Origin of the sequence: Nonomuraea candida (genome assembly GCF_000725485.1) — a bacterium.
In the GTDB taxonomy this organism is placed as follows: domain Bacteria; phylum Actinomycetota; class Actinomycetes; order Streptosporangiales; family Streptosporangiaceae; genus Nonomuraea; species Nonomuraea candida.
On record NZ_JOAG01000062.1, the window covers coordinates 1 to 44,611 of the forward strand.

Sequence of the window (44,611 nt, forward strand, 5' to 3'; positions counted from 1 at the left end):
CAGGCCCTACAACCCCCATCAACACGGCGCTGCAGCCGCCCTTACCAAGCAAACGACCGAGCATGTTCCAGCGTGAGGTTGACACAGGGGGTGTCATCGTGCTTCCTCTCCGGAGGTGGTCGTCCGGCGGGCGCGGGCGGCGGCCACGGCGCGTTCGCCGATGAGGATCCCGGCCAGCCCGGTCAGCCCGACGAGGGGCGGGGCGGGGGAGGTGACGCCGAGCGCCCAGTAGACCGCCCCCATCAGCAGGCCGGCCGCGAAGGCGACGGCGGTGCGGCGGGCCGTCCGCGCCCTCACAGGGCCGCCAGGAAGGACTGGCCGAGCAGCATGCCGAGCAGGCCGACCAGGGCGACCGGTGGCGGGGCCGGCGACTTCACGCGCAGCGCCGCGTACAGGACCCCGACCAGGATGCCGGCGAGCAACGCCTTGACGTAGGGCATGGTCAGGCTCCCGCCCGCCACTCGTGGCCGGGCAGGAAACGCACGTCGTAGCGCTGCGGCACGGTGGCGAACTTCTCGGGCGCGGGCACGTACGGCTCGGCGGGCAGGGTGAGATCGTCGGTCGGGGTGCCGAGGCTCTCGAAGAAGCGCTCGAACGTGCCGCCGGGCCCGGCCGCCACGCCGACGATCTGGCTGTGGTGGCGTTCGATGCGGTAGGCGTGCGGGCAGTTCCTGGGCACGAAGCCGAAGTCGCCTGAGGTCAGCAGCTTCTCCTGCTGCTCCCCTTCGGGGTCCTCGACGAACAGCCGCACCGCGCCCTGGGTGACGAAGAAGACCTCGTGGGTGCCGGGGTGCAGGTGGGCGGGGATGATCTGGCCCTTGGGACCCTCGCAGGTGAAGAAGTTGAAGGTGTTCTCGGTCTGCTCGCCGCCGGCGTAGACGGTGATCAGGTCGCCGAACAGGTGGGCGCGGTCGCCCAAGCCCTTCTCCACGAAGTAGGGCCGGCCGGGTTCGGGCGGTAGGGCGGAGCGGGTGCGGTAGGGGGTGGCGAATTCCATGGTCATGGGGAGAACTCCTGTTCATGAGCTATTGTCAGGCTACCTGACATTAAGAGGGGTGGGAGGATTTGGCAAGACCGCCGTACCGCCGACGACTGGATTTTCCGAAGAGATGACCCCGACGACCCGTAACCTGCCCCAGCGGCTGGCCGAGGCCAAGCGCTGGTTCGACGAAGGGCTCCTGGCGAGCATGGAGGCCGCGGGCGAGCGCCCGCTGACCATCGCGCAGGCCTGGGTGTTCGCCACCCTGGACGACACGGGCACCACGGTGTCCGAGCTGGCCCGCCGCATGGGCGTCACCCGGCAGAGCGCCCACCAGGCCGTGCACGGCCTCATCGACGCCGGCCTCATGGAGCAGGCGCCCGACCCGTCCTCCGCGCGGGCCCGGCTGATCCGCCCCACCGCGGAGGGGTGGCGGGCGCACGAGCTGGCCCAGCGGTGCATCGCCGTGATGGAGGAGACCCTGGCCCGGCGCCTGGGCGAGCCGGCCGCCACGGCCCTGCGCGCGGCGCTCGAAACGCCTTGGGGCGACCCTCCGGTGGTCGCGCCCCCACCCGGGGGAAGGCCGGACGGCACGCAGGGCTGACGGCGAACCGCGCCGCGAAGGGGCGCGTGCGGGTGATCCGCCACCGGGCCGGGGCGGCGGAGGTCTTGGGCCTTGCCCGCGGGGGAGGGCCTCGGGGGCGGTGCGGATGGGGGAGGGTCTCGCGTGGCTCCGGCGGGGAGGGCGGCACAATGGGCGGATGACCGCCGATGATCAACCACCGGCCACGCCGTTCGAGGAGCGGTTGTGGGCCGCGCACCGGGACGGGAACCTGGCGCTGTGCCTGGGCCTGCTGCGCGAGGCCGACCTGGCGCTGCCGATCACCGCCGAGGCGGCGCAGTCGGGCCGGGCCGCCTGGGCGACCGTCGCCGACGCCGAGCGGACCTGGCTGCCGGCCTACACGTCGGTCGAGGCGATGCGCCTGGCCACCGGCGGCGCCGCCACGCACTGCCGGGTCGTGTCGATGGTGGAGCTGGCCGCCGGGTGGCCCGACCTGACCTGGGGGCTGGCGGTCAACGCGGGGCTGCGGGTGTCGTTCCCGCTGGAGCCGGGGACGGTGGCCCGGCTGGCGGTGCCCACGCTGGCGCAGGACCTCCAGCTCGCGCCCGAGTCGGGCGTGCCCGTGGTCCAGAAGCTGCTCTCTCCCGCCGACCTCGACGACCTGCTGGTGGACCGGGATCCCCGGGTGTCGGGCTACTGCCACCACGCGCTGGACGTCTCGCACATCGCCACGCCCGCGGTCCTGGCCGCCGCGCTGGGCCGCCCCGACCTGCTGACCGAGAGCGGCTCGCTGAACATCCTGCGCTGGCGCCCCGTCGGCCCCGGCCTCTACCGCACCCCGTACGGCGGCACCGACGAGGCGGGCCGGCGGGCCGTGGCGGGCTGGGTGGTGGAGGAGCCGCCGTTCGTCGGGATGGGGCTGGTGCCCTCCGTCGACAACGTCATCCGGGAGTACAAGGTGTACGGCGTGGGCCTGCCCCACGGCGCCGAGATCTGGGAGCTGACCATCGCGGGAACCGAGCACCGCAGGGCCCTCTACCACGGCGACCTGCGGCGCTGGCTGCTGATCGGGAGGCGGTCATGACGGCCTGGCACGGTTACCGGGCCCGCTGGCGGGGCGCCGACTACCCGGCCAGCCCCGAGCCGCACGCCCTGGAGCTGTGGGTGCGCCTGCGCAGCGCCGAGCCGGTGGACGGCTTCGAGGAGGTCGAGCCCGGCTGCCACGTGCGCACCGTGCCGGTGTCGGAGTGCGAGTCGCTGCACTTCGTGACCGTCGAGTGCCACTGGCGCGGCGAGCCGTTCCAGGTGCACGGCGAGCGGGACGGGCTGCTGCTGCTCGAATACCTCGGGGGATCGGCGCCGCGGGCGCGCGAGCTGGGGCTGGAGCGGGTCGAGCGAGGCGTCTACCGGTGCTGGGTGCCCCAGGCGGAGGCCGGCGAGCTGCGCGAGGAGGCGGTGTCCCTTATGTAGCGGAAATGCAGCATTTTCCGTCGAACACTTGTTTCTTGGTATTCATGTGACGGAAACTTACCCTTCAGGCATATGTGCCGTAACAGGACGCGAATGTCGTGAGGGGGATATGGGGTCACCGGAGCGGCCAGACGTGGCGGGGATGCGGGCGTACGCGGAAGAGCTGCGCACCATGTTCAACCGGTTGCAGGACGAAGGGCTGGAGCTGCACGCCCGGGCGAAGGCGGTCCAGGTCACCGAGACCTCGCCCGACGGCCTGGTGTCGGTGACCGTCGGGGCGCGCGGCGACCTCGTACGGCTCGATCTCGACCCGCGCATCTACCGGCGACCCGACGCCCGCAAGCTGGCCGACACGATCGCGGAGACCACGCGCCGCGCCGCCGCCGCGGCGCAGGAGCGCGTCACCGAGATCTTCGCCCCCGTGATCCCTCCCGAGCAGTTCAGGGCGCACCTCGACGGTGACCTGGAGACCGTCCTGGCCCGCCTCTCCGACCCGGCGGGAGGCGCCAGGTGAACGAGCCATGGAACGGCAACTACATCTCCAAGTCCGTCGTGGACCGGGGCCTGTCCGGCTGGTCCGGCATGGCCGAGGAGCTGGAGCGCACGCTGCCGGAGCTGGTGGCCCGGGTCGAGGAGTGCCTGATGAAGGCCCCGTGGGGCGGGGGAGCCGAGGGCGTCGCCTTCCGGCAGGCCCACCTGCGCGACGGCGGGCCCTTGGAGATGCTCAGCCAGTGCGCCGAGCTCGCCAAAGGAGTCACCGACGCCGGTGAGCGCGTGCGCAAGGCGATCGACAACACCCGCCAGACGGACGCCGACATCAGCCACGATCTCACCGCCGGCCTGATGCGCGAAGTCTGAGACCCGGCACATGACGATCGACACGGGCGGGAGCACCGTCCAGGGCGCCGGCGGCATGCCCGCCCGCCTCGACGTGGCGCGCATCGACACCGACGAGCGCCCCGTCTGGGAGACGGAGAACCTGCCCGACTGGGTGGCCTACTGGCTGCTCCCCATGCTGTCCGGGGGCCAGAAGTGGCCGGAGGCCAGCGAGGCCGGACTGTCGCTGCTGGCCCAGGCGTACGTGGCGCTGGCCGACGGGACGATCTCCCCGGCCGAGGCGGCGGGAATGGCCGCCCGCACCGTCGTGACCGGCTGGGTCGCGCCCCCGACCGAGAACTTCGTCGTCAGGGCGCGCGAGCTGTTCGGCCACGAGGGCGGGCTGGCCGGCGTGACGGGCAACGCCCAGGCGTTCGCGGTGCAGGCCGACAACTTCGCCATCGACACCCAGCACTCCAAGCTCGCCATCAACGTGGCGTTCTGGATCACGGTCATCGCCATCGCCATCGCCATCATCGTCGCCTTCTTCAGCGCCGGGACCTCCACCGCTCTCGTCGGCCCGTACGCGAACGCCGCCCGCGCCGCCATCAGCCGCATCCTCACCCGCCTGACGGCCGCGGCCGGCCGCGAGCTCGGCACCACCAGGCTGGCCAGGGTCAGCGTGCTCAGCGGCGCCACCGGGCGCGGCGCCATCACCCGGCTGCTGGCCTCGCCGATCGGCAGGGAGCTGCCCGAGGAGATCGGCGAAGAGTTCGTCATCGGCGCGGTGGCCCAGAAGCAGCAGATGGACATGGGCACCAGGAAGGAGTACGACTGGCAGAAGTCCGCGGCGGACGTCGTCGGCGCGGCCGGCGGCACGGTCGTCGGGACCAAGCTGGCCGGCCCGGTCTCGCGCGTCACCCGGCACGTCCCCGGCTTCGCCGGCCGCGCCCTGACGACGGGCCTGACCAACACGATCGCCTCGCCCTTCGGCAGCGTCCTGGCCAACGCCGTGGTGTACGGGCAGTGGCAGAACCCGCTCACGGCGGACGCGCTGCTGGGCGGGTTCCTCGGAGGCGTGGGCCGTACGGGGAGCATCAGCCCCCTCAGCGTCGACGTCGCCACGGCGCTGACCCATCCGGTGAGCACGCTCGCCTCGGCGCACGACCGGGCCGCCATGGCGGACGCGGCCCGCGCGGGCGGCCCGGGAACCGCCTCCGGCGCGAACGGCGGCTCCCCGGGGCCCGACGGCGGCCAGTCCGGCGCGGCCGGCGCGGGCCGCGGCCCCGACCAGCCCGCCGCTCCGGTCGCCACCACCCCGCCCGCCTCCACCGGGGCCACCGCCCTCGGCTCGCGCGCCCCCGCCGTCCCGGCCGCCTCGCACGCCCCCGCCTCGGGCCAGCCGGCCGGCCAGGGCGCCCGGCCCGGGCTGCCCGACCTCGACGCGTCCTCGCAGCGGCGTGCCTCCGCCTCCCCGGACCAGCCGGACCAGGCCCCCGTCGCCCCGGCCCCCGACGAGGACGACGACGGCCGGGAGGAGGCCGCACCGCCGCGTCCCGAGACGTCCGCCGCCACCGGGCCGCCGTCCCGGGCGGACGGCCCGGCACAGCCCGGCCACGCCTCCCGGCAAACCGCCCCCGCGCCCGATCAGCCCGTTCCCGCGCCCGATCAGCCGGGGGCCGCGTCGGACGGCTCCGGCAGCACCTCGTCCGCCCCGGCGGCGAACCCCGCGGAAGCCGCCACGCCCGAGCCCGCCCCGGCTACGGCAGACGCGACCCGGCAGGACGATGCCCGCACCCCGACGGGCGGGGACCGGACGAGCGACGGCGACGCCCAGGCCCGGCCGGCGGGCGACCAGGCGCGTGACGGCGACGCCCGCGCGGCCCAGCAGGGCGACACCGGGACGCCGACCGGCGGCGGGCGGGCGCACGAAGGCGACGGCCGGGTGCGCGGCGGCGACGGCCGGACGGACGAGACCGGGGACGCCGTGCCCGTCTCGGCGCTCACCTCGACGGCGGCTCCGGCGGCGCTCAGGGCGCGGTCGGCGCTGGTGGACGCGCTCGGGGCGAACTTCCCCGACGCGGTGCTCACCCCCACGGGCGATGTCATCGTCCCGACCGCCGCCGGCAACCGCGTCATCCCCGCCACGACGATGGCCCGCGTCCGCGCCGCGCTGAACGACCGGGCCACGCAGGTCGCCACCCAGGCGGAGCTGGAGGTGGAGGCCGCCGCCATGCTCATGGTGGCCCAGGCCGAGGACACCCTGTCGGCCCCCGCGCCCGCCACCCCGCCCCGCGCCACCGCCGGCCGGCCCGCCCCCGGCACCGGACCCCGGGCGACCGCCGGCCCGCCCGCCCCCGGCAGCGCCCGCACGGCGGCCGGCCCGCGCGCGTACGCCGCCACGGGAGCCCGCGCGGACGCCGGCCAGGGGCCCACCAGCAGGCCCGGCACCGTCACCGCCCGGGCGCTGCCCGGCACCGGGTTCGTCCCCGACGGCCGCCAGGGCCCCGATCTCACCGTGGACGAGACCGGCGCCGCCGCGTCCCGGCTCCGGACGGACCTCTACCTCGGCGAGGACGTGGAGGAGGTGACCTGGCTCGCGGACCGGGGGCTGCTGCGGGTGCGCTCGCGGACGCTGGGCACCCACTACTTCCGCCCCCAGGTGGGCGACCTCGACCCGGGGCTGATGGCGCGTACCGAGCTCAGGTCCGGCGTCGACGCGGACGACCCGCACCTGGTGCGGTTCGCGCCCCGGACGGCCGGCGACCAGCTCGTCAGGGTGTGGCTGCACGAGACCACCGACATCCTGCACCTCCTGGCGGACAACAGGCAGGAGCAGCTCACCAGGGTCCGCCCGCGGCCGATGCCGGCCACGAACGAGAGCGGCCGCACCCGGAACGCATGCGTACCCGCCCGGCTCAACGAGCTGGCGTTCCTGACCGGGGAGTGGCGGTCGGCGGCCACGATGCCCGAGGTGCGCCGGCTCGCCGTGGACATCGACGGCGTGCGGCGCGAGCTGCGCGAGCACGGCCACACCCCGCCGCCCGCGCCATGGGAAGCGCAGGGCGAACGGCCCACCCACGCGCCCCCGGCGCCGGACGAGCACGCCGACGGCGAGGCCGTACGCTCGGTCATCGCGGCGCTCCGCACGGCGGAGGAGACGCTCGAACGGCAGGTGGACGCGTACACCACGAGCGCGGAGAAAGCCGGCACGCAGGCCGCCGAGGCGCGCCACACCGCCCGGCAGGCCCGCAAGGACCGCGACGACGGCAGGTTCGGGCGGGCCCGCGCGGCACGGCGGGAGGCCCGCGGCCACCGGGCCGCCCAGGAGCGCCACACCCGCATCGCCCAGTCGTACGCCGCCGCCCTGCGCGAGGTCACCGAGGCGCGGAAGGCCTACGAGCGGCTGCTGACGGCGCTGAACCAGGCCGGCAGGTACCCGAGGGCGGGCGAGGTGAGCATGTCCGCCATCGCCACCTCGCTCCGGGCCGAGGCCAAGGAGGCGCACAAGCGCTACCTGGAGGCGCTGCGCGCGGCCCTGCCCCAGGAGATCGTCCTGTCCGCGTCGATGCCCACCGGCAGGCTCGCCCACCTCGGCGCGCTCACCGGCAAGGTCAACGCCATCCTGGAGAGCAACGGCGTCCACAGGCGCTTCACCCCTGACGAGCTGGAGCGCGCCCTGCGCGGCGACTGGCACAAGCTCGTCTCCGACGACGGCGCCGTGCTCCGCGCCGGCCAGGGCAGGTCGGCGGGCGAGCTGCGCATCAAGCTCACGCTCGGCGACCTGGTCGAGGTGCTCGACCCGGCGGTGAAGGCGTCCGAGATGATGGTGGGCGTCTTCTTCCAGGCCGGCAGGACGGTCACCGCCACCGACTCGGGCAGCGGCGGCCTGTCGCTGGGGTTCGACACCAAGGCGCTCGCCCCGCTCCTGGAGGAGGGCGGGCCGGCCAGGGCCGCGCTGGAGCTGCTCGGCGTCGGCGTCGGCGTGAGCGGCGGGCGCAACTGGTCGACCTCGGGCGGCGCCGGCAGGTACGCACAGGGCGGCGCGGTCTTCACCAACCGTGGCGACGGGCTGCTGTTCGACGGCGCGGCCGCGTACACGGTCCAGTTCCGCGGCGCGCGCGACAATGCCTGGAGCAGGCCCGTCACGGTGGACTCGGGCGAGCCCGGCGACAACGCCGGCCAGCGGGTGTGGGTCTCGCCCGCCTACGCCGACCAGCCGCCGCGCAGGCTGGCCTGGATCGACGACGCCAAGCGCGACCCGGCGATGCCCAACAACGTCGTCTACGGCATGTCCGGGCTGGAGGGCGACCTCGACGCGCTCATGGCCAAGCTCGGCGGCGACTTCGCCCGGGTCGGCACGAACGCCCATGCCGACCTGCGCACGTTCGTCACCCAGGAGCTGCCGGCCCGGCTGCGGGAGGCCGTCAACGGCATCGACCAGGTGTTCGCCGTGGCGGGCGAGCCGCAGACGAGGATCCGGGTGAAGACCGAGATCGTGCTGGCGACGGCCAGGCCCGTGGGCGGCCGGAGCCCCGCCGACTGGGGGGAGGAGGTGCTCGTCGACTTCGCCGCCTCACCGGGGGAGGCGTCCAACGGCGGCTCCCTGGAGGGGAACCTCTCGGCCGGGTTCAACCACCCCGGTCTGGACCAGGTGGACGTCTTCCAGAGCCTGGGCGACTACGAGCCGAAGCTGGCGGGCAGGGCCAAGGGCGCCCGGGCGGCCTCGCAGTCGTACTCGTCCACGGCCAACACCCAGGCCATCGAGGTAGACGTGCACCGGTCGATGGAGGACTCGCTGGGATTCGAGGTGCAGGTGCGGCGCACCTACACCGTGGAGCGGGCCGGCCAGCGGCCCGTCACGCTGCCGACGCGCACGGGCACGGTCCTGTTGCGCATGCAGGAGAAGGCCGCCTACCGGTTCGGGCTGCCGGTCGACGACGCGGCGCTGGTCCGCGGCCCCGACGGCCGGCCGCTGATCGGCCCCGACGGCATCGAGGTGCTGCGCGGCGACCCCCGCGTCGTGCCCATCAGGGGGCGCAGGACCGAGCTGCCGGACTGGCTCGGCGACGGCCCCGGCCAGATCCGCGGCGTGGGACAGGGCCTGGTGGAGGCGATCACCGGGCTCGACGGGATGGCGAAGAAGGTACTGGACCGGCTCGGGAAGCTGGGCGTCGTGCCGGAGGTCGTCGGGGGAGTCCCGCGGTACTCCTCCGACCCGCTGACCCGCGCCAGCCAGATGCTGAACCTCCCGGAGGTCGTCGCCCAGCTCTCCGAGCGGCGGCTGCGCACCGCCTACGACCAGCTGGCGCAGGACAAGGGCATCCACGTCAGCCTGCCGGTCCACCGCGTCAACGGCGCCACCCGGCACTACACCCTCCGCCTGTCGCTGCAACAGGACTTCAGCGACCGGGGCGGCTACGCCGGCGTGACCGAGACGAAGTCCGTGGTCAAGCTGCACATCGGCTCAGACACCTCGGCGCGCGGCATCAGCCGCTCCAGGACCTACTCCGGCGGGCCGTCCGGCAACGAGAGCGACGGCCCCGACGAGGGGCAGGACGGCCTCTCGCACGAGGTCGGCGTCAACGCCGGCGGCAACCGCGTGCGCACGGCGGGCTCCAGCACCGGCAGCACCGTCAACGTGGTGACGCTCTCCGAGAGCGGCGACCAGGTCGCGCTCTTCGACGTCAAGCACACCCTCAAGGTGGAGCTGCTGCACGACGGCGAGACGACGCTGCTGGACTCCCGGGACGGCAGCGCCAGGCTGGCCTTCGACGCCAACCTGCTGCCCCCGAAGGTCGGCAGCAGGCCCGCCCCGCTGGGCAGGCTCACCGACGACGTGCGCGCGCGCACGACGCTGCTGGCCATGGACGCCGGCCCGATGCTGGAGGCCGCCGCCAGGGTGGTGCCCCAGGCGATGCGCGGCGACTCGGTCGCCTTCCACCACATGGCGGCCTTCGTCGACACCTACAACCTGACGGCGCATCCGGAGATCTTCGGCGGGACGATCAGCACCGAGGCCGGCGTCCGCGCCGGCGGGCCGGCCCCCGTCCGGTCGTCCTTGTCGATCAGCGCCGAGCCCGGGCAGGCGCGGATCGTGGCCGTGTCCAACCAGGTGCTCGCGGACATCCTGTTCGGGATGCGCAGTGCCGGCGTGTCCTGGGGCGGCTCCTCCGGCCTCTCCTTCGGCATGTCGACCAGCATGTCCGACCTGGACGACGGCGGCACGACGAGCGACGGCGGCAAGCTCTCGCTGCCCTCCCGCTCGGGCGGCACCTCGGTCTCCACCTCCATCCTGGACATCCTGGGCAACGAGACGATCGCGACCAAGACCAGCGGGCTGACGTTCCTGATCCTGGAGGACGCGACCTACACCCTCACCGGCTCCGAGGGCCGCGCCTCCGTCAACCCGCTGGAGGAGGGGCGCGTCTCGGCGGACTCCGGCGGCACGACCACGACCACCGGCACCGCGCTGCGCGCGATCGACGGCGAGGAGGCGCTGGCCAAGTACGTCGAAGGCCGCCTCGACCTGCCCCTGCACCTGGTCGCCGACGCCGTCGAACGCTTCCGCAACGGCAGCCTCAAGCTGGACAGGACCCTCGCCGTGCCGCTCGTCCAGACCTACGTCAAGGCGCTGGCCGAGTCGCGCGCCCGCGGCGAGAACCCGCCGCCGTTCGCCGCGCGGCACACGCCCGCCGCCCTGATGGAGGCCCTCGACAAGGTCACGGGGCTCGGCACGACCACCGTGCCGGACAAGCAGAGCAAGGTGGCGCGCTGGTTCGACCGGATGCTGGGCAGGGCGCGCCGGATGATCGACGACGCCGCCGCGGTCGTGCTCGCGCCCCAGTACGAGAACGCCGTCGGGCTCGGCATGGTGGACGAATTCTCGATCACCGACAGAAAGGGCACGCGCGTCCCCCTCCTGGACGCGGTGCTGAACGCCGTGAACCGCGCGGTGCCGGGGGCCGAGCAGAACTTTCCGACCCTGCTCAAGGAGCTGAGGGTCGACTTCGGCGGGAAACGCCGCAGGATCCACGTCTCGGACATGTGGTCGCCGGACGGGTTCGAGAAGAGCTACAACGTGCGCACCGGCGTGCAGGCGAAGCAGGCCGAGGTGGTCACCGTACGGGTGCGCATGGAGCCCGTGCAGAGGGCCGACGGCCGCCGCGCGAAGCTGGTGCGCCGCACCAAGAACGGCGGCCTGATCATCCAGCGCTACCGCTACGTCGACGTGACGCACACGGAGGCGTACAACGGGTCGTACGCGGCCGGGCTCGACTACTCCGCCGCCGCGAACGGCGACGGCACCGCTGAGGGGCTCTCGGCCGACCGCTCCCGCTCCTATTCCTCCTCCAGCAACCAGCAGCGCACCCGGGTGCAGCGCTTCGGCCTGTTCACCGGCCTCGACCTGGTGCGTCAGAACATGAAGATCATCATCGAGGTCGAGCGCTCCAGCGCCCGCAGGCGGATGCCGCCGGGTCTGTCCCACGCGCCCCGCGCGGCGGCCTCGATCAAGAAGGCGGCCGACGTGGTGCGGCGCCGCCGCCCGATCTCCCGCACGTACGACGCCACGCTCCTGCGCCGCATCCCGACCGGCATGACCCGGCCCGAGGGCGAGGACCCGGGTCCGGTCGCCACCGTGACCGACCCGCGCCAGGTCGAGCTGCACCCCGGCCACTTCCCCGAGCTGCTGCTGCACACCCCCGGCAAGCCCACGCTGCTGGACATCGTCTCGGCCCGGCTGGCGAAGATGCTCGGCGTCAACACCGTCGCCGAGCGCAGGCCCGAGCTGGTGACGCGGCTGTCGCAGTCCGCGCTGATCACCGGCCTCGAACAGATGGCCGGCCCCGACGGGGCCATCATGGTGCCCGTCGTCAGGCAGCGGTTCAATGACCAGGGGGCCGATGTCAGGGTCAAGGCGCGGCTGTCGGACTTCACCGTCGTGGCCGGCCCGTTCGAGATCGAGAAGGGCGGGGTGGACAGGGACGCCCACGCCCAGAACGTGGCCGCCACCCGGGGCCGCACCGCGCCCGTCGGCCTGAGCGGCAGCCTCTCGGACGGCGCGAACGGCGGGCTCGGGCTCGACGTGGGAGCCCGGGCGGGCGAGCAGGCGTCGGAGAGCATCAGGGATCACCACGGCGCGCGCGTGGAGCGCACCATGTTCGAGAGGGGCAAGGCCTACAGCGTCCGGCTGCGGGTGGACTACGACCTGACCTTCCGGCACGTCGCCCGCAAGCGCGACGGCAACACCTACGGCGTCGGTGACCCCGTCCACATGCCGGCCGCCACCAGCGGTGAGGCGGTCGTCACCCTCTTCGGTGAGGAGATCGAGGAGCTGCTCGCCCGGATGGAGTCCGGGGTGCGGCTGGCCCCGGCCCCGGACGAGCCCGCGACCTTCAGGCACCGGCCCGGCAGGGGCCGCACCGGGCTGATCCAGATCCTGGGGGACGCCCGCCTGGCGGCCCGCGAGCGCGGGGAGGTGGCCCTGGTCGAGGTGACCGAGGGGAACACCACCTACCGCTACCGGGCCCACCCCGACGGCACCGTGCGCAGCGGCGACGGCACGCGACGTGCCGAGGACATCGACGGCGGCTTCGCCGAGGCGTTCTCCACGCTGTCGCCCGCGATCCTCGAGGCGGCCGACCGCGCCGGCGTGGACCTGCGGGAGGTCTTCACACGATCCACCGAGCGTGGCACCTTCACCCAGCAGGTCACGGCCGCGCTGCGGGACGCCGGCGCGGCGCCCGCCGCGCCCGCCGACCCGGTCTGGCCCGCCCCTCCACCGGCCCCGGCCGCGTCGCCGGCCCCGCCCGCCGCACCGGCGCCGAACGGGACCGCGGGCGGCAGCGTCGCGCAGGGGCTGACCCCGCCCTCGGCGACCCCGCCCTCGGTGACCTCGCCGGAGATCCCCGGCACCCCGTACACCGCCACGGGCCGGCCCGACGGCGTCGCGCCGCTGAGCATCGCCGAGATCCGCGGCCAGAACGTGACCGCGGCCGACCTCGGCGGCGCCGTGGCCCACCTCCGCTGGTCCGGGGCCGACCGTCTCGTCATCCAGCACCACGCCACCTCCGACGAGCACGTGCGGGTGCTGGCGGAGGATCCGGGGGAGGGGCTCACCGCCCGTACCGAGCTGCATGCCGGCACCGCCGACGATCCGCACGTGCTGCGGATCGCGCCGGGCGTGGAGCCGCTACTGGTGTCGTCCATGCTGGTGCACGAGCTCTCGCACCTCGTGCAGGAGCGGCGGTCCGGGTGGCGGCAGGGCGTGGTGCGGGAGTCGCTCGCGCCCGAGCAGGCCGAGGGGACCGACCACTGCCTGACGGCGCGGCTGGACGAGCACGCGCACCTGTCGGGGAAGTGGCGCGAGGCCGGGGACACGCGGACGCGGGAGCGGCTCGCGCCGATGATCGCCGCGATCGCCGCCGACATCGAACGCCGCGGCCTCACCCCGCCTCCCGCCCCGCCCTGGCACACGACCCCGCCCTCCGGGGCCGCCCCCAGGACCGCGGGGCCGAACGGGCCGGCGGGCGTGGGGGTGGACGCGGCGGCGCTCGCCCGCGTGCGCGGGCTGATCGACGCCCTCACGCAGGCGTCGTCCCCGCGTGGCCGCCGCACGCTCGCCGAGGCCCTGAACGGTACGGCGCCCCGGCGCGGCCGCCGCCGCTCCCTCGCCGAGGCCCTGAACGGCGGGCCGACCGCGTCGGAGCCGGCCGCCCCGGAGCCGGCCGCACCAGGGGCGGCCGCGCCGGGGCCGGAGGTCGCCGCCCGTGCCGGTGAGCGGGACGTTCCCGTGACGCCGGCCGCGCTGCGGGACGAGGCCCGCCGGGCGGGGCTGGCGCCGGGGCAGCCCGGCGCGGCGGCCAGGACGGCGGCGCTGGCCAGGGCCGGTGAGCTCACCCCCGAGCACGTCGCGGCCCTGCGCGGCCGGCCTACCCTGCCCGAGATCGCCACCGCCAAGGCCGCCGAGCGCGCCGCCGCCCTGATGGGCGCCCGGGTCCGCACGCACGGCCCCGGCCTGCTCGACATCGAGCTCCCCGGCCAGCCGCCGATCACCGTCGACGTCCGCCCGCCCCGTCAGGACCCGCCCACCGGGCCCGACGGGGAGGAGGGCGTGCTGACGTACCGGGTGGACGACCGGCGCACGATCGGCGCGAACGAGCGGGCCGCCGCCGCCATGGTGGCGGGCGCCGTGGCGCGCGTGCTCGGCCTGCCGGTCGCCGACCACGAGCGGGTGGCGATGGTGCACGAGGCCGTCCGCCAGGTCCGCGCCGCCACGCCCGGCCAGCGGCCGGGACGGCTGGGGGTCCTGCAGGAGGTGGCCGCCGCCGCGCCCCGCCGGCTCCTGCCCGCCGCCCTGGCCGCCGACCTCGACCGGCTGCTCGCGCTCCCGGACCCGCGCGTCGCGCACGAGCAAGCCCGGCGCGTGCGCGACCATGTGGCCGTCACCGGCTGGCTCCCCGCCGAGGAGGAGTGCGAATGCCCCGACGACGAGCCGTGCACGTGCGGCCTGCGGATGATCGAGCATGTCATGAACAGCGGCTCGGTACGGGCATCATAGGAACCCCGAGGAGAGGACGGTCATGACCTTCGCGGTAGCACGGACGAGGGATGAGGCGCATCTCTACCTCGACCTGCACCCCTGCGCGTGCGGTTCGGTGGACACCACCTGGGACAGGGGCCTGGTCAGCGTCGAGGGCGCGCCGGCCAACCGCTACTTCGGCACGTGCGCGGCCTGCGGGGCTCCGCGCGAATACCTGTTCGGCCTGCCCGAGCGGCCCGTGCCGCCCGCGGGCTACCCGACGTTCGGGGGCCCCGAGCCGTCGGAGCTGCTCGACGCCGGGCAGTGGTTGTGGGTGGCCGACCTGACGGCGGGCAACGTGCCGGTCGATGACGCGGCCGAGGCCCACCGCACGCTGTCGGTGGCCGCCGCGGCGGTCGAGGAGGTCGTCAAGTTCATCCCGCCCGGCGGCGAGGAGGTGCCCGACGACGGGTTCTGGTCGCACCGGGGCAAGCAGGTACGGGCGGCCGAGCCGGGCAGGTTCCGGCTCGACCGGCTGCTGATCGTCCGCGACACCTACCGCGACCTGGCGGGCCGGCATGCCTGAGCGCGGGCTGGCGCGCTGCCTGGTGGAGGCGTACGTCTATCTCGACCTGGCCGCCGAGGGCGGCTCCGAGCGGGCGTCGGTCAGCGAGGAGCCGGACGGCTGGGTGCTGCGCGCGGGCGGCGTCGAGGTGCTCGTGCCGTACGACGCGGAGGAGGCGGCCGAGCACGAGGGCGCGACGTTCGGCACCGGCCTGTCGGAGCTGCTCGACCCCGGCCAGTGGGTGCTGATCTCCGCCACGTACGCGCGCAGGGCCCTGGAGGGCGGCCTGTTCTACGCGGCCGGCCCGCCCGACCCCGAGCGGTACGACTCCGTCGCCGCGGACTGGGGCTTCGCCGCCGACGCCGTGGCCGAGGCGCTGAAGTTCTTCCCCGAGGGCGCCGCCGAGCTGCCGCCCGAGGAGTTCTGGACGGAGATGGGCAGGCAGGCGCGCGACGACGAGCCCGCCCGCTTCACCCGGGAGAGACTGGAGGGCGACCTCGCCTTCTACCGGCAGAGCCTGGCGGACTTCCACAGCCTGCACGCCGGCGACGAGACGTGAAGGCCACGCGGACCTGAGGGCCACGCGGACCTGAAGGCCACGCGGATCTGAAGGCCACGCGGACCTGAAGGCCACGCGGACCTGAAGGCCACGCGGATCTGAAGGCCACGCTCGCCTCACCGGCCCGCCGGTGGGGAGGCGGGCCGAGGAGGGGAGGTCAGAAGCGGCGGCACTGGCCTTCCTTGTCGCCGCGCACCGAGTTCTTGCCCCCGGTCACCTTCGAGCGGTTGTCCTCGCACTCGAGGTTGCCCTTGACGGAGTTGCGGTGCACCTGCAGGCCCTTGCGGTTGCCTTGGAGCTGGATGTTGCCGTCCACCCGGTTGCCGTTGACGCGCAGGTAGCGCCGGTTGTCCGCAAGCTGGATGTCGCCGTCGACCCTGGTGGAGGTCACGGTGACGGAGCCGCTGTCCTCGACCTGGATGTTGCCGTCCACCTTCGACCCCTTGGTGACGGAGACCGAGCGGGCCCCCTCCGCCTGGATGTCGCCGTCAACCCGGACGTCGCGCGCCACGAGGGCGGCGCCGGAGCCGACCTTGACGTTGCCGCTCACCCGGGTGCCGATGAGGGTGCAGGTGGCGCCCTTGGGCACGCGCACGTCGTCCACACTGACGCTGCGGATCGTGCCCTTGCACGTCCGCGTGTCGGCCGCGGCGGCGGGCGCGGTCATGGCCAGGGAGCCGATCACGGTGCCGAGGACGGCGCCGGCGACGGTCAGTCGGATCGCGTGCATCTCATGCCTTTCGTCAGTGCCGGCGCGGGCTGTCCGCCCCGGTCATGAAGAGAGCATCTCGGCCGGCCGTGGCGGTCACGTGAGAAGGACATTAGGGATTTCTCATCTAAATCCGGATTTTCCGGATAGGTAGCCCCGGCCACCGCGATCGGGGGGCCGGGCCGGAGTCGAAGAATAATCATGTAAAACTGGTAGGGAATATTGACTTTGCCGCGCGCCGCTCGTACCTTCGAGGTCATGAGCCAGGGCCAACGCCTGACCCGGCGTGCGCACGTGGACTTCGGCCACGTCGCCAGCGCGCAGTGTCGCTGATCGACGACTGGAGCGATCCGCCCGCACGAGTTCCCGCCGGGCCGAACACCCACGTCCGCGACGACCAGAGGACACCCACCCCATGCCAGCCCAGAAGCGAGCGGCGGCACTCGCCGTACTCCTCCTGCTCACCACCCTGACCGCGTGCGCCCGTCCGGGCGGAGCCGCGCAAGGCGCCCCGGCGCTCGCGCCCGGCGCGCCCCTGCCCACCACCGTGCCCAAGGGCACGAAACTGATCGTCGGAGACCCGGCCACGAAGGTGGCGCTGCAGCTCTCCGGCGAGATCGACGCGTTCTCGTTCGACATCGAGTGGGCCAACCTCAGCGGCGGCCCGCAGACCAGCGAGGCGTTCCGGGCCGACGCGCTCGACGTCGGCGCCGTCGCCGAGATCCCGCCCATCCACGCGACCTGGACCGGCCTGCCCGTCAAGATCGTCGCCTCCCGGTTCCGCGTCGATCCGCTCGACCACCCCACGTACGAGCTCGGCGTCGCGCCGGGCGTGAGCGTCAAGACCCCGGCCGACCTGCGCGGCAAGAAGATCGCCTACAGTCCCGGCCAGGCGCAGGGCGCGCTCGTGCTCAAGGTGCTCAAGCAGGCCGGGCTCACCAAGGAGGACGTCACCCTGGTCGAGCTGCCGAGCACCGGCGACATCTACCCCAACGCCCTGGCCTCCGGGCAGGTGGACGTCGCGCCCATCGGCGGCGTCAACATCAAGCGCTACACCGCCAAGTTCGGCGTCGACGGCGCCACCACGCTCCGGCACGGCCTGCGCGACGACCCCGCCCACCTCTACGTCCGCACCTCCACCCTGGAGGACCCGGCCAAGGCCGCCGCCGTCCGCGAGTACGTCGCCGCCTGGGCCCGGGCCTCCCGCTGGGTCTACGAGCACCCGGAGGAGTGGATCGAGGGCTACTACGTCAAGGACCAGGGCCTCAGCGCCGCCGACGGGCGCTACCTGGTGGAGCTGGCGGGCGAGCCCGACCTGCCGGCCGACTGGTCGGAGGCCATCCGCCGCCACCAGGAGACCATCGACATCCTCGCCGCCGAGACCGGCAACCCGCCCCTGAAGGCCGAGGACCTGTACGACCTGCGCTTCCAGACGGTCGGCGCGGACGCGATCAAGGCGGCCACCTCATGACGGCATGCCCGATCACGACGGCGCGCGCACGCAAGGCAGGCACCCGGACGACACAGGACGCGATCAAGGCAGGCACCCCATGACACTCGTCGAATCCCGCCCCACCGCCGCCCCCGGCCCCTCCGCCACCACCTCCGCCACCCCCTCCGTCACCGCCTCCGCGCCGGGCTCGCGGGCCCGGCCCCGGCTGCGTCCCGGGCGGCCGGTCAGGCTGGGCTTCCTGCTGGGCCCGTCCCTGCTGCTCGCCCTCTGGGCCGTCGCCTCGGCCACCGGCTGGCTCGACCCCAGGTTCCTGTCCGCCCCTTGGACCGTGGTGGGCACGGCCGCCGAGCTGGCCGGGACCGGCCGCCTGCAGGACAACCTGCTCACCTCCGTCGGCCGGGTCGCGCTGGGCCTGGCCATCGGCGTGCCGCTCGGCACGGCGCTCGCGCTGGTCTCCGGGCTCAGCCGCTGGGGTGAGGCGATCATCGACGGCCCGGTCCAGATCAAGCGGGCCATCCCGTCCCTCGCCCTGATGCCGCTGCTGATCCTCTGGCTCGGCATCGGCGAGGTCATGAAGGTCACCGTCATCGCCGTCGGCGTGCTCGTGCCGATCTACATCCACACCCACAACGGCCTGCGCGGCATCGACAGCCGCTACGTGGAGCTGGCCGAGACCGTCGGGCTGCGTCGCGGCGCGTTCATCGGCAGGGTCGTGCTGCCGGGCGCGCTGCCGGGCTTCCTGCTCGGGCTGCGGTTCGCGGTCACCACGGCGTGGCTGTTCCTGGTGGTGGCCGAGCTGATCAACTCCACCAGCGGCATCGGATACATGATGGACCTCGCCCGCACGTACGGGCAGACCGACGTCATCCTCGTCGGCCTCGTCCTGTACGGGCTGCTCGGCCTGTTCTCCGACGCCGCCGTCCGCCTCGTGGAAAGGAGGGCCCTGTCATGGCGGCGCACCCTGGCGGGCTGATCCGGGTCAAGGGCCTGACCCGCGTCTACGGCGACCGCAAGGTCCTCGACGGCCTGGACCTGGAGCTGGCGCCCGGCGAGTTCACCGCGCTCCTGGGCCGCAGCGGGTCGGGCAAGAGCACGCTGCTGCGCGCCCTGGCCGGCCTCGACCCCGACGTCGCCGGCGGCGGGACGGTCGAGGTGCCCGGCGAGGTCTCGGTCGTCTTCCAGGACGCCAGGCTGCTGCCCTGGCAGCGGGTGCTGCCCAACGTCGTGCTCGGCCTGCGCGGGGCGGAGCGGCGCGGCCGGGAGAGCTTGGCCGAGGTGGGGCTGGCCGGACGCGAGCGCGCCTGGCCCAACGAGCTGTCCGGCGGCGAGCAGCAGCGCGTGGCGCTGGCCCGGTCCCTGGTGCGCGAGCCCCGCCTGCTCCTGGCCGACGAGCCCTTCGGCGCGCTCGACGCCCTGACCAGGATCAAGATGCACGCCCTGCTGCGCCGCCTGTTCGAGCAGCACCGCCCGGCCGTGCTCCTGGTCACCCACGACGTGGACGAGGCGATCGCGCTGGCCGACCGGGTGCTCGTGCTCGACGAGGGCAGGATCGCCGCCGAGCAGCGGCCGGGCGCGGGCGGCCCGGAGGCCCGCGCCGAAACCCATGCCGAGATCCGCGCCCGGCTCCTGACGGCCCTCGGCGTCACCGCGGGCGTCTGAACCCGGCACCGGGGCCCCGCCGCCCTCGTCCGGGCCGCCCGGAGCCCGGAGCCAGGACCCGAAGCCAGGAGCCGGCGCCCGGAAGCGTGCCGTCAGGGAGGAGGAGGCCGCCAGGAAGCGGGTCGCGTCGCCCGGTGTCGCTCGGGGGCAGCGGGCGGCGCGGCTCGGCGAGCGCGGGGGATGACGCCATACTGGGAGCACGGCCCCGCGGCTTCCCGGTTTACCGAGTATTCCTACTCAATCTATGGGAAAATGGAGACATGAGCCTGGACGAGAGGCGCGCGTCGAGCGCCCGCGCCGACGCGCCGCTGACCGCCGCCATCATGACCGGCCGGTGGATCAGGTCGGCCGCGCTCGACGACGCGCACGGTCGGAGCTGGCAGGCCAATCCCGACACGCGCGGCGGCTCCGCCGTCACCCCGCAACCCTGGTCGCTGTACTCGGGGGCGGCCGGCGTCGTGCTGTTCTTCCTCGAACTCGCCGCCGCCACGGGGCACGAGGCGTACCTGGAGGACGCCAGGGCGGGGGCCCGCAGGCTCGCCGCCACCTGGCGCGAGCAGGACGACCTGACCCTCTACCACGGGCTGACCGGCGTCATGCTGGCCCTGATGGAGGCCGGCTGGACGCTCGGCGAGGCCGACTTCGACATCGAGGCCGCCGCCATCGCCGATCTGATCGTGAGCCGCGGCAGGGCCGGGGGCGAGGGCGTGACGTGGTCGCGTGACCCGGCGCAGCGCGGCGAGGGCGGCATCATCCTCGGGCTGCTGCGGGCGGCCGCGCACCTCGGCGTGCGGGCGTACGAGGAGGCGGCGGTCGAGGCGGGGCTGCGCATCGCCCGGCTGCCCGTGCCGGGCCACGAGTTCGGCGACTGCGCCGACCTGCCGGTCGACGCCGTCACGCCCGGCTTCCTCGCGGGCACGGCCGGCACGGCGTACCTGCTGGCCCGCCTGTACGGCGTGACCGGCGAGCCGCGCTTCCTGTCCGCGGCCCGCAGCGGCGCGGCCTTCGTCCGCGAGGTCAGCGTCGTGACCGGCGGCTGCGCGTCCGTCCCGCACCACGTGCCGCACGCCCGCAGCCTGCACTACCTGGGCTTCTGCTCCGGCTCGGCGGGCGTGGCCAGGATGTTCTACGAGCTGTACCGGGTGGGCGGCGACCCGGGCGACCTGGAGTGGGTGGAGCGGCTGGCGCGCGGGATCGTGCGCAGCGGGGTGCCGCACCGCCGCACCGAGGGCTACTGGAACGTCGCCTGCCAGTGCTGCGGCACGGCCGGCATGATCGAGCTGTTCGTCGGCCTGTACGCCGCCACCGGCGAGGAGTTCCACCTGGAGTACGCCCGCACCCTGGCCGCCGACCTCATCGGCCGGGCCACCGACCCCGACGGCCGGGGCTACCGCTGGTACCAGGCGTACCGGCGGCTGCGGCCCGGCGAGGTGACCGCCGACACCGGCTACATGGTGGGCGCCGCCGGCATCGGCGCCGCCCTGCTCCACCTGGACGCGGCGGGCCGGCCCGGTCAGCCGCGCCGCGTCATCCTGCTGCCCGACAACCCCTTCCCCGCCATCCCCCTGCCCACCTCGGCCCTGCGCTGACCCCCGGCCCGCCGGAGCCCGCCCCGGCCTCCCGGGGTCGCGCCCGTCCGGAAGCGCGTCACACGGGGTGCGGTCGCGGAGATCGCGCCCGGCCGGACAGGCGGTGAGGTGGGCGAACAAGGGGGGTACGCGCAGCTCACTCCCCGCCCTCGGAGCCCTGGAGCCGGACGATCTCGGCCGCCGTGCTGTGCTCGGCCGCCCGCACGAAGCGCAGCACGGCGTCGATCTCGTCCGCGCCGAACGCGTCGAGATCCTCCCGCGTGCGCGCGATGAGCCCCGCGTACGCCTCCCTCACCCGTTCGAGCCCTTCCTGGGTGGGCTCGATGAGCACCCGCCTGCGGTCGCCGGGGTCGGCCACCCGCCGCACGCAGCCCGCCGCCACCAGCCGGTCGATCATGCGCGAGGCCGAGCCCGAGGTCAGGTTGACGTGCTTGGCCAGCACGCCCGGCGTGGCGGGGCCGTGCCGGTCCAGCACGTGCAGGCACTGCACGTCGGTCTCGGCCACGCCGAGCCGGTCGGCGACGACCCGGTTGAGCCGCACGACCAGGATGGCGTAGGTCGGTATCGCCTCCTTGACCAGCTCGTCGAGGAGGTCCTGCCGCGCCTGCTGCCGGTTCGTCATCGTGGCATCCGCCTCGCCTCAATTCACTGCGTCACGCAGCAAATGTGTAGTACAGTCGCTGCGTCGCGCAGCTAATGTGTTGTGCAGGCATTTTACCGCATTGCCCTGCGGCGGCTCCAGCGTGCCCCGCAACCCCTTCCGTCTCCCATGTCAGGAGCTCGAACGCACCATGACCACCTCATCCCGCCCACCCCACGGCGACACCCCCACCCGCCCGCCGGAACACCCACCAGGGAACGCCCCCGGCGGCGAGAACACCCCCGGCTCCGGGATCGCGTCCGCGGCCGGGATCGCGTCCGGGCCTCGGAGCGCGCCGGGCGGTGGGAGCGCGTCCGATGGCGAGGGCGCGCCCGGGGGCGGGGCCGTCCTGTCCGGGCGCCGAGCGGTCGCCGTCCTGGCCGCGATCCTCACCGCGTCCTTCATGGAGCTGCTCGACGCCACCATCGTCACCGTGGCGGCCCCGGCCATCGCGCGGGACCTCGGCGCCGGTGAGGCCGCGCTGCAGTGGACGGTCGCCGGCTACACCCTCGCTCTCGGCGCGGGCCTCATCACCGGGGGCAGGCTCGGCGACCGGTACGGCCGCCGCCGGCTGTTCCTGCTGGGCCTGGCCGCGTTCCTGCTGGCCTCGGCGGGCTGCGGCCTGGCGCCCGGGCCCGGCGTGCTGATCGCCATGCGGGTCGCGCAGGGGCTGGCGGGCGGGCTGATGATCCCGCAGGTGTTCGGCATCATCCGCGGCTCCTTCGCCCCCGCCGCGCGGGCCGGGGCGCTGGGCGCGTACGGCGCCGTGCTCGGCCTGGCCTCCATCGCCGGCCCGCTGCTCGGCGGCCTCCTGGTCGAGGCCGACCTGTTCGGGCTGGGCTGGCGGGCGATCTTCTGGGTCAACGTCCCGATCGCGATCGCCGGCCTGGCCCTGGCCGCCCGCAACCTCCCCGGCTCCCGCGCGGCCCGCGCCGCCAAGCTCGACCTGCCCGGCGCGGCGCTCGCCTCCGCCGCCACGGTGCTCCTGCTGGTGCCGCTCGTGCAGGGGCGCGAGTGGGGGTGGCCGTGGTGGAGCCTGGTGCCGGCGGCGGCCTCGGTGCCGGTGGCGGTCCTGTTCCTGGTCAGGCAGCGGCGGCTGGCCGTACGCGGCGGGGAGCCGATCCTCGATCCCGCGCTCCTGCGGGTACGGGCCTTCGCCGGCGGCCTGGCGGTCTCGCTGCTGTTCTTCGGCGGCCTCGGCTCCTTCTTCCTCGTGTTGTCCCTCTACCTCCAGCTCGGCCTCGGGTACTCGGCCCTCGGCACGGGCCTGGTCATCCTGCCGTACGCCATCGGCTCGATCATCACCTCCGGGCTCGGCGTGCGGCTGGCCGCCCGGGCCGGCCGCAACCTCCTCGTGGCGGGCGCGCTGACGCTGGCCGCCTCGCAGGCCGCCCTGTTCCTCGCCGTCCGCGAGGGCGCCGAGCCCTCGGCCTGGGCGCTGACCGTGCCGTTGTTCGCCGGCGGGCTGGGGCTGGGGCTCACGGCCCCGATCCTGCTCAACGTCGTGCTCGCAGGCGTGCCGGGGCGGCACGCCGGGGCCGCGGGCGGCGTGCTCAGCACCGTCACCCAGATCGGCAACGCGCTCGGCGTCGCCGTGCTCGGCCTGGTGTTCTTCGCCGAGCTGGAGCACGCCGCCGGCGACCCCGCCGGGTACGCCGGCGCCCTCGCCGCCGTGCTGCCCTGGCAGATCGCCTGCTACTGCGCCGCCGCGGCGCTGATGTTCCTGCTTCCCTCGCGTGCCCACCAGGAGACGTCATGACCGAACCCCTCCGCGCCACCGAAATCGAATCCGCCGGTGTCACTGGGACCGAATCCCCTCGCGTCAGCGAAGCCGGAGGCTCTCGGGTCAGCGGAGCCCTTCACGCCACGACCGAGGCCCCGCGCGTCGCCGTCGATCCCTTCGCCGCCACCACCCGCCGGATCGGTGAGCCGCATCCCGCGCGTGCCGCGCTGCGGGCCGCCGGTCCTCTGGTCAGGGCCGAGGCCCCGGCGGGCGGGCCGGTCTGGATCGTCACCGGCGACGAGCTGGCCAGGCAGGTCCTGGTCCATCCGCTCATCGTGAAGGACCCGGCGTACGCGCCCGCCTCCTGGGACCGGCGCACCGCCGGCCTCGAACCGGCCGCCGCCGCGCAGCCGTCGCTCACCACCCTCGACGGCCCCGCCCACGAACGGCTGCGGCGCGCGCACGGCCCGCTCTTCACCGCCCGCCGGATGAGCGGCTACGCCGGGCGGATCGAGGGGTTCGCCCGCGACCTGCTCACCAAGGAGGCGGAGCGGGCGGGGGAGGGGGAGTGCGACCTGATGGCGGACTTCGCCACCCGCTTCCCGCTCACCGTGGTGTGCGACGTGCTCGGGGTGCCGCTCGACCGGATCGACCAGGCCATCGCGGCCTGCCGCGGCATGCACTCCGCCGACCCGGAGGAGGTCGGCGGGGCGATGGCCGCGTTCGGGGAGCTGGCCGCCGCCGCGCTGGCGGAGGGCCGCTCCGGCCTGGCCGCCGAGCTGCGCGGGCGGGTTCCGGAGGAGCTCACCGAGGAACAGGTGCACTACCTGATCTTCACGCTCATCTACGCCGGCCAGCTCACCACCGACCCGTCACTCGGCTTCCTGCTCGCCCGCCTCCTCCATGACGGCCTCACGGGCAACCGCCCGCCGGACGAGGCCGGGGAGCTCGTAGGGGAGACGTTGCGCCTGCACTCGCCCGCCCCCTTCACCCTGTGGCGCTTCGCGAGCACAGAGCTGGAGCTGGCCGGGGTGCGCCTGCCCGCCCGCGCCCCGATCCTCGTCGACATCCAGGGCATCAACACCGACCCGGCCCGCACGATCGGCCCGGACCTCGCCTTCGGCGCCGGCCCCCACTACTGCACCGGGGCCCAGCTCGCCCGGATCGAGCTCCGCGCGCTGGTGGAGGTCCTGCGGGCCGACTTTCCCGCCGCCCGCCTCGCGGTCCCGTACGGCGAGCTCCGCCAGACGGACTTCGGCGGCATCCAGGGCAGCCGTCTGACCGCCCTGCCGGTACGCCTGCGCGGCTGACCGCCCCGCAGGCGCGGGCGTGCACCGCAGGCCGCGAGGGCGGGCCCGCGTCGGAAGGCGCAGGCGCAGGCGCGGGCCCGTGGCTCCCGGGTTCAGGCGTAGGCCTTGACCTCCAGGAGCCCGACCGAGCCGGCCCCGCTCTCCAGCACGATCCTGAGCCGGCTCGTGCTCACCGCCCCGAACGTCACCCGGTTGTAGGCGTTCAGGGCGGTCGGATACGTGCCGGGCACGTCGGCGTACGCGCTGCCGTTCCAGTACTGCAGCCGCCATGATGCCGGCGCCCGCACCCCGCCGGTGTCGTCGAAGAAGTACACCTCGGCCGCGCGCAGCGTGCGCGGCGACGGCCAGGTCAGCTCGGCCCACTGGGTGCCCGTCTGCGGCCAGGTCCCCCAGCGGGGATTGACCGTGTCGTTCGACGAGGGCGGGTCCACGCCGTCGTTGATCGCGGCGACGCTCTCCCAGGGCGAGGTGTAGGAGGCCGACGGGGTGGCCTCCCGGGCCAGGTTCGCCGCCGCGCCGCCGACGGTGAGCGTGTACGTCCTGGTCACGGGGGTGCTCAGCCGGTCGTAGTCCCTGAGCTGGACGGTGAAGGTGGCCGAGCCGGCCGTCGTGGGGGTGCCGGTGATGGCGCCGGTGAAGCGGTCGAGGGTGAGGCCGGCGGGCAGCGACCCGCTGGTGACGCGCCAGTCGTAGAAGGGCACGCCGCCCCTGGCCTCCAGCGTGTGCCGGTAGGCGGTGCCCGGCGTGGCCTGGGGGAGCGAGGCGGTGGTGATGGCCGGGTCGAGGAAGGGGGTCAGGTTCCGGTTGAGCCTCCAGCCGGCGTTCTCGGCCACCAGCAGGGCCAGCTTGGTCAGCATCCACCTGCGGGTGGGGAACAGGTGGGTCCAGCCGCCGCTCTGGCCGCTGAGGCGGTCCCAGTGGGGCTGGTCGCCGGGGATGTGGTAGCTGCCGTCCAGCGGGACGGCACGGCCCTGGTAACGGATCACGTCGGGATCGTTGCCGCCGCCGTTGACGTACGCGCGCATGCCGGCCCAGTCGCTGTGGAAGGCGACCGCGTGGCCGTACTCGTGCATGACCAGCCCGTGCACGTCCAGCACCGAGCCCTGGATGTCCGTCTTGTACCAGTCCTCGTCGGCGAGGGAGGTGAACAGCTGCTTGTTCGCCTCGTCGTACTCGAGGATCATCGCCGTGGAGCGGTGCAGGGGGCCCGGCACCTGCTGCCCGCCGCGGGTGCTGTAGCGGCCGTTGCGGGCGGGGTAGCCGGTCGAGTACGGGGTCTGGATGCCGCGGAAGAAGACGTACATGCCGTTGTAGGCGGTGTTGTTCGTGACGTTGATGGTGTTCTGCCAGTCGTTGCCCGGCAGATGGTTGGGCTCGGCGCCGGCCGCCACGGTGTCGAAGGGCTGCATGTCGAAGAAGCGGAACCAGTCCTTGACCGCCTCCTCGGCGGCCGTGCGCACGCCGGGGTCGGAGAAGTAGCCGGTGATGGTGTCGTAGCGGTAGTCGAAGGTGACCGGGAGGGTGGGCTGCAGCGCGGTCTTCTCGTCCTGCTGCACGTGGACGGGCATCGACTGCTCGTACGTCGCGCCGCCCGCGTCCCTGATCGTCAGCCGCAGCGTGTGCCGCTCGTCGGCCCCGGGCCCGCGCTTGGAGTGGATCGCCAGCCGGAACGCCTTCTGCTCCGAGGCGTTGGCGAAGGTCAGCGTCTTGGTCGCGCCGGTGGCGGTGAGCCGGCTGGGCAGGTCCATCATCAGCCGGGACGTGCCCTCGGCCTTCAGATCGACGGTGATCGGGTAGCGCACGTCGGCGGGCGGCCTGACGGTCAGCTCGACGTAGGGGTTGGCCAGGTAGCCCTGCCAGTCCACCAGCTTGACGCCGTAGTCGTTGACGGTCCTGCCGAACAGGTCGACGACCTGCGCGGCGGGCGCGGCGCGGGCGGGGAGGGCGGTGAGGAAGGAGGCGAGCAAGGACGTGAGCAAGGCGGTGAGCAAGGCGGTGAGCAGGACGGGCACGCGGGCCGGTCGTCTCATGGCGGAAGCCTTTCTCCGGGGGTGCGCGGACCTCTCTTGGCCGATCGGCGAAACAACTGAAAGGTTTTCGGAAGCAAAGCTCAGCAGAACGCTTCTGTCAAGGCCGCTCTGCACAAGTGCGGCAATGCAACGTTCCGGTGGTGAAGAAAAGGTTTTCGGTTTGCGGCCGTCGCTCGCGGAGCTGGGGGAGCAAGGGAGGGTGCGCCGCGCTGCCCGGCCGCTCGCCGCATTATTTCCCCCTATAACCAGTAGGAAATATTGACTTCTCGCGAACGGCGGCCTAGCGTCATGACCATGAGCCAGGGTTACCTGCTGACCGCGCGGCCGTACGTGGACTGCTGCCACGTCGTCAGCGCGCAGTGTCGCTGATCACGGACCGAAGCCGCCTTCCTCCCTCGTGCTCCCGGCGCGGCCGACGCCGCCCGCGCCACCACCCGCCTGCCGCACGCCTGCGCGCGCCCGCCCGCCGGGCGCCCGCGCGAGCACGCCCTTCTCCCGTGAGGAGCCCACCGTGATCTTGAACCTGTCCTCCCCGTCGCCCCGCCACCCCGGAAGGAGCGCCCGGGCATGACCGAGACCCTGCCGGGCCGCGCCGTCGGCGCCGAACCGTTCCGCCGGGCGCTGGCCGTGCACGCCAGCGGCGTCGTGGTGATCACCGCCCAGAGCGACGGCGTGCCCGTCGGCCTGACCGCCACGTCGTTCTCCTCCGTCAGCCTCGAACCGCCCCTCGTCTCCTTCTACGTGGACCGTTCCTCCACCACCTGGCCCCGGCTCGGCGCGGCCGACCACTTCGCGGTCAACATCCTGGCCAGCGACCAGGCCGAGCTGGCCGCCCGGTTCGCCCGCAAGGGCGTCGACCGGTTCGCGCCGCCGACGAACTGGCGTCCCGGGCCGCTCGGCGCGCCGCTGCTGCACGGCGTCTCCGCGCACCTGGTCTGCCTGCCGTACGAGCGGGCCGAGGTCGGCGACCACGTGCTCGTCGTCGGGCTGGTCGCCGAGGTCGCCACGCACCGGACCGGCCGGCCGCTGCTCTACCACCAGGGCCGCTTCGGCCGCTTCCTGGCCCACCCCGACTCCTGACGTCCCGGAGACCCCATGACCGCCCGCAAACAGGTCCACCTCGCCGCGCACTTCCCCGGCGTGAACAACCACACGGTCTGGGCCGACCCGCGCTCCGGCAGCCAGATCGACTTCGCCTCGTTCGCCCACCTGGCCAGGACGGCCGAGCGCGGCAGGTTCGACTTCTTCTTCCTGGCCGAAGGGCTGCGGCTGCGCGAGCTCAAGGGCCGCATCCACGACCTGGACGTGGTGGGCCGGCCCGAGTCGCTCACCGTGCTCAGCGCCCTGGCCGCCGTGACCCACCGGCTCGGCCTGGCCGGCACGGTCAACACCACCTTCAACGAGCCGTACGAGCTGGCCCGCCGCCTGGCCACCCTCGACCACCTGAGCGGCGGCCGGGCCGGGTGGAACGTGGTGACCACCTCCGACGCCTTCACCGGCGCGAACTTCCGGCGCGGCGGCTACCTCGACCGCGCGGACCGGTACGAGCGCGCCGCCGAGTTCGTCCGCCTGGCACGTGAGCTGTGGGACTCCTGGCGGCCGGACGCCGTGCTCGCCGACCGGGTCGGCGGCCGGTTCCTGCGGCAGGACGCCATCGGCACGGTCGCGCACCACGGCCCGCACTTCTCCGTCGAGGGCCGCTTCACCCTGCCCCGCGGCCCGCAGGGCCGGCCGGTCATCATCCAGGCCGGCGACTCGGGCGAGGGCAGGGAGTTCGCCGCCGCCCACGCTGACGTGATCTTCACGGGGCACGGCTCCCTGGAGGAGGGCAGGCGCTTCTACGCCGACGTCAAGGGCCGCCTGGCCCGGTACGGCCGCGAGCCGCACCAGCTCAAGATCATGCCCGGCGCCACGTACGCGCTGGGCGACACCGAGGAGGAGGCCGCCGAGAACGCCGCCCACATCCGCCGCGCCCAGGTGGGCCCGCAGACCGCGATCGCCTTCCTGGAGCAGGTGTGGGGCCGGGACCTGTCGGCGTACGACCCGGACGGGCCGCTGCCCGACGTCGATCCGGACCTGTCGGAGACCGGCGTCTCCCAGGGCCGGGTGGCGATCAAGGACCGGGCCGCCGTGGCCGCCAAGTGGCGGGCGCTGGCCGAGGAGAAGCACCTGACGATCCGCGAGCTGGTCATCGAGATGACCGGGCGGCAGACGTTCATCGGCACCCCGCGGACCGTGGCCCGGCTCATCGACGAGCACGTGCGGGCGGACGCCGCCGACGGGTTCATCCTGATCCCGCACCTGACGCCCGGCGGCCTGGACGACTTCGTGGCGCGGGTGGTGCCGCTGCTGCAGGAACGCGGCGCCTTCCGCGCCGACTACACCGGCACCACCCTGCGCGAACACCTGGACCTCCGATGACACCGCACCTGGGCGCCGGCCCGTTCCGCCCCTGGCGCCGGCCCCTTCCCGCGCCCGGAAACCGCATGACACCGCACTTGGAGCCCGTATGACGTTGCACCTGGCCGTGGCGCTGGACGGCGCCGGCTGGCACCCGGCCGCCTGGCGCGAGCCGGACGCCGCGCCACGCGCCCTGTTCTCGGCCCGCTACTGGGCCGGGCTGGTCGGCGAGGCCGAGCGGGGGCTGCTCGACTTCGTCACCCTCGAGGACGAGCTCGGCCCGCAGTCCACCCTGCCCGACGGCCACGACGACCGCATCGACCAGGTGCGGGGCCGGTTCGACGCCGTGCTGCTGGCCGCCCGGCTGGCCCCGCTCACCCACCGGATCGGGCTCGTCCCGACCGCCACCACCACCCACACGGAGCCGTTCCACGTGGCCATCGGCATCGCCACGCTCGACCACGTCAGCGGCGGGCGCGCGGGCTGGCGGCCGCGCGTCTCCGCGCGGGCCTCCGACGCGCGCCACTTCGGCCGCCGGCGCCTGCCGCCGCTGCGACCGGCGCCGGCCCGGCCCGCCGGCGCGGACCCGTCCCCGGGCGCGCGGGCGCCGGACCCGTCCGCGGACCCGCTGGTGCGGGAGCTGTTCGAGGAGGCCGGCGACGCCGTGGAGGTGGCGCGGCGGTTGTGGGACAGCTGGGAGGACGACGCCGAGATCCGCGACGTGGCCACCGGCAGGTTCATCGACCGCGACAAACTTCACTACATCGACTTCGCCGGGCGGTTCTTCTCCGTCAAGGGGCCGTCCATCACGCCCCGCCCGCCGCAGGGACAGCCGGTGGTGGCCGCGCTGGCGCACGCCCGGCTGCCGTACGAGTTCGCCGCGGCCCACGCCGACGTCGTCTTCGTCACCCCGCACTCCGCCGACGAGGCCCGCGCCATCGTCGGCGAGGTCCGGGGGCTGTCGGAGGACGTGAAGATCTTCGCCGACCTCGTCGTGTTCCTGGGCGAGGACGCGGCCCGGCGCAAGGCGCGGCTCGACGAGCTGGACGGGGCCGAGCTCGACTCCGACGCCGCCGTCTTCACCGGGCACGTGCGGGAGCTGGCCGACGTGCTGCTGGCCTGGCGGGAGGCCGGCGTCCAGGGGTTCCGGCTGCGGCCGGGCGCGGTGCCGTACGACCTGTGGCAGATCTGCTCCGGGCTGACGGCCGAGCTGCGCTCGCGGCGGGCCTTCAGAAGCAGGTACGAGGCGGACACGCTGCGCGGGCTGCTCGGCCTGCCGCGGCCGGTCAGCCGTTACGCGGAGGCACGATGAAGTTCCTGGCCATCACGTTGATCGCGCACACCGGCGGCGGGACGGCGACCGAGCGCTTCCGCGAGGTCGTCGAGAGCGCGGTGCTGGCCGAGGAGCTGGGCTTCGACGGGTTCGGCGTGGGGGAGCGGCACGAGCGGCCCTTCATCTCCTCCTCACCGCCGGTCGTGCTCAGCCACATCGCGGCCAGGACGTCGGCGATCCGGCTGTTCACCGCGGTGACCACGCTGAGCCTGCTCGACCCGGTGCGCGCCTTCGAGGACTACGCCACCCTCGACCACCTCTCCGGCGGGCGCCTCGAACTGATCATCGGCAAGGGCAACGGCACGGCCCAGGCCCGGCTGTTCCACGTCACCGCCGAGGACCAGTGGGAGCGCAACCAGGAGGCGTACGAGCTGTTCCGCCGCCTGTGGCGGGAGGACGAGGGGACCTGGCAGGGCCGCTTCCGCCCGCCGCTGGTGGCCGCCGAGACCTGGCCGCGCCCGCTGCAGCGGCCGATCAGGGTCTGGCACGGCAGCGCCACCAGCAAGGAGTCGGTGGAGCTGGCCGCCCGCCACGGCGACCCGATCTTCTCCGCGAACGTCACCAACCCCATCGAGCCGTACGCCGAGCTGATCGACCACTACCGGGAACGCTGGGCCCACTACGGGCACGACCCGGCCGGCGCGCTGGTGGGGGCCGGGACGGCGGGGTACTACGCGGCCCGCACCTCCCAGGAGGCGATCGCGACGTACCGGCCGGTCTTCGACGCCCGGGTGGCGCTCCAGCGCCGGCTCGGCCTACCGGTCGTCTTCCCGACGCTGGAGGACGCCATCGAGCGCGGCTCGATCCTGGTCGGCAGCCCGCAGCAGGTCATCGACAAGGTGCTGCGCTACCACGAGCGGTTCGGGCACGAGGTCATGCACCTGCCCGCCGACGCCGACGGGCTCGACCCCGGGCGGCACAGGGCGGCGCTGGAGCTGTTCCAGGCCGAGATCGCGCCCGTGCTCCGGGCCGAGATCCCGAGCCGCCCCTTCCCCGCCGCCCCCACTCCCCATGCCCCGCCCACTCACGCCGCCCTCACTCCTGACGCCCCCGCCGCTTCTGACGCTGTCCCCGCTCCTGACGCTGTCCCCGCTTCTCACGCCGTCCCCGCTTCTCACGCCGCCGGAGGGGTCTCGTGACGCTGTCCATCCTCGACCTGGCGCCCGTCCCGTCCGGGAAGACGGCCGCCGACGCGCTGCGCAACACCATCGACCTCGCCCGGCGGGCCGAGCGGCTCGGGTACCACCGCTACTGGGTGGCCGAGCACCACTTCGCGCCCGGCGTGGCCAGTTCCGACCCGGCCGTGCTGATCGCGCTGATCGCGGCGGCCACCGGCACCATCCGGGTGGGGTCGGGGGCGGTGCAGCTCGGCCACCGCACGCCGCTGTCGGTGGTCGAGCAGTTCGGCCTCATCGACGCCCTCCACCCGGGACGCGTCGACCTGGGCATCGGCCGCTCCGGACAGCGCCGTGCCGAACTCACCGCCGCGAACGGCGCCGCCGCGCCCGCCGCCGGGCGCGGCCCACGGGACGCCGCCGCGGCCCCCGGCGGGGCGCCGGCGGGGGCGAGGGTGGTGGACGGGCTGCTCATCCCGCCGCCGTTCGACCACGCCAGGCTGGCCGCCCACCCGCACGTCGCCCACTACGCGGCCCTGCTCCAGCAGCCCGGCGCGCGGACGCCCGACTTCGCCGCCCAGATCGACGAGGTGCTCGCCTTCCTCGACGGCACCCACCAGGCGCGCGCCGTCCCCGGCGAGGGGGCCGGGGTGCGGGTGTGGATCCTGGGTAGCAGCGGCGGGCAGAGCGCCCGGGTGGCGGGGGAGCGGGGGCTGCCGTTCGCCGCCAACTACCACGTCAGCCCGGCCACGGTGCTGGAGGCCGTCGAGGCGTACCGGGAGGCGTTCAAGCCCTCCGCCGAGCTGGTCGAGCCGTACGTCATCGTCTCCGCCGACGCCGTCGTCGCCGAGGACGAGGCCAGGGCCCGCGAGCTGGCCTCCCCCTACGCCCTCTGGGTGCGCAGCATCAGGACGGGCGCCGGCGCCATGCGCTACGCCACGCCCGCCGAGGCCGCCGCGCACGCCTGGACCGACGCCGACAGGGAGCTGGTCGCCGACCGCGTCGCCACCCAGTTCACCGGCACGCCGGAGCAGGTCGCCGAAGGGCTGCGCGTGCTGCGGCGCGTCACCGGGGCCGACGAGCTGCTCGTCACCACCATCACGCACGACCACGACGACCGCGTGCGCTCGTACGAGCTGCTCGCGGAAGCCTGGAACCGCCCGTGAAGCGCCTGATCCCCGCCCTGGCGCTGGCCCTGGCCGCGTGCGGCGCCGGGCCGGCCGCCGAGACGGCCGCGTCCACCTCCCTGACCTGGGCCATCGAGACCCAGCCGATCACGCTCAACCCGCAGCAGTGGTCGCAGAACAAGGTCAGGCTGCTCGTGTTCAACCAGTTCGACGCGCTGCTGACCCGCCGCGCGGACGGCTCGTTCGGGCCCTGGCTGGCCAGGGCGTGGCAGGTGTCGGACGACGGGCTGACCTACACCCTCCACCTGCGCGACGACGTGACCTTCCACGACGGCACCCGGTTCGACGCCGCCTCGGTCAAGGCCAACCTCGACCAGTTCCTCGTGCCGGGCTACAACCCGGCCGTAGCCGCGATCCAGCTCAAGGCGTACAAGGAGGCGAAGGTCGTCTCACCGCACACCCTGGAGATCACGCTCAAGGAGCCGGACGCGCTCTTCCCCGACTTCCTCGCCTCCCCCTACGCCGGGCAGGTCTCCCCGGCGTCGCTCAAGAGCGCCAGGGACCTCAAGTTCGGCGGGACCGAGCTGGCCGGCACCGGGCCGTTCGTCCTGGACCGGTACGTGCCCGGCCAGGAGCTCCACTACCGGCGCAACCCCGCCTACCGGTGGCCGCCCGACGGAGCCGCCCACCAGGGGCCCGCCCACCTGTCGGAGATCACCTACCGCTTCCTGCCCGAGGCCGCCGTCCGGGTGGGCGCGCTCACCTCCGGCCAGGTGCAGGTCATCGAGGGCGTGCCCGCCACCGAGGCCGCCCTGATCGGGAAGGACCCCGGCCTCACGCTGAAGACCGCACTCAACTCCGGCACCTCCTTCTCCTACTACTTCAACACCTCCCGCGCCCCCTTCGACGACCAGCGCGTACGCGAGGCGTTCCGCGAGGCCGTGGACGTGGACGCGGTGCTGCGCTCGGTCTACCGGGGCACCGCCACCCGGGCGTGGAGCGTCGTCGCCGCGTCCGGCCCGTTCTACGACCCGAGCCTCGAGAACGCCTACGGCGGCGCCGTGGCCAAGGCCAACGCGCTGCTCGACGCGGCCGGCTGGCGGCAGCGCGACGCCGAGGGCTACCGGGTCAAGGACGGCCGGCGGCTGACCGTGCGCTCGGTCACCGCCGCCCCGTACGTGCGCGACCGCCGCGACGTCCTCGCCCAGGCCGTGCAGGCCCAGGTCAAGCAGAACGCCGGGATCGACTTCCAGGTCAGGATCGTGGACCCCGGCACCGCGCAGGAGGCGCTCGACGCCAACGAGTACGAGATCTTCGAGAACTCCCGGGGCGACTCCGACGCCGGCGCCGCGCTCAACCTCCTCCTGCCGGGCGAGGGCGCGCTCAACCGGACCCGCTTCTCCGACCCCCGCGTGGAGCGGTGGCTCGCCGAGGCGGGGGCCGAGTCCGGGCAGGCGCGGCGCAAGGAGCTGTACGCCAGGGTGCAGCGGGCCGTGGTGCGCGAACGGGCCCTCGTCTTCCCGATCTACGTCCCCGCCGACCAGATCGCGGCCCGTAAGAGCGTGCACGGGCTGGGCTTCGACCCCGCCTCCGGCACGCCGGCCGGCGCCTACGACGTACGGATCGGCACGTGATCAGGCGGCTCGGCGCCGGGCTGGCCGTGCTGTGGGCCGCCGCCACCGCCTCCTACCTCGCGCTGCTGCTGGCCCCGGGCGACACCGTGGACGTCCTGGTCGGCGAGGGGCCGGACACGCCGCAGATCCGGGCCGCGATCGTCCGCGAGTGGGGGCTCGACCGGCCCGGGATCGTGCAGTACCTGGCCTACCTGTGGCGGCTGCTGCACGGCGACCTCGGGCGGTCGTACCAGTCGCAGCGCGGCGTCGGCGAGATCCTGGCCACCCAGGTCGGGCCGACCGTCCAGCTCACCCTGGCCGCGGCGGCGGCCGGGGTGACGCTGGCCGGTCTCATCGCGGTCGTCACGGCCGGGCGCGGCCGGGCGGCCCGCGCCGCCGTCTCGGCGGCCGAGCTGGTGGCGGTGTCGGTGCCGCCGTTCCTGATCGGGATCGTGCTGCTGGCGGTGTTCTCGTTCACGCTCGGCTGGTTCCCCGTCTCGGGCGCCGCCGGGCCCGCCGCGCTCGTGCTGCCCGCGCTCACGCTCGGGCTGCCCATCGCGGGCGTGCTCGGGCAGGTGCTGCGGGGCGGCCTGGAACGGGCGCTGGAGCAGCCGTTCGCGCTCACCGCCAGGGCGCGCGGGCTGACCGAGCGGGCGCTGGTCACCCGGCACGCGCTGCGGCACGCGCTCATCCCCGCCGTGACGCTGGCCGGCTGGTTCACCGGCAGCCTGCTCGGCGGGGCCGTCATCACCGAGGTGCTGTTCGGCCGGCCCGGCCTCGGCCGCGTCGCCGTGGACGCGGTCACGGGGCGGGACATGCCGGTGGTGATGGCCGTCGTGCTGCTGTCCGCCTGCGTGTACGTGGTCATCAGCACGCTCCTGGACCTGGCCTACCGCGCCATCGACCCGCAAACCCGGAGCTGATCCATGCCCGCCCCCACACCCACAGCCCTGCCCGCGGCACCGCCGGCGGCGGTCCGGAGGAGGCGTCCTCGGAGCGCGGTGCTGCCGCCGCTGCTCCCGTCCGCGCTGCTCGGCCTGGTCGCGCTGGCCGTGGCCGTGCCGGGCCTGCTCGCCGGCGCCGACCCCCTGGCCGCCGACCCGCTCGCCGCGCTCGCGCCGCCCGGCCCCGGGCACTGGTTCGGCAGCGACCACCTCGGCCGCGACGTCCTGGCCAGGGTCGTGCACGGCGCCCGCCACTCCATCAGCATCGGCGTCGTGGCCACCGCCCTGGCCGTCACCTCCGGCGTGCTGCTCGGCCTGGCCGCCGGGCTGTCGCCCCGGTGGCTGGACGAGGCCCTGGCCCGCGCGTTCGACGTCCTGTCCACCCTGCCCGAGCTGCTGCTCGCCCTGCTCGTCGTGGCGATCACCGGCCCCGGCACCGCGAACGTGATCTTCGCCATCGCCGTCGCCCAGATCCCCGCCTACGCCCGCGTGATCCGCGCCCAGACCTTCGTCGTGCGCCGCTCCGGCTGCGTCGAGCAGGCCGTCACGTTCGGCCGCGGCCGCCTGGCGATCACCGCCGGGCACGTGCTCCCGAATGTGCTCGGGCCCATCCCCGTGCTGGCCACGATCGGGCTCGGCACGGCGATCATCGCCGGGTCGGGGCTCAGCTTCCTCGGCATGGGACCGCAGCCCCCGGCCGCGGAGTGGGGCGCCATGCTCTCCGAGGCCCGCGACTACCTGCGGGTGGCCTGGTGGGAGGCGCTGTTCCCGGGCCTGGCGATCACGCTGACCGTCGCCTGCCTGACCGTGGTGGGCCGCCGCCTCCAGCGCCGCTTCGAAGGAAGGACACCATGACCACCACCCACGACCAGGACCTCCCGCCCACCCCACCCGACGACCCCCCGATCGCCCATGCCCCGGCGCCCGGCACGGAAGACCCCGGCAGGTCCGAGCCCGGCACCGGAGACCTCGGCAGGTCCGTGCCCGGCACCGGAGACCTCGGCAGGTCCGTGCCCGGCACCGGGGACCTCGGCGGGTTCGGGCCCGGGGCGGCGGATCTTCGTGCCGGCGGGCCCGGTGGCGGGGACGGGCGGGCGCTGGTCGCCGTGGAGGATCTGTGGGTGGGGTTCGGCGGGGTGGAGGTGGTGCGGGGGGTCTCGTTGTCCGTCGCGCCGGGTGAGTGCGTGGCGATCGTCGGGGAGTCCGGCTCGGGCAAGAGCGTCACGGCGCGGACCCTGCTCGGGCTGGCCGGTCCCGGCGCGGACGTGCGGGCGTCGGCGTTCACGGTCGCGGGCCAGGACGCGCTCGGGTTCGGGCCGCGCGAGTGGCGGGCGCTGCGGGGAAGGTTCGCCGGGCTGGTGCTGCAGGACGCGCTGGTCTCGCTCGACCCCCTGCGCACCGTGGGCGCGGAGATCGCCGAGGTGCTGGCCGTCCACGACGTGGTGCCCCGGGCCTGGCGGGGGAGCAGAGTGCTGGAGCTGCTGGAGTCGGTCGGCGTGCCGGAGCCCGAGGTACGCGCCCGGCAGCGCCCGCACGAGCTCTCCGGCGGGCTGCGGCAGCGGGTGCTGATCGCCTCCGCCATCGCGGCCGAGCCCGAGCTGATCATCGCCGACGAGCCGACCACGGCGCTCGACGTCACCGTGCAGGCCCAGGTCCTGCGCCTGCTGGCCGAGCGCCGGGCGGCGGGCAGCGCGCTGCTGCTGATCAGCCACGATCTGGCCGTCGTCGGCTCGATCGCCGACCGCGTCCTCGTCATGCGGGAAGGCCGCGTCGTCGAGGAGGGCCCCGCCCCGGACGTGCTCGTCGCGCCCGCGCACGCCTACACGCGCGCCCTGCTCGCGGCGGTCCCGTCGGCCGCCTCACGCGGCACCCGCCTCACGGACGGCACCCCCCTGCCCCGACGCCCCGCCCCACCCGAACCACCATCGTCCCCGGCCACTCCTGCCCGGGCCGGTGTCCAGCCGTCCGGCCTCGCAGGCGATCGGGCCGCGCGGTCGTATGGCGCGGCGGCGCCGGGCAAAGGGGTGGAGGCGCCGGGGCCAGGGGTGGGGGCGGTTCCGGTGCTCGTGGGGGCCGGGCTGGGACGTTCCTACGGTTCGCGGCGGGTGGTCGATGACGTCTCGTTCGTGCTGCATCGGGGCGAGACGCTCGGCGTCGTGGGCGAGTCCGGCTCGGGCAAGACCACGCTCGCCCGCCTGGCCCTGGCCCTGCTCGAACCGGACCAGGGCCGGGTCAGCCTGCTCGGCGGGCCCTGGAGCGGCCTGCGCGAGCGGGAGCGCCGCCCCCGCCGCCCCCGCATCCAGCTCATCTCCCAGAACCCGCTGGACTCCTTCGACCCCCGGCACACCGCCGGCCGCCTGATCGCCGAGCCGCTGCGGCTGCCCGGGCGCGAGCGCCGGGCCCGGGTGCTGGACCTGCTGGCCCGCGTCGGCCTCCCGCCGGACATGGCCGCCCGGCACCCGCGCGAGCTGTCCGGCGGCCAGCGCCAGCGGATCGCCATCGCCCGCGCGCTCGGCCCCCGCCCCGACGTGCTCGTCGCCGACGAGCCCGTCTCCGCGCTGGACGTCTCCGTGCAGGCCCAGGTGCTCGACCTGCTGGCCGAGCTCCAGGCCGAGTACGGCACCGCGATGGTGTTCATCTCCCACGACCTGGGTGTCGTCCACCACCTCGCGGACCGGGTGCTGGTCATGAAGGACGGCCGGGTCGTGGAGGAGGGCGACGTGGCGGAGGTGTTCGCCCGGCCGCGCCACCCGTACACGCGGGAGCTGGTGGCGGCCGTGCCCCGGCTGCCCGCGGGCCGGCCGGCGGGCAGCCGGGGCACGGCGGCGGAACAGCGGGTGGGCGCGGGAACGTGAGCCCGCCGGGCGGAGGCCCTTGCCGGGTGTCGTGAGGTGCGGCCCCCGGCTACGCGCCCGGAGCGGCTCTCAGCACCCGGCCGAGCCGACGTACTTGATCGGCCAGTTGACCGAGGTGCCCGAGGTCTGGCCGATCGGCACGCAGGGGCCGGTGATCAGGATGGTGCCGGTGTGGTGCTGAGCGTGCACGACCACCATGTGCTTGCCCGTGCCGGAGGTGCAGAGGCTGGACGCCCAGTTCGAGGTGTGGTGGGTGCTGCAGCCGGAGGGGCCGGCCAGGGCGGTGCCGGGGGTGAGCGCCGCGATGCCCAGACCGAGGGCGGCGATGCTCGACAGGGTCGCGACGCGACGACGAAGGCTCATGATGCATCTCCCCAGGGCGTGAACTCTTAGGAAACTTTCCTAAAGGAAAGCTAGATCGCGCGATCCGGAAGGTCAACGTCTCCGGCGGCGGCACCGATGACGGCTCGCGACGGATGGCCGAGATCGAGGGGAAATAGGGCGGGAGTTTTCGGTCGGAGTCAGACACAATTGGCGATGTGTGCCCTCTTTAACAACTTTGGCGGCACGCGACTGGTTTATGGTTCATCGAGCGATTGGCGAGACGCATGGCGGGCGAGCGCAGACGTAAGGTCCTCGTGGTGCGGGGCGGCTGGGAAGGCCACGTCCCGGTGGCGGCCACCGACCTCTTCGTGCCCTTCCTGGAGAAGAACGGCTACGAGGTGCGGCTGTCGGACAGCCCCGCGCCTTACGCGGACCCCGCGTACATGTCCGACGTCGACCTCATCGTGCAGTGCTACACGATGGGCGCCATCGAGCAGGCCGAGCTCAAGGGCCTGCGCGCCGCGATCGAGGCGGGCACCGGGCTGGCCGGCTGGCACGGCGGGATCGCCGACTCCTACCGCAACTCCTCCGACTACCTGCACCTCATCGGCGGCCAGTTCGCCTGCCACCCCGGCAAGCACCCCGACGACGAGGACGCGGGCACCGAACGGCACAACTTCGTCCCGTACACGGTGAACATGCTGCCCGAGGCGGCCGCGCACCCGATCACCGAGGGGATCGGCGACTTCGACCTCGTCACCGAGCAGTACTGGGTGCTGACCGACGACTACATCGACGTGCTGGCCACCACGACCCAGAAGGTGCGCCCCTGGGACCCCTGGCACCGCGAGGTGACCTCGCCGGCGATCTGGACCCGGCGCTGGGGCAAGGGCCGGATCTTCGTCGCCACGCCGGGGCACAGCCTCGACGTCCTGGAGCACGACAGCGTGCGCACCATCATCGAGAGGGGCATGTTGTGGGCCAGCCGCTGAACGTGGGCATCGTGGGCTGCGGGGCCATCTCGGCCCAGTACCTGACCACCATCGACCGGCTGCCGCAGGTGCGGCTGGTCGCGGTGGCCGACCTGGACCTCGACCGGGCGCGGGAGGCGGCGCGGCCGTACCCGGGCGTCGCGGCGACGGGCGTGGCCGAGCTGCTGGCCGACCCGGGGGTGGACGTCGTGCTGAACCTCACCGTCCCGGCCGCCCACGCCGACGTCGCGCTGCGCGCGATCGCGGCGGGCAAGGACGTCTACTGCGAGAAGCCGCTGGCCGCCACCGGCGAGGAGGCGCGGCGGGTGCTGGAGGCGGCGCGGGCGGCGGGCGTACGGGTCGGCTGCGCCCCCGACACCGTCCTCGGCACCGGTACGCAGACCGCCCGCCAGGCCATCGACGACGGCCTGATCGGCCGGCCGGTGGCGGCCATGGCGACGATGGTGACGCCCGGCCACGAGCGCTGGCACCCCAACCCCGACTTCTACTACGTGCCGGGCGGCGGCCCGCTCCTGGACATGGGCCCGTACTACGTCAGCAGCCTGGTGACGCTGCTCGGGCCCGTGGCGTCGGTGATCGGCGCGGCGAGCCGCACGCGGGCCAAGCGCACGATCGGCTCCGGCCCCCGCCAGGGCGAGGAGATCCCGGTCACCGTGGACACCCACGTCACCGGCGTGCTCGTGCACGAGTCCGGCGCGCTGTCCACGCTGGTGATGAGCTTCGACGCGGTGGACACCCGGGCGCCCAACATCGAGGTGCACGGCGAGCGCGGCTCGCTCGTCGTGCCCGACCCCAACCGCTTCGACGGGGACGTCCTGCTGACCCGGCTCGGCGACGACGGCCCGAGAGAACTGCCCGTGTCGGCCGGGTACGCCGGCGCGGGCCGGGGCGTGGGCCTGATCGACTTCCTGGCCGACCGGGAGCCGAGGGCGGGCGGGACGCTGGCCTTCCACGTGCTCGACGTCATGGAGTCGCTGCTCGCCTCGGCGCACACCGGCCGGTCGCTGGACGTCGGGAGCACCTGCGAACGGCCCCGGCCGGTCGCGCTGGGCGACCCCGCCGCCGCGGACCGGCCGTAACCCCGGACCGGCCATAACCCCGGGCCGGCCTGTACCCCGGGCCGGCCTGGACCCGCTCCCGCGGCGCAAGGAACCCCGGCGAGGGTGGTCTCCCGCGGGCGCGGCGCAGCGTTTACGTTGGCAGGTGGTGATCCGCGCAAATGCGTCAGGAGACGACATGAGCGATTCCGCGACCTTACCTGTCTACATGCGCCGCTCCGCCTTCGACCCCGACCCCGAACTCGTCCGGCTGCGCGAGCAGGAAGGAGTGCGGCTCGTACGCAGCCTGTTCGGCCTGGACGTCTGGCTGGTGACCCGGTTCGCCGACGTCAGGGAGGTGCTCGGCGACCCCGTCCGGTTCAGCAACGCCCGGCAGCCGCGCCCGCCGGGCGCCCCCGACATGCCCCTGGAGGAGGTCAGGCGGACCCAGGCGGGCCACCTGCTGCTCTTCGACCCGCCCGAGCACACCCGGCTGCGCCGCATGCTCACCCCGGAGTTCACCATGCGCCGGATGCGCCGGATGGAGCCGCGCGTCCAGGAGATCGTGGCGCGGCACCTCGACGCGATGGAGGCGGCCGGCCCGCCGGTGGACCTGGTGAGCGCGTTCGCCCTGCCGATCCCGGCGCTGGTGATCTGCGAGCTGCTGGGCGTGCCGTACGAGGACCGCGCCGGCTTCCAGGAGCGCAGCTCGAAGGTGCTCGATCTGTCCCTGCCCCTCGACGAGCGCGCCGCGGCCCGGACCGCGACCCGCGCGTACATCCGCGAGCTGGTCGGACGCGCCCGCCGCGACCCCGGCGAGGACCTGATCGGCATGCTCATCCGCGAGCACGGCGACGACCTGACCGAGGACGAGCTGGTCGGCATCGGCAGCCTGCTGCTCGTGGCAGGCCACGAGACCACCGCCAACATGCTCGCCGCCGGCGTCCTCGCCCTGCTGCGCCACCCCGGCCAGCTCGACCTGCTCAGGAAGGAGCCCGAGCGGATCGGCGCGGCGGTGGAGGAGCTGCTGCGCTGGCTCAGCATCGTGCACTCCGGCACCATGAAGGTCACCACCAGGGAGGTGGAGCTGGCGGGCGTGCGCATCCCGGAGAACGCGACGGTGGCGTGCGCGCTGCCCGCCGCCAACCGCGACCCCGCCCTCGTCCCCGACCCCGACCGGCTCGACATCGGCCGCGGCGAGCTGGGCCACGTCGCCTTCGGTCACGGCGTGCACCACTGCCTGGGCGCGCCGCTGGCCAGGATGGAGATGCGCATCGCCTTCCCGGCCCTGTTCGAGCGCTTCCCCGGGCTGCGCGAGGCCGGGCCGCCCGCCGAGTTCCGCTCCTTCAACCTCGTCTACGGCCTCGACTCCCTCCACGTCGCCTGGTGAAATCCCGGCCGGCCTCACCCCTTGAGGCCGCTGAACGTCATCGTGGCCACGAACTGCCGCTGCGCCAGCACGAAGGCGATGATCAGCGGCATCGTGGCCACCACGTTGCCCGCCATGAGCAGCGGCCACTGCGTGTGCCGGGTGCCCTGGAAGTTCGCCAGCCCGAGCTGGATCGTGTACAGGCTCTCGTCGCTGATCGCGATGAGCGGCCAGACGAGGTCGTTCCACGAGCCCAGCAGCGTGAACACGGTGAGCGTGGCCAGCGCCGGCCGGGCCAGCGGCAGCACCACCCGCCAGAACACCCCGAACGCGCCGCACCCGTCGATGCGGGCCGCGTCCTCCAGCTCGGCGGGCAGCGACAGGAAGAACTGCCGCATCAGGAAGATCCCGAACGCCGACGCCAGCCACGGCACGAACGCCGCGGCCAGGGTGTCGATCAGGCCGAGCCGGCTGAACATGACGTACGTCGGGATCATCAGGAGCTGGGCCGGGATCATGATGGTCGCCAGGATCATCAGGAACCCGGCGCACCTTGCCCTGCTCCTCCAGCGCGTCGAGGTCGGCGCGGACCGTCACGCTGGACACCCCGAACGCCTCGGCCAGCTCCGCCACCCGGGCGAACTCCTGCTCGGTGAGCAGCGCCAGCATGCGCTCGCGCCGCACCTCGGTCGGCATCGACTCGCTCATCGGCGCACCGCCGCGGGCAGCAGGTCGCCGTGCGCCTCGAACAGCTCGTCGCACAGCGCCTCGATCGCGGGCAGCGGCAGCGTGGCCGCGGTGTTGGGGTCGAGCATCGCCGCCCGGTAGACGTGCGCGCGCTCGCCGTCGAGCACGGCGCGCACGGTCAGCTCGACCACGTTGAGGAACGTGCGGTTGAGCGCGGCCACCTGGACCGGCAGGTCGCCCACCGCGACCGGGCGCACCCCTGCCGCGCCGACCCGGGCCGGCACCTCCACGCAGCCGCCCTCCGGCAGGTTGCCGATCAGGCCGCGGTTGGCCACGTTGACGTAGATCTCCTTCTCCTCGCCGGTCAGCATCGCCAGGATCATCGCGGCCGCGGGCTCCTGGTGCTGCCAGCGGATCAGCAGGGGGTGACCGGCCGACAGGGCGCGGCGCGTCTCTTCGTACAGGTGTCGACCTCGTCCTCGTCGCGCCCGACCAGGTCGGCGAGGTAGGCGTGCGTGTCGCACACCGAGTGGCACAACCCCGCGAACCGCTCGAACCCGGTGGCCTCGTGCACCGCCCACCCGGTCATCGCCATCGGGTCGCTGCAGCTCAGCAGCCACGCGTCGGGGCACTCCTCGGCCATCTGCGCGGCCAGCTCGACCAGCACCGGGATCGTGCGCAGCCCGCGGAAGACGCCGCCGATCCCGATGGTGTCGCCGATGGTCTGGCGCAGGCCGTAGCGGTGGGGGATCTCGAAGTCGCGCAGCGTGGCCTCGAAGCCGCCGACGTCGAGGTGGCTGACCACGAAGCCGGCGCCCTTGAGCGCCTGCCGCCGGTCGAACACGCTGCCGATCTTCGCCGCCGCGCCCGCCTCCGCGTCGAGCGCGCGCACGAGCGCCTCGGCCGTGGCGAGCCTGCCCGGGTCATCGTCGTGCAGCACGATCTCCAGCTCGCCGCGCAGGGCGGGGGCGAGCACCAGGGCGGAGACGACGCGGCGCGTCAGCTCAACGTCACCGACCCCGATGAAGACGATCCGCGCCATCCCCGAAGTATCCCACGCCCCGTACGCGCCGGGCCCGGCGCGGGCCTGACCCCCGTGCGGCCTGATCCCCGCGTGGCCTGACTCCCGTGTGCCGGGCCCCGTGCGCGCCGGCCCCCCGTACGCGCCGATCCTCATGCCGGTCTTGTCACACGCGCAGCAGCGGGGGCCAGGTCTTCGGGCCGACGAGGCCGTCCGCGTCCAGGCCCTGAGCCCGCTGGAACGAGCGGACCAGCTCCACCAGCCCGTCGTCGCAGAGGCTGGAGGTCAGCCATCCCTCCAGCCCGCCGGGCAGGTCGGCGTAGACCGTCGAGGGCACGTGCCCTCGGGCGAACAGGCACCCCCGGACCGTCTTGACGTCGAGGTTGTCGTCACCGGGCCGGATCAGGGGCAGTTGCTTCACGATGTCCTCTGTCCACGACGAGCCGGGCGTGCCGGCGATGAGGGCGGCCACGGCCGCCCGGAAGGCGTTCATGTCGACCGAGTGGGGGTCGGGCTTGGCGGTGTTGACCTCCCGGTGTGCCTTGACCCGCGAGACGGGCAGCCCGAACTCGCGGCACAATTCCGCGCACAGCTTCCGATAGGCGTCGAGTTGCACCTCGGGCCAGGGCTGGAAGCCGTTGTTCTCGGCCTCGATGCCGAGCGAGCGGGAGTTGGTGTGCAGGGAGCTGGTCGAGGGGGCGTTGTGCCAGCAGCGGCCGGCCGCGATCACGTAGATCTGCCCGGACCGGCCGAGCCCGAACTGCGACAGCGGCCCGCGCAGCCCCGGCCGCCCGTCGCGCACGACGCGCAGGGAGGGGTAGTCGCCGCCGCCGGCGGGCCCCGCGGTGTGATGGCAGACGATGCCGCGCACCTCGGGCTGCGGCCCATGCCCCCGGCTCTTCCACCCGTCGACCTCGGTCACGGGATGACCGGTCCGGCGGGCGACGTCGGCTAGTTGCGTCAGGAAGGGCATTGCACACCTCCGGAGAAGTTTTCGATGAGTCTCATCTCCGTCCATTGACGACTGGTAGCGATCCACTTGCAGTAGGTGATCTTCCTGGCCGCGTTGCCGTCGGCGGCCGGTGACCACGGAAAAGTCCGGGGCGGCGGATGCTCCTATGGATGTCAATCGGTGTTTTCTTGATCGTTTTGGGTGATCGCTTTGTAGAGTTCCCGGGCGATGTAGCGTTTGAGGCAGCGGATGATCT

The 44,611-nt window shown here is 74.2% G+C and carries 36 protein-coding genes and 2 pseudogenes; 26 read left to right on the top strand and 12 right to left on the bottom strand.

Annotated features, from left to right (window positions below):
- Positions 1-93 precede the first annotated feature (93 nt).
- From IO39_RS39445 to IO39_RS39450, 3 genes are read right to left on the bottom strand one after another with little or no spacing between them, the layout of a single operon-like run.
- Positions 94-297, bottom strand: coding sequence for a DUF1427 family protein (locus IO39_RS39445; RefSeq protein ID WP_052423955.1), 204 nt, complete (start codon positions 295-297; stop codon positions 94-96).
- Positions 294-440: a DUF1427 family protein gene (locus IO39_RS53495; protein ID WP_084774288.1), complete on the bottom strand. Its 147-nt coding sequence runs from the start codon at positions 438-440 to the stop codon at positions 294-296. The genes IO39_RS39445 and IO39_RS53495 overlap by 4 nt, the downstream gene beginning before the upstream one ends.
- A gap of 2 nt (positions 441-442) precedes the next feature.
- Positions 443-1,003 (bottom strand): quercetin 2,3-dioxygenase, encoded by a 561-nt coding sequence (locus IO39_RS39450; protein WP_043635266.1) that lies wholly within the window; start codon positions 1,001-1,003, stop codon positions 443-445.
- A 106-nt stretch (positions 1,004-1,109) separates the two neighbouring features.
- On the opposite strand from IO39_RS39450, the gene IO39_RS39455 reads away from it, so the two are divergent.
- The 8 genes from IO39_RS39455 to IO39_RS39490 all read left to right on the top strand — a co-directional run bounded on the left by IO39_RS39455 (position 1,110) and on the right by IO39_RS39490 (position 15,473).
- A complete protein-coding gene (locus IO39_RS39455) occupies positions 1,110-1,583 on the top strand; it encodes a MarR family winged helix-turn-helix transcriptional regulator (RefSeq protein ID WP_043635269.1) in 474 nt (157 codons plus the stop codon).
- Positions 1,584-1,740: 157 nt separating this feature from the next.
- On the top strand, positions 1,741-2,625 hold the full coding sequence (locus IO39_RS39460) for an SseB family protein (RefSeq protein ID WP_043635272.1): 885 nt from the start codon (positions 1,741-1,743) through the stop codon (positions 2,623-2,625).
- Positions 2,622-3,011, top strand: a complete 390-nt coding sequence (locus IO39_RS39465; RefSeq protein ID WP_043635275.1) for a UCP033725 family protein — start codon at positions 2,622-2,624, stop codon at positions 3,009-3,011. Before IO39_RS39460 ends, IO39_RS39465 begins: the two co-directional genes overlap by 4 nt.
- 142 nt (positions 3,012-3,153) lie before the next feature.
- Positions 3,154-3,525 carry a YbaB/EbfC family nucleoid-associated protein gene (locus tag IO39_RS39470; protein WP_245642542.1) on the top strand — a complete coding sequence of 124 codons (372 nt, stop codon included), beginning with the start codon at positions 3,154-3,156 and terminating at the stop codon, positions 3,523-3,525.
- Positions 3,522-3,869 (top strand): hypothetical protein, encoded by a 348-nt coding sequence (locus tag IO39_RS39475; RefSeq protein WP_043635280.1) that lies wholly within the window; start codon positions 3,522-3,524, stop codon positions 3,867-3,869. The genes IO39_RS39470 and IO39_RS39475 overlap by 4 nt, the downstream gene beginning before the upstream one ends.
- Before the next feature lie 10 nt (positions 3,870-3,879).
- Entirely contained in the window at positions 3,880-14,388 is a 10,509-nt protein-coding gene (locus tag IO39_RS39480; protein WP_043635283.1) for a WXG100-like domain-containing protein, read from the top strand.
- Positions 14,389-14,410: 22 nt separating this feature from the next.
- A complete protein-coding gene (locus tag IO39_RS39485; protein ID WP_043635286.1) occupies positions 14,411-14,935 on the top strand; it encodes a hypothetical protein in 525 nt (174 codons plus the stop codon).
- Positions 14,928-15,473 carry a hypothetical protein gene (locus tag IO39_RS39490; RefSeq protein ID WP_043635289.1) on the top strand — a complete coding sequence of 182 codons (546 nt, stop codon included), beginning with the start codon at positions 14,928-14,930 and terminating at the stop codon, positions 15,471-15,473. Before IO39_RS39485 ends, IO39_RS39490 begins: the two co-directional genes overlap by 8 nt.
- Positions 15,474-15,630: 157 nt before the next feature.
- Here the strand turns inward: IO39_RS39490 and IO39_RS39495 are convergent, their stop codons facing one another.
- Positions 15,631-16,203, bottom strand: coding sequence for a hypothetical protein (locus tag IO39_RS39495; RefSeq protein WP_043635292.1), 573 nt, complete (start codon positions 16,201-16,203; stop codon positions 15,631-15,633).
- Between the two features lie 394 nt (positions 16,204-16,597).
- Here IO39_RS39495 and IO39_RS39500 point away from each other — a divergent pair, with 394 nt between their 5' ends.
- The 4 genes from IO39_RS39500 to IO39_RS39515 all read left to right on the top strand — a co-directional run bounded on the left by IO39_RS39500 (position 16,598) and on the right by IO39_RS39515 (position 20,883).
- Complete coding sequence (locus IO39_RS39500) at positions 16,598-17,653, top strand: ABC transporter substrate-binding protein (RefSeq protein WP_084774290.1); 1,056 nt, start codon at positions 16,598-16,600, stop codon at positions 17,651-17,653.
- A gap of 79 nt (positions 17,654-17,732) precedes the next feature.
- Positions 17,733-18,608 (top strand): ABC transporter permease, encoded by an 876-nt coding sequence (locus tag IO39_RS59245; RefSeq protein WP_043635295.1) that lies wholly within the window; start codon positions 17,733-17,735, stop codon positions 18,606-18,608.
- Positions 18,584-19,294, top strand: a complete 711-nt coding sequence (locus tag IO39_RS39510) for an ABC transporter ATP-binding protein (RefSeq protein ID WP_043635297.1) — start codon at positions 18,584-18,586, stop codon at positions 19,292-19,294. The genes IO39_RS59245 and IO39_RS39510 overlap by 25 nt, the downstream gene beginning before the upstream one ends.
- A gap of 260 nt (positions 19,295-19,554) precedes the next feature.
- Positions 19,555-20,883 carry a lanthionine synthetase LanC family protein gene (locus IO39_RS39515; protein ID WP_043635300.1) on the top strand — a complete coding sequence of 443 codons (1,329 nt, stop codon included), beginning with the start codon at positions 19,555-19,557 and terminating at the stop codon, positions 20,881-20,883.
- Between the two features lie 136 nt (positions 20,884-21,019).
- Here IO39_RS39515 and IO39_RS39520 read toward each other — a convergent pair whose 3' ends face one another.
- On the bottom strand, positions 21,020-21,505 hold the full coding sequence (locus IO39_RS39520) for a MarR family winged helix-turn-helix transcriptional regulator (RefSeq protein WP_043635303.1): 486 nt from the start codon (positions 21,503-21,505) through the stop codon (positions 21,020-21,022).
- Positions 21,506-21,674: 169 nt separating this feature from the next.
- On the opposite strand from IO39_RS39520, the gene IO39_RS39525 reads away from it, so the two are divergent.
- Both IO39_RS39525 and IO39_RS39530 read left to right on the top strand, forming a co-directional pair.
- A complete protein-coding gene (locus IO39_RS39525) occupies positions 21,675-23,282 on the top strand; it encodes an MFS transporter (RefSeq protein ID WP_245642543.1) in 1,608 nt (535 codons plus the stop codon).
- Complete coding sequence (locus IO39_RS39530; RefSeq protein ID WP_245642544.1) at positions 23,279-24,556, top strand: cytochrome P450 family protein; 1,278 nt, start codon at positions 23,279-23,281, stop codon at positions 24,554-24,556. The genes IO39_RS39525 and IO39_RS39530 overlap by 4 nt, the downstream gene beginning before the upstream one ends.
- 92 nt (positions 24,557-24,648) lie before the next feature.
- On the opposite strand, the gene IO39_RS39535 is transcribed toward IO39_RS39530, so the two are convergent.
- Positions 24,649-26,586: an Ig domain-containing protein gene (locus tag IO39_RS39535; RefSeq protein ID WP_052423956.1), complete on the bottom strand. Its 1,938-nt coding sequence runs from the start codon at positions 26,584-26,586 to the stop codon at positions 24,649-24,651.
- Positions 26,587-27,153: 567 nt separating this feature from the next.
- Here IO39_RS39535 and IO39_RS39545 point away from each other — a divergent pair.
- The 9 genes from IO39_RS39545 to IO39_RS39585 all read left to right on the top strand — a co-directional run bounded on the left by IO39_RS39545 (position 27,154) and on the right by IO39_RS39585 (position 37,973).
- Positions 27,154-27,666, top strand: coding sequence for a flavin reductase family protein (locus tag IO39_RS39545; protein ID WP_043635309.1), 513 nt, complete (start codon positions 27,154-27,156; stop codon positions 27,664-27,666).
- Positions 27,667-27,681: 15 nt separating this feature from the next.
- Positions 27,682-29,007 carry an NtaA/DmoA family FMN-dependent monooxygenase gene (locus IO39_RS39550; protein WP_043635310.1) on the top strand — a complete coding sequence of 442 codons (1,326 nt, stop codon included), beginning with the start codon at positions 27,682-27,684 and terminating at the stop codon, positions 29,005-29,007.
- An 88-nt stretch (positions 29,008-29,095) separates the two neighbouring features.
- Positions 29,096-30,298, top strand: coding sequence for an LLM class flavin-dependent oxidoreductase (locus tag IO39_RS39555; protein ID WP_043635313.1), 1,203 nt, complete (start codon positions 29,096-29,098; stop codon positions 30,296-30,298).
- On the top strand, positions 30,295-31,458 hold the full coding sequence (locus IO39_RS39560; RefSeq protein ID WP_043635317.1) for an LLM class flavin-dependent oxidoreductase: 1,164 nt from the start codon (positions 30,295-30,297) through the stop codon (positions 31,456-31,458). The genes IO39_RS39555 and IO39_RS39560 overlap by 4 nt, the downstream gene beginning before the upstream one ends.
- Complete coding sequence (locus IO39_RS39565; RefSeq protein ID WP_043635320.1) at positions 31,455-32,600, top strand: MsnO8 family LLM class oxidoreductase; 1,146 nt, start codon at positions 31,455-31,457, stop codon at positions 32,598-32,600. Before IO39_RS39560 ends, IO39_RS39565 begins: the two co-directional genes overlap by 4 nt.
- Positions 32,597-34,195, top strand: coding sequence for an ABC transporter substrate-binding protein (locus tag IO39_RS39570; RefSeq protein WP_043635323.1), 1,599 nt, complete (start codon positions 32,597-32,599; stop codon positions 34,193-34,195). Before IO39_RS39565 ends, IO39_RS39570 begins: the two co-directional genes overlap by 4 nt.
- On the top strand, positions 34,192-35,097 hold the full coding sequence (locus IO39_RS39575) for an ABC transporter permease (protein WP_043635326.1): 906 nt from the start codon (positions 34,192-34,194) through the stop codon (positions 35,095-35,097). The genes IO39_RS39570 and IO39_RS39575 overlap by 4 nt, the downstream gene beginning before the upstream one ends.
- A 78-nt stretch (positions 35,098-35,175) precedes the next feature.
- Positions 35,176-35,973, top strand: a complete 798-nt coding sequence (locus tag IO39_RS39580; protein ID WP_245642545.1) for an ABC transporter permease — start codon at positions 35,176-35,178, stop codon at positions 35,971-35,973.
- Positions 35,970-37,973 carry a dipeptide ABC transporter ATP-binding protein gene (locus IO39_RS39585; RefSeq protein WP_084774293.1) on the top strand — a complete coding sequence of 668 codons (2,004 nt, stop codon included), beginning with the start codon at positions 35,970-35,972 and terminating at the stop codon, positions 37,971-37,973. Before IO39_RS39580 ends, IO39_RS39585 begins: the two co-directional genes overlap by 4 nt.
- Positions 37,974-38,042: 69 nt before the next feature.
- Here the strand turns inward: IO39_RS39585 and IO39_RS55340 are convergent, their stop codons facing one another.
- On the bottom strand, positions 38,043-38,336 hold the full coding sequence (locus IO39_RS55340; protein WP_043635333.1) for a hypothetical protein: 294 nt from the start codon (positions 38,334-38,336) through the stop codon (positions 38,043-38,045).
- Between the two features lie 233 nt (positions 38,337-38,569).
- Between IO39_RS55340 and IO39_RS39595 the strand changes: the two genes are divergently transcribed.
- The 3 genes from IO39_RS39595 (at position 38,570) to IO39_RS39605 (ending at position 41,716) form a co-directional block, all read left to right on the top strand.
- Positions 38,570-39,289: a ThuA domain-containing protein gene (locus IO39_RS39595; RefSeq protein ID WP_245642546.1), complete on the top strand. Its 720-nt coding sequence runs from the start codon at positions 38,570-38,572 to the stop codon at positions 39,287-39,289.
- Positions 39,274-40,368, top strand: a complete 1,095-nt coding sequence (locus tag IO39_RS39600) for a Gfo/Idh/MocA family protein (RefSeq protein WP_043635339.1) — start codon at positions 39,274-39,276, stop codon at positions 40,366-40,368. The genes IO39_RS39595 and IO39_RS39600 overlap by 16 nt, the downstream gene beginning before the upstream one ends.
- A gap of 157 nt (positions 40,369-40,525) precedes the next feature.
- Positions 40,526-41,716, top strand: coding sequence for a cytochrome P450 (locus IO39_RS39605; protein WP_043635341.1), 1,191 nt, complete (start codon positions 40,526-40,528; stop codon positions 41,714-41,716).
- A gap of 14 nt (positions 41,717-41,730) precedes the next feature.
- Here the strand turns inward: IO39_RS39605 and IO39_RS39610 are convergent.
- The 5 genes and pseudogenes from IO39_RS39610 to IO39_RS39620 form a co-directional block, all read right to left on the bottom strand.
- Positions 41,731-42,243: pseudogene (locus tag IO39_RS39610) on the bottom strand (carbohydrate ABC transporter permease); the annotation flags it as partial.
- Between the two features lies 1 nt (position 42,244).
- Positions 42,245-42,403, bottom strand: a pseudogene (locus IO39_RS59250) (DeoR family transcriptional regulator); the annotation flags it as partial.
- On the bottom strand, positions 42,400-42,765 hold the full coding sequence (locus IO39_RS57065; protein ID WP_211267337.1) for a family 4 glycosyl hydrolase: 366 nt from the start codon (positions 42,763-42,765) through the stop codon (positions 42,400-42,402). The pseudogene IO39_RS59250 and the gene IO39_RS57065, both read right to left, overlap by 4 nt.
- Before the next feature lie 32 nt (positions 42,766-42,797).
- Complete coding sequence (locus IO39_RS57070) at positions 42,798-43,424, bottom strand: family 4 glycosyl hydrolase (protein WP_211267338.1); 627 nt, start codon at positions 43,422-43,424, stop codon at positions 42,798-42,800.
- Positions 43,425-43,569: 145 nt separating this feature from the next.
- Positions 43,570-44,325: a peptidoglycan recognition protein family protein gene (locus IO39_RS39620; RefSeq protein WP_169789200.1), complete on the bottom strand. Its 756-nt coding sequence runs from the start codon at positions 44,323-44,325 to the stop codon at positions 43,570-43,572.
- Positions 44,326-44,611: the final 286 nt, after the last annotated feature.

Bases quoted from the DNA above. Each gene is read 5' to 3' on its own strand.
- IO39_RS53495 (WP_084774288.1), bottom strand. From the start codon at position 440: ATGCCCTACGTCAAGGCGTTGCTCGCCGGCATCCTGGTCGGGGTCCTG.
- IO39_RS39450 (WP_043635266.1), bottom strand. From the start codon at position 1,003: ATGACCATGGAATTCGCCACCCCCTACCGCACCCGCTCCGCCCTACCG.
- IO39_RS39455 (WP_043635269.1), top strand. From the start codon at position 1,110: ATGACCCCGACGACCCGTAACCTGCCCCAGCGGCTGGCCGAGGCCAAG.
- IO39_RS39460 (WP_043635272.1), top strand. From the start codon at position 1,741: ATGACCGCCGATGATCAACCACCGGCCACGCCGTTCGAGGAGCGGTTG.
- IO39_RS39465 (WP_043635275.1), top strand. From the start codon at position 2,622: ATGACGGCCTGGCACGGTTACCGGGCCCGCTGGCGGGGCGCCGACTAC.
- IO39_RS39470 (WP_245642542.1), top strand. From the start codon at position 3,154: ATGCGGGCGTACGCGGAAGAGCTGCGCACCATGTTCAACCGGTTGCAG.
- IO39_RS39480 (WP_043635283.1), top strand. From the start codon at position 3,880: ATGACGATCGACACGGGCGGGAGCACCGTCCAGGGCGCCGGCGGCATG.
- IO39_RS39485 (WP_043635286.1), top strand. From the start codon at position 14,411: ATGACCTTCGCGGTAGCACGGACGAGGGATGAGGCGCATCTCTACCTC.
- IO39_RS39490 (WP_043635289.1), top strand. From the start codon at position 14,928: ATGCCTGAGCGCGGGCTGGCGCGCTGCCTGGTGGAGGCGTACGTCTAT.
- IO39_RS39495 (WP_043635292.1), bottom strand. From the start codon at position 16,203: ATGCACGCGATCCGACTGACCGTCGCCGGCGCCGTCCTCGGCACCGTG.
- IO39_RS39500 (WP_084774290.1), top strand. From the start codon at position 16,598: ATGCCAGCCCAGAAGCGAGCGGCGGCACTCGCCGTACTCCTCCTGCTC.
- IO39_RS59245 (WP_043635295.1), top strand. From the start codon at position 17,733: ATGACACTCGTCGAATCCCGCCCCACCGCCGCCCCCGGCCCCTCCGCC.
- IO39_RS39510 (WP_043635297.1), top strand. From the start codon at position 18,584: ATGGCGGCGCACCCTGGCGGGCTGATCCGGGTCAAGGGCCTGACCCGC.
- IO39_RS39515 (WP_043635300.1), top strand. From the start codon at position 19,555: ATGAGCCTGGACGAGAGGCGCGCGTCGAGCGCCCGCGCCGACGCGCCG.
- IO39_RS39520 (WP_043635303.1), bottom strand. From the start codon at position 21,505: ATGACGAACCGGCAGCAGGCGCGGCAGGACCTCCTCGACGAGCTGGTC.
- IO39_RS39525 (WP_245642543.1), top strand. From the start codon at position 21,675: ATGACCACCTCATCCCGCCCACCCCACGGCGACACCCCCACCCGCCCG.
- IO39_RS39530 (WP_245642544.1), top strand. From the start codon at position 23,279: ATGACCGAACCCCTCCGCGCCACCGAAATCGAATCCGCCGGTGTCACT.
- IO39_RS39535 (WP_052423956.1), bottom strand. From the start codon at position 26,586: ATGAGACGACCGGCCCGCGTGCCCGTCCTGCTCACCGCCTTGCTCACC.
- IO39_RS39545 (WP_043635309.1), top strand. From the start codon at position 27,154: ATGACCGAGACCCTGCCGGGCCGCGCCGTCGGCGCCGAACCGTTCCGC.
- IO39_RS39550 (WP_043635310.1), top strand. From the start codon at position 27,682: ATGACCGCCCGCAAACAGGTCCACCTCGCCGCGCACTTCCCCGGCGTG.
- IO39_RS39555 (WP_043635313.1), top strand. From the start codon at position 29,096: ATGACGTTGCACCTGGCCGTGGCGCTGGACGGCGCCGGCTGGCACCCG.
- IO39_RS39560 (WP_043635317.1), top strand. From the start codon at position 30,295: ATGAAGTTCCTGGCCATCACGTTGATCGCGCACACCGGCGGCGGGACG.
- IO39_RS39585 (WP_084774293.1), top strand. From the start codon at position 35,970: ATGACCACCACCCACGACCAGGACCTCCCGCCCACCCCACCCGACGAC.
- IO39_RS55340 (WP_043635333.1), bottom strand. From the start codon at position 38,336: ATGAGCCTTCGTCGTCGCGTCGCGACCCTGTCGAGCATCGCCGCCCTC.
- IO39_RS39605 (WP_043635341.1), top strand. From the start codon at position 40,526: ATGAGCGATTCCGCGACCTTACCTGTCTACATGCGCCGCTCCGCCTTC.
- IO39_RS57065 (WP_211267337.1), bottom strand. From the start codon at position 42,765: ATGATCCTGGCGATGCTGACCGGCGAGGAGAAGGAGATCTACGTCAAC.
- IO39_RS57070 (WP_211267338.1), bottom strand. From the start codon at position 43,424: ATGGCGCGGATCGTCTTCATCGGGGTCGGTGACGTTGAGCTGACGCGC.